The organism is Pseudomonas sp. MPR-R2A5 (assembly GCF_058793055.1).
On the sequence record NZ_JBXAFK010000014.1, the window covers coordinates 1 to 56,896 of the forward strand.

A 56,896-nucleotide genomic window follows, 5' to 3' on the forward strand; every position below is an offset into this window, starting at 1 on the left:
GATGGCCTCCAAAAACAAAACACCCTGCGAAAGCGTAGCCCTCGCAGGGTGTGGGGGTGACCATCTCATTAGCCCGCTTGTAGGAGCGAGCTTGCTCGCGAAGAACTCATAGGCACCGCGTGTATCCAGGATGCACGCGTTATCGTTGACGTTTTTCGCGAGCAAGCTCGCTCCTACAGCGGGCTTCTCAGTCAAGCAACTGCAATCAAGCGCCGTACACCGGCAGCTTCTTGCAGATGGCCTTGACCTTCTCACGAACCGCGTCGATCACGGCTTCGTTGTTCAGGTCTGCCAGGATGTCGCAGATCCAGCCCGCCAGTTCCTTGCACTCTGCTTCCTTGAAGCCACGAGTGGTCACAGCCGGGGTGCCGAAGCGCAGGCCGGAGGTGACGAACGGCGAACGTGGATCGTTCGGCACGGAGTTCTTGTTCACGGTGATGAAGGCTTTGCCCAGGGCAGCGTCAGCATCTTTACCGGAAATGTCCTGCTTGATCAGCGACAGCAGGAACAGGTGGTTTTCCGTACCGCCGGATACCACGTCAAAACCGCGTGCGATAAACACGTCGGCCATGGCCTTGGCGTTTTTCACCACTTGTTGCTGGTAGACCTTGAACTCAGGCTGCAGCGCTTCCTTGAAGCAGATGGCCTTGGCGGCGATCACGTGCTCCAGCGGGCCACCCTGGGCGCCTGGGAATACGGCGGAGTTCAGCTTCTTCTCGATCTCGGCGTTGGCGCGTGCCAGGATCAGGCCGCCACGTGGACCGCGCAGGGTCTTGTGGGTGGTGGTGGTGACCACGTCAGCAAACGGTACCGGGTTCGGGTAGACGCCCGCGGCGACCAGACCGGCCACGTGGGCCATGTCGACGAACAGGTACGCGCCGACTTTGTCAGCGATGGCGCGGAAGCGTGGGAAGTCGAGGATCTGCGAGTAAGCAGAGAAACCGGCGACGATCATTTTTGGCTTGTGCTCGATCGCCAGGCGCTCGACTTCGTCGTAGTCGATCAGGCCGTTGGCATCGATACCGTATTGAACGGCGTTGTACAGCTTGCCGGAGGAGGAAACGCTGGCGCCGTGGGTCAGGTGACCGCCGTGGGCCAGGCTCATGCCCAGGATAGTGTCGCCGCCTTGCAGCAGGGCCAGGTACACGGCGCTGTTGGCTTGGGAGCCGGCGTGTGGCTGGACGTTGGCGTAATCGGCGCCGAACAGTTCTTTGGCACGGTCGATGGCCAGTTGCTCAACCACGTCGACGTACTCGCAGCCACCGTAGTAGCGCTTGCCTGGGTAGCCTTCGGCGTACTTGTTGGTCAGAACCGAACCTTGAGCCTCCATCACCGCAGGGCTGGTGTAGTTTTCCGAAGCGATCAGCTCAATGTGCTCTTCCTGGCGCACGGCTTCTTGCTCCATGGCGGCGAAGAGATCGGCGTCGTACTTGGCAATAGTCAAATCACGGCTGAACATGGCGGTCCTCAAGGATCGGGGGCAGAAAAGGAGGGCATTCTAACCCAATGGGTTTTAGATGGCATATGAAAGGACATCATGTCGCGGACAAGTGGGATTCACTTAGGGATGAGCGGTGTCATTGCCGGCCTCATCGGGGTGTAGAACCCTCCCACATCTGGAGCGCATTTCCCTGTGGGAGGGGGCTTGCCCCCGATGAGGCCAGTGGCTTCACCACAAAATTTCAGTCGAACATGAACAGCGCGTCGTTGCTGAACTGTGCCTCGAACCGATTCGCCGGCATCGGCCGCCCGAACAGATAACCCTGCACCTCGTCGCAACCGTGCTCGCGCAGGAAGTCCAGCTGCTCATGGGTTTCCACACCCTCGGCGATTACCGCCAGGTTGAGGCTGTGGGCCATGGCGATGATTGCCCGGGCGATTTGCGCATCCTGCTCGCCGGACGGCAGGCCGTCGACGAAGGTGCGGTCGATTTTCAGCACATCGATGGGGAATTGCTTGAGGTAGTTGAGTGACGAATAACCGGTGCCGAAGTCGTCCACCGCAATGCTCAGCCCCAGGTTTTTCAGGCTGTCGAGGATGTGCATGGCTTCGTTGACTTCGCGCATCAGGATACTCTCGGTCAGCTCCAGCTCCAGGCATGCCGGCGGCAGGCCGGTGTCCTTGAGGATGGTGGCGATGCGCGTGCCCAGTTGGCCGTCGGAGAACTGCCGCGCGGAGATGTTCACCGAGACTTTCGGCACGCGCACCTTGTTCTGGTGCCAGGTCTTGAGCTGGCGACAGGCTTCGCTGATCACCCAGTCCCCCACGTCCACTACCAGGCCCAACTCTTCGAGCACCGGAATGAAGTCCCCTGGCGGCACCAGGCCACGGCGCGGGTGGCGCCAACGCAGCAAGGCTTCGGCCCCGGTCAGGCGTTTGCCGTCGCCGCTGAACTGCGGTTGGTAATAGAGCACGAATTCGTTTTGGTCCAGGGCGTGGCGCAGGTCGCTTTCCAGCTCCAGGCGTTCCAGGGCGCTGGCGTTCATGTCGGCCTGGTAGAACTGGAAGTTGTTCTTGCCACGTTCCTTGGCGTGATACATCGCGGTGTCGGCGTTTTTCATCAGCTGGCTCAGCTCGTTGCCGTCCTGGGGGCTGAGGGCGATGCCGATGCTGGCGGTCACAAAGAACTCGCGACCCTCCAGCACAAATGGCTTCACCAGGCTGGCGAGGATCTGTTCGGCGACATGGATGGCGCGGTTCAGCGCCATTTCACGGCTGACCCGAGGTTGCAGGAGCAAGGTGAACTCGTCGCCGCCCATGCGCGCCACAGTGTCGTCTTCGGCGACGCAGCCAAGCAGGCGGGTGGCCATTTCCTTGAGCATGCGGTCGCCAGCGGCATGGCCCAGGGAGTCGTTGATCGGCTTGAAACGGTCGAGGTCGAGGAACATCAGCACCACCCACGACTTTTGCCGTTCCGCCGACTGCAGCGCGGTGTGCAGGCGGTCCTGGAACAGGGTGCGGTTGGGCAGGTGGGTCAGGGCGTCGTAGTACGCCAGGCGGTGGATGCGTTGTTCGCTGGCCTTGCGCTCGCTGATATCGCTGAAGAAGCACACATAGCTGGCCAGGTCGCCTTCATCGTCGAACACGGCGGTAATGCCCACCCAGGCCGGGTAATGCTCGCCATTACGGCGCTTGAGCCACACCTCGCCTTCCCAGGTGCTGTGCTGGTGCAGTTGCTTGAGCACGTAGCGCAGGTGCGCTTCCTGTTGTTCGTCGACGGTGAGCATGTTCGGCAGTTGATCGAGCACATCCGCCACCTCATAACCGCTGACTCGGCTGAATGCCTCGTTGGCTTGCACGATGTAGCCTGCCGGATCGGTGATCAGGATCGCCGACGTGGAGTGCTCGAAGACCGTGGCCGCCATGCGCAGGTCTTTCTCGGCGCGGCGTTGCTGGCTGATATCACGGCCCACGCCGAGGATGCCCTCGAACGCACCGTGGTCGTCCCACACCAGCACCAGGCGCAGTTCGATGGGCACTTTGCGCCCATCGGCGCGCAGGCAGTCGAACAGGAACAGTTGGGTCTGCACGTCGTCACGCAAGCGGGTCAGCGCCTCGGCGTCGCCCAAGGCACGGCTGACCTGTTCGACCAGGCTATAGATGCCGGCCAGTTGCTGCGGGTTGGCGATGATCGACTGCCAGCCGTTCTTGAACACCCAGTCCACGTCATAGCCCAGAACGGCATTGACCGAGGGGCTGATGTAGTTGAGCGCTAATTGGCTGTCGGTGGAGCAGATCACGTCGCTGATGCTTTCAGCCAGCATGCGGTAGCGCTGTTCGCTGTCACGCAGGGATTCGCTGGCTTCGATCTGGTCGGTGATGTCCTTGGCCACGCCGATGATGCGCGTGACTTGTGCGGATTTGTCACGCGCCAAGGCTTGTTCACGTATATCAAAACGCCGCCATTGGTTATTGCGGTGACGGAAGCGCAGCTGGCATTGCAACTGCGTTGAATAGCCGGCCTGGCGCTGCTGTTGGCGCAAGTCATGGTAATGCTCGGCATCTTCGGGGTTCAGCAGGATTTCCCAGAAGTACTCACCCATTTGCTGCAATTCGGCTTTGTTGTAGCCGAGGGTGTGGCCCAAGTGGTGGTTGCTGAAAATCATGCGCTGGCTGATCACATCCTGCACATACAGGTGATCCGGCACGGTGCGCACCACGTCCGACCAGAAGCTTTCACGCTCCACCAACGACAATTCGATCAGCTTTCGGCTGGTGATATCACTGATGCTGAGGATCACCGCCTTGAAGTCGTCCTGCTGCTCCGGCAAGCGCATCACCAGCCACAGGTATTGCTCATTGCCTGCGACATCACTGAGCTGGATCTCCAGCTCCAGCTGGTTTTGCTGGGTCAGGACCGCTTCGAGCACCTGGTAACCGATGGCCGTGGCGTTACGCGGGCAATCGTCAATCAGGCGTTCCCAGGCTTGCTCGCACGAGGTCACGTTCAGCAGGCGCACGGCGACCTGGTTGACTTCGGTGATACGCAGCTCCTTGAGCAGTTGCCGGCGCTCCTCGGGATGGTCGCGCAGCCAGGCGTGCAACTGCTCGCGGGTGTGCACGCTGGCCTTGTCGAAAAACGTGTAGAGGCCCGACAAGTCGAGCACGCACAGGGCCACGCCGGTGCCTTCGAAAATATCCTGGTAGCGCCGCCGGCCCTCATGCACCTGGCGCTGACGACGACGCATGTTCAGCAGCACGATCACCGGCACCAGCGAGAAGGCCAGGCCCAGCAGGCACTTGCCGATAAACGCTGGCAGCAGTTGTTCCAGCACCGCGTTGCGGTCGAACAGGCCACGCAATTGCCAGTCGCTTTTGCTCAGGGGCGTGACCAGCACGCTTTTATTCAACTCATCCGGCGTCAGGGCGCTGGCCCATTGTGTCGGCATGCCGCTGTCGCGACCGACCACGCGGTGGTTCAGGCGGTTCTCGATGACCCACATGGGGCGCTGGCCTTGGCCGTCCTGGCGGGTCAGGTTGACCAGGTAGCTGGGGTCCAGGCGCAGGACCCAGTACATCCTCGAGCCGCCGCTGGGCTGATGCAGCAACAGATAGATGAGGGTGCCGTCGTTGTTGTTGCTCAAATAGTAGGACTGGGCGTGGCTGCGTTGCACCAGTTCCTCCAGCCAGGCGCTGTCCTGGCTATCCGTGGCACTGTCGCTGATCAGTGCACCGCTGGGGGCGAGGAGGGCGATGCTGCGCAATTCCGGCAACGAGCGCTGCAAGGTGCGCATCAGCACCTGTTGCTGTTCGCTGTCACGCGGCGGCTCGACCATCGGCAGCAGGTTCAAGGCGATCTTTGCGCTCAGGGCCATGTTCAGGCTGATCTGTTCAGCCAGGTCGGCACTGTAGTCGATGGTGTATTGCTGCTGGTTTTTCTGGTTTTGCTGCAGTTGGTCGAGCAGTTGCCAGAACAATAGCGCAAGCAGCATGAGGACGAGCGTCGCCAAAGCGCCTTTGAGGGTGCCGTGCAGGGGCGCTCCCGGCGCTATATGAGCGGCGCGCAGAGGAGTGGGCGGCGTGACTTTGGACAAGCTGTGATCCTGCGGTTTGGCTGGACTGGCGCGCGACGTGCACTATAAGCCGGACGCCCGGAGGGCGGCTAGCATGCCTTGAGTTGTGGCAAAGTGCCAGCCCCGCCTGGCTGGACTGGCCAGGCGCATTCAGGTAGCTTTGCCGGTTACGCGGGGGCGTTCCAGCCCCAGATATTCAGGCTTTTTCCGCTCGCTGGCATTGATGATAGTCAACGGCCCGCGCGGCGCATGGCCTGGCACGGGCTTCGCCCGCTCAATTCATCAGTCACTGACGCTAGGTTCACCATGGCTCAATACGTCTTCACCATGCATCGGCTGGGCAAAGTTGTCCCTCCGAAGCGGGAAATCCTGAAAAATATTTCGCTGTCCTTTTTCCCCGGCGCCAAGATCGGCGTGCTCGGCCTCAACGGTTCGGGTAAGTCCACCCTGCTGAAAATCATGGCTGGCGTCGACACCGAGTTCGAGGGCGAAGCCCGCCCGATGCCCGACCTGAACATCGGCTACCTGCCGCAAGAGCCGATCCTGGACCCGACCAAGACCGTGCGTGAAGTGGTTGAAGAAGCCGTCAGCGTGATCAAGGACGCCCAGGCTCGCCTGGACGAGGTCTACGCCGCCTACGCCGAACCGGATGCCGACTTCGACAAGCTGGCTGCCGAACAGGCCAAGCTCGAAGCCATCCTGCAGGCGGGCGACGGTCACAATTTGGAGCGCCAGCTGGAAGTCGCCGCCGATGCGCTGCGCCTGCCGGCGTGGGACGCCAAGGTCGAGCACCTGTCCGGCGGTGAAAAACGTCGCGTGGCCCTATGCCGACTGCTGCTGTCGGCCCCCGACATGCTGCTGCTCGACGAACCGACCAACCACTTGGACGCCGATTCTGTTGCCTGGCTGGAACACTTCCTCCATGACTTCCCCGGCACCGTGGTTGCGATCACGCACGACCGGTACTTCCTGGACAACGTGGCCGGCTGGATCCTCGAGCTCGACCGTGGCGCCGGTATCCCTTACGAGGGCAACTATTCCGGTTGGCTGGAAGCCAAGTCCGACCGTCTGGCCGCCGAATCCAAGCAGCAATCGGCCCACGAAAAAGCCATGAAGGAAGAACTGGAGTGGGTGCGCAAAGGCGCCAAGGCCCGCCAGTCCAAATCCAAGGCCCGTCTGCAACGCTTCGAAGAAATGCAGTCGCAGGAATTCCAGAAGCGCAGCGAAACCAACGAGATCTACATCCCGGCCGGCCCGCGCCTGGGTGACAAGGTCATCGAATTCAAGAACGTTTCCAAAGGCTATGGCGACCGCGTGCTGATCGACAATCTGTCGTTCTCCATGCCAAAAGGCGCGATCGTCGGCGTTATTGGTGGTAACGGTGCGGGTAAATCCACGCTGTTCCGCATGCTGATGGGCAAGGAGACTCCGGATTCGGGCACCATCGAAGTCGGCGAAACCGTGCAACTGGCGTGTGTCGACCAGAGCCGTGAAGACCTGGATGGCAGCAAGACGGTGTTCCAGCAAATCTCCGATGGTTCCGACCAGATCCGCATCGGCAACTATGAAATTCCGTCGCGTACCTATGTTGGCCGTTTCAACTTCAAGGGCGGCGACCAGCAGAAGTTCGTCAAGGACCTGTCCGGTGGTGAGCGCGGTCGCTTGCACCTGGCCCTGACCTTGAAAGAGGGCGGCAACGTGCTGCTGCTCGACGAACCGTCCAACGACCTCGACGTTGAAACCCTGCGTTCCCTGGAAGAAGCCCTGCTGGACTTCCCAGGCGCCGCCATTGTGATCTCTCACGATCGGTGGTTCCTTGACCGCGTCGCGACCCACATCCTGGCGTACGAAGACGACTCGCAAGCAGTGTTCTTCGAAGGCAACTACACCGAGTACGAAGCGGACCGTAAAAAGCGTTTGGGTGAAGCTGCTGCCCAGCCGCACCGTGTACGGCACAAAAAACTGGCCTGATCCGGCTGGTTTGAAAAAAGCGGAGCCCCTCGGGCTCCGCTTTTTTTTTGCGCGTTTTTCCTGACCCACACCGATCAAATGTGGCAGGGGCTTGCCCTGGTGCCAGTCAGTTAAGGCTTTTTTGTAGGAGCGAGGGGGGCGCCTAGTTCTTGCTCGCGAAAACGCACAGGCGCCGCGTTGATTCAGGAAGTACGCGTTATCGTTGACGTTTTTCGCGAGCAAGCTCGCTCCTACCGGCGTTGGGGCGCGGGCCCCAGATAGCTATTTTCCTATTGGTGCATGACCGGGCTTTGAAATCCCTTTTTAAGTGCGAAAAATCCCCGTTTTCGCGGTTTATTTATATCTAATGCACCATTTAAATTCACAAAGGCGACATTTTGCCCTGTCGCGGTGCGACATGAATTGATAAAGTCCGGCTCAATCTCATTCAAAAACAATCAATTTGCCGAGACTTTTCATGATCGAATCCGTCGAATCCTTCCTTGCCCGCCTCAAAAAACGCGACCCCGACCAGCCGGAATTCCACCAGGCGGTAGAAGAAGTCCTGCGCAGCCTGTGGCCGTTTCTCGAAGCCAATCCTCACTACCTGGCTTCGGGCATCCTGGAGCGCATCTGCGAGCCGGAGCGTGCGATTACCTTTCGGGTTTCGTGGGTGGATGATCACGGCAAGGTTCAGGTCAACCGCGGATTCCGCATCCAGATGAACAGCGCCATCGGCCCCTACAAGGGCGGTCTGCGCTTCCACCCGTCGGTAAACCTGGGCGTGCTGAAGTTCCTCGCCTTCGAGCAGACCTTCAAGAATTCCCTGACCTCGTTGCCCATGGGCGGCGGTAAAGGTGGCTCGGACTTCGACCCCAAGGGCAAGAGCGACGCTGAAGTCATGCGTTTCTGCCAGGCGTTCATGAGCGAGCTGTACCGCCATATCGGCGCGGACGTGGACGTTCCGGCTGGCGACATCGGTGTGGGCGCTCGCGAGATTGGTTTCCTGTTCGGCCAGTACAAACGCCTGAGCAACCAGTTCACCTCGGTGCTGACCGGCAAGGGCATGACCTACGGCGGCAGCCTGATCCGCCCTGAAGCCACCGGTTTCGGTTGTGTGTACTTTGCTGAAGAAATGCTCAAGCGCGACGGCCTGCGGGTTGAAGGCAAGCGCGTGGCGGTGTCCGGCTCTGGCAACGTGGCGCAATACGCGGCGCGCAAGGTCATGGACCTGGGCGGCAAGGTGATCTCCCTGTCCGACTCCGAAGGCACCCTGTACGCCGAAAGCGGTTTGACCGAGGAACAATGGTTGGCGCTGCTGGAAGTGAAAAACGTCCAGCGCGGTCGTATCAGTGAACTGGCCGAACGCTTTGGCCTGGAATTCCGCAAAGGCAAAACCCCTTGGGAGCTGGCCTGCGATATCGCGTTGCCTTGTGCCACCCAGAACGAACTCGACGCCGAAGCGGCCCGCACCCTGCTGCGCAACGGCTGCATCTGCGTGGCCGAAGGCGCCAATATGCCGGCGACGTTGGAGGCTGTGGATATCTTTATCGAGGCGGGCATCCTGTTCGCCCCTGGCAAGGCGTCCAATGCCGGTGGCGTCGCGGTGAGTGGCCTGGAAATGTCGCAGAATGCCATGCGCCTGCTATGGACCGCTGGCGAAGTGGACAGCAAGCTGCACAACATCATGCAGTCGATCCACCACGCCTGCGTGCATTACGGTGAGGAGAACGGCCGAGTCAACTACGTGAAGGGTGCAAACATCGCGGGCTTCGTGAAAGTTGCCGACGCGATGCTGGCGCAGGGCATCGTCTAGGCTTCGGGCTCGATAAGCACTACTTCGATCAACTGGTCGCCGACGGGGCGCTGCCACAGTACCTCGTCGCCCACCTGGGCGCCGAGCAAGGCGCGGCCCAGGGGCGAACCCCAGTTGATCAAGCCAGCGTGGGCATCGGCCTGGTCTTCGCCCACCAGCTGGATGCGTTGTTGTTGGTCCTGTTCATTGGCGAAGGTGACCCAGCTGCCGATCTGCACCTTGTCGGTGGAAGTGGCCGGCGCAACCACTTGGGCGCTCTGCACCCGCTGGTTGAAATAACGCAAATCCCTCTCAAGGTCAGCCTGGCGCTGCTTGTCGGCCTGTTCGCCCTTGGCGGATTCGATGCTGTATGCCTGCTGCAACTGCGCGACCTTGGTCTGCAACTGCGCCAACCCTTGCGCGGTGAGGCGGTTGGGTTGCGCGCTGACCTGGCGTTCTACCGGCAGATCGGCCTGGGCGGCTGCGTTGTCTTCGTTTACAAAAGCTCGGCTCATGACGTTCTCCCTCTATGGAGCTTGGGCCATGGTCGCCGCGCTTTAGTTTCGATGGATATCTGAAAACGACCTATTGCGAGCGATAAGCCCTGCCCGCGTCGCGGTCTTTCTCCTGCTGCCAGGCGCGCTCGCGGTCATCCCAGTGATTGTCCTTGTAGTCGCGTAACTCTTCGTTTTCGCGCATGGCCTTGCACTGGCGGAAACCATCTTCCCAGCCTTCTGCATACAGACGGTCTTTCAAATAGCGCGGCACGTTCTTGCGAAATTCCCCGGTGATCACCCCGGCAGCCTGGCGACCGCTGCTGCAACCGTCATCAAAACCATCGGCAAAGGCCGGTGGATACCCCTTGGCCAGCAACTCCTGATGGGTTGATTGGCAACCCGACATCACCACCACTGCACACAGCATCACTGCATACCGCCACATCGCTTGCTCCCTGGCCGTTTCACGGCTGATACGGGAAGTCTAGATAGGGATTTGTCGGGGCGGTGTGAAAGGGCGGTGAGAAATGTGTTGGCGGTAGGGGATGACGTCACCCAAGCGATGGCAACGAGAAGCGCTGCCCGTGTGGCAAGCCCTAATGCCTGTCAGTTAAGAGATAGAACGAGCAAACACTAAGTAACCTGTGGCGAGCGGGCTTGCCCCGCGTTGGGCTGCGCAGCAGCCCCAAAACCTGGCGATTTAATATGCCTGGATAAGCGCGGTGGCCTTATTGGGGCTGCTTCGCAGCCCAACGCGGGGCAAGCCCGCTCGCCACAGTTTCAGTGTTCCGCCTTAACTGACTGGATTAGCTGTGCGGCTCTGCCGCTTTTGTCAGGACCGCATGTTCCGCCAATTCCTGCTGTATAAACGCCGCGATCATCGCGCGATAGACCTGTTCGGTCACCTCGGGATTGGCGTCCACGGTCTGCGCCAGGTCCCGCACCTTGGCGATCACCTGTTCCACCCGCTGCGGGGCCTTGACGCCATCGGTGTCTTTTTTGAAGCGTGCGGCCTGGGAGACGTAGCGGCCGCGCTCGGCCAGCAGGGTGACGATTTGCTGGTCGAGGCGGTCGATGTTGTCGCGGACTTGTTCAAGGGTGGTGCAGGTAACGGCCATGTTGAGTGAACTCCTGATTGTGCGGGCCATGCTAACAAAAAAATCTGGGGGCCAATCCCCTGCCACATTTTTGAGCATCGCCAGGCTTTAATCAGTAGTGATACCACTTCACCTCAAGCATCACTTCATTCACCGGCGTCGATAAGTGGCTGTACTCACGCTGGGCACTCAGGCGCAGGCCGAGGTTGCGTGACAGTTCCCACTGTTGGTTCAAGCTGAGGCTGCGGCGCACTTCGCCATTGGTGAAGAAATCACCCTTGGCTTCCAGGCTCAGGTTGCCCAGCGGGTTTTTCCACAGCACGCCAGTATTGAAGCCGGCAGCGGGGGAGATGGCTTCGCTGAAGTCGTTGTTGTGTTCCACGCGCACGGTGCCAAGGGCAAAGCCGAGCATGTCATCGCTCAGTTGCCAGGTGCCACCGGCGCCACCGTTGACGTGGGCCACGAGGGTTTCGTCGTCGTGTTTGCCCGGTACGCGCTCCAGGCCGCCGGTGACTTGCCATGACCACGGTTGCAGCAACGCGTTGCGAGGCGTCAGCGAGCGGATGGTGGCCAGGTCCAGTTGCTGCAGTTGCCAGTGGTTGCCTTCGTACTGGCGCAGTTTCATTTGCAGGATTTCAATCTGCGCGCCGAGAGGGAAACCTTCTGCGTTGTCGTTGAGGTCGTGGTAGGCCATGCGCAGGCCGTATTCGCCGAAGGTCTTGTCACCCCGGGTACCGATGCCGGCCTGCCAGGTGCGCGACTCATGGCCGTTCTCGGGCAGGCCGGGGCGCTCGACCTTCAGGTCGGGCGCGGGGTTCTGGTTGATCGCGCGCAGCAATTCGAAGCTGCGCTGGGAGCGTTCGGTGTCGCGCTCCAGGCCGTTGGCGCGGTAGCGGCCAAGGCGGTAGGCGGCGTCGATGATCAGGGCCTGGCGTTCGCGGGGCAGGGCTTTGAACGCAGGCTCCTGCAATTGCTTCTGGTCATCGCTGACTTTCAGTACCCATTGCTGTTCATCGCTGTCCAGCGGCTTGGCGCGTTCGAGCAGCTCGCGCTCACGGGACGGCCGGTAGTCGATTTTCTCGACCAGCCCGGCCTCTTTCACCGCCTTGACCGTGTCGGTCGGGATCGCGGTGAGCGGGAACTGTTCAGTCAGGCGCAGGCCGGGTCGGGCCACTTGCAGCAGTTCGAGCAGGCGATAAGAGCAGTTTTCGTCGAAGAAGAAGTAGTCGAACTGGATCTGCTTGAGTTCCCACACGTGTTCGACCATGCGCTTGGTCTCGACTTCAGTGAGGTTCAGGCGGTACTCCCACAGGTCACGGTTTTCCAGGCTGCGGTATTCGGAGAGTTTTTCCTGGTAGGGCACCAGTGCGAACAGGCCTGGGTAGCCGCCCATCAGGCCCTTCCAGGCATAGAGGATGCTGTTGTCCGAGCCTTCGATATAGGCGCCGAAGTTGATCGCGTAGCTGAGCAGGGCGGTGTTGTTGCTTTGTACATCCGCCTGGTCGATGCGCAGCAAGGTGTGGCCGAACATGGAGGACGGGCTGTTGAGGTAGGCCGCCGGGAAGATCATCACCGCGCTGTGGGGGGCGACATCCTTGAACCATTGCTTGAATTCGGTGCAGTCCAGCGCGGGCAGGTCGGTCAGTTGCAACTGATCCTTGAGCCAGCGGGTACGTGCGGGGTAAACGCATTGGGCGTGTTTTTCACCCAGGCTGGCCGGAGCGTACAGCGCTTCAACGGTGGCCTTGAGTTCGGCGTCCGGGTGGTGGGCGCCGTCGGATGCGAGGAAGAATTTCTTGTCGCTGACATAGCTGCGCCAGCCGCTGATCTTGCCGGCTTCGTAATGGCCCAGGGACAACCAGAACGGATCATTGGCCAGTTGCTGCAAACGTTGGTCATCAATGTGCGGGGCCGCGTACAGCGGGGCGCAGGCGAAGAGTGCCATCCAGGCAAAGCGTTTGAGCATAGGGGCAACTTAAGTCGGGAAAAGTAAGACCCAAGGGGGGGCGGGTCCAAAATTAAAACCCGCGCCTTGGAGGGCGCGGGCAGGTCGAGCTTAAGCCTGGGTAGCGTATTTCGCCAGACGGGCATCACTTTTCAGTACAGCCAGGGTGTTGTTGTGCACGTCGTCAGCGGTGACGTCAGCCTTGCTGAAGATTTGCTGGAAGTGCTCGTGGGTCACGGCCGCGAAGTGTTCGCGATCTTCTGGGGCAACGCCCAGTACCACGGCGTAGGTGGTCAGTGCTTCACCATTGCCCTTGGCCATGTCTTCGGACAGCTCGTTCATCATGCCATTCATGGCAATCCAGGACTTGCCGCCGTAGGTCAGGGCGCTGTTGGTGCTGCAACCGTTGGTGCCCGAGGTCATGCCGAAGGTGGCGTTACCCGAAGTACCGTTGGTGGTGGACGCCAGGAAGTGCGCTGGAGTACCGCGCTGGCCTTCAAACAGCATGTTGCCCCAACCGCAGTTCGGGCCGCCTGGTGCTTCAGCCATTGCATTGAGGGAGACGACGGTGAAGAGAGTACCGAGAAGGATCCGTTTCATAGCTTTTTTCTCTTTGTGTGCAAACCAATGGACAAGGGTTCAGGCACTTCATAGCGCCTTAGGGGCCAGTTATTAGTCCGGCCCGCGCAGTTTGGAGTTTAGGCAGGTTCCAGGGGTTCCGTGATTTTTTATAAAACAATCAGAGTTGTCGCGTTTTTTTTGTAGGACGCATGCCGTGTCCAGGCTTTCACAAAAAGCGCGCCTTGCCAGAGCGCGCAACCGGGAGCCAGAATGCCGTCATCTGCCCCGCCTGATGTAAGGAAGCCCGATGCCTGATCCTGTTGCTGCCAGCCTGCGTCTAGCGCCCGAAGCGCTGACTCGCCCTTTCTCCGCTGAACAGTTCAGCTTCTCGACCACCAATGACTTGGAGCCCTTTCGCGGTGTGCTTGGCCAGGAACGTGCGGTTGAAGCCTTGCAGTTTGGCGTGGCCATGCCACGCCCCGGTTACAATGTGTTTGTCATGGGCGAGCCGGGCACCGGCCGCTTTTCGTTCGTCAAACGCTACCTGAAGGCCGAAGGCAAACGCCTGCAGACCCCGGCAGACTGGGTCTACGTGAACAACTTCGATGAGCCCCGCGAACCGCGTGCGCTGGAACTGCCTGCGGGCGGCGCGGCGGCGTTCATCAGCGATATCAACGGCTTGATCGACAACCTGGTGGCGACCTTCCCGGCGGTCTTTGAGCACCCGACGTACCAGCAGCGCAAAAGCGCGATCGACCGTGCCTTCAACCAGCGCTACGACAAGGCCCTGGACGTGATTGAACGCCTGGCCCTGGAAAAAGACGTGGCGCTGTACCGCGACAGCTCCAACATCGCCTTCACCCCGATGCTCGACGGCAGGGCGCTGGACGAGGCCGAGTTCTCGCAGCTGCCGGAAGTCGATCGCGAGCGTTTCCACACCGATATTTCCGAACTGGAAGAACGCCTCAACGAAGAGTTGGCCAGCCTGCCGCAATGGAAGCGCGAGTCCAACAACCAACTGCGCCAGTTCAACGAAGAAACCATCACCCTGGCCCTCCAGCCGTTGCTGTCGCCGTTGTCGGAAAAGTACGCGGAGAACGCCGCTGTGTGCGGCTACCTGCAAGCCATGCAGGTGTACTTGTTGAAGACCGTGGTCGAGCAATTGGTGGACGACGCCAAGACCGACGCCCAGGCCCGCAAGCTGCTCGAAGAGCAGTACTGCCCGAGCCTGGTGGTGGGGCATCCGGTCAATGGCGGCGCGCCGGTGGTGTTCGAACCGCACCCGACCTACGACAACCTGTTCGGCCGTATCGAATACAGCACCGACCAGGGCGCGCTCTACACCACCTATCGCCAGTTGCGCCCGGGTGCCTTGCATCGGGCCAACGGCGGGTTCCTGATCCTGGAAGCCGAGAAAATGCTCAGCGAGCCGTTTGTGTGGGACGCCCTCAAGCGTTCCCTGCAGTCGCGCAAGTTGAAGATGGAGTCGCCCCTGGGTGAGCTGGGCCGCCTGGCGACCGTGACCCTTAACCCGCAGATGATCCCGTTGCAGGTCAAGGTGATCATCATCGGTTCACGCCAGCTGTACTACGCGTTGCAGGACGCCGATCCGGACTTCCAGGAGATGTTCCGCGTCCTGGTGGATTTCGACGAAGACATCCCGATGGTCGACGAAAGCCTGGAGCAGTTCGCCCAGTTGCTCAAAACCCGTACTTCGGAAGAAGGCATGGCGCCTTTGACGTCGGACGCGGTGGCGCGGCTGGCTACCTACAGTGCTCGGTTGGCGGAGCATCAGGGGCGCTTGTCGGCGCGCATTGGTGACTTGTTCCAGTTGGTGAGCGAGGCGGATTTCATTCGTCACCTGGCGGGTGACGACATGACCGATGCCGGCCATATCGAACGCGCGCTGAAGGCCAAGGCCACGCGCACCGGGCGGGTGTCGGCGCGGATTCTCGACGACATGCTCGCCGGGGTGATCCTGATCGACACCGCCGGCGCGGCCGTCGGCAAGTGCAACGGGTTGACGGTGCTGGAGGTCGGTGATTCGGCGTTTGGCGTGCCGGCGCGGATTTCCGCCACGGTGTACCCAGGCGGCAGCGGCATTGTCGACATCGAGCGTGAAGTTAACCTCGGCCAGCCGATTCACTCCAAGGGCGTGATGATCCTGACCGGGTACCTGGGCAGCCGTTATGCGCAGGAATTCCCGCTGGCGATTTCCGCGAGTATCGCGCTGGAGCAGTCCTACGGTTACGTGGACGGCGACAGTGCGTCCCTGGGCGAGGCGTGCACCTTGATCTCGGCGCTGTCGAAGACGCCGCTCAAGCAGTGCTTTGCCATCACCGGCTCGATCAACCAGTTTGGTGAAGTGCAGGCGGTGGGCGGGGTCAACGAGAAGATCGAAGGCTTCTTCCGCCTGTGTGAGGCACGCGGTTTGACCGGCCAGCAAGGGGCGATCATTCCCCAGGCCAACGTCGCCACGCTGATGCTCGATGAGAAGGTGTTGCAGGCCGTGCGTGCCGGGCAATTCCACATCTACGCGGTGCGTCAGGCGGATGAGGCCTTGAGCCTGCTGGTGGGCGAGCCGGCTGGCGAGCCGGACGCTGAAGGGCAATTCCCCGAGGGCTCGGTGAATGCGCGGGTGGTCGAGCGTTTGCGTGCGATTGCCGAGATGATCAGCGAGGAGGACTTGAAGGAGGCTGAGAAAGAGCTGGCGCAGCATGCACTGGCGGAAGCCAAGCCGACTTAATGGGCTGTTGTGGCGAGCGGGCTTGCCCCGCGTTGGGCTGCGCAGCAGCCCCAAAACCAAGCGACGCAACCTGACTGGCACGCCGCGGCGGTCTTACTGGGGCTGCTGCGCAGCCCAACGCGGGGCAAGCCCGCTCGCCGCAACAGCCTGTTTGCCACAGCAGGCCCGCTCGCCACGGGTTAAGCAGGTTCGTCACTAAATTGACTCCCGCCTGAGAGCGCAACGCCGTTGGTCCCTACAACCTTGGTTTGTCGTGGTTTTCTTCTATTCTGAGCTTAGGGATCTCCACAGGAGTCGCAGGATAGAGACAGTCTCGCCGTGTCATCGGGGCTGAACACCGATCTACCGAGGGTCGCCGCCATGCCGCGCAACCTTTGCCTTACCCGCCAGTGCCTGGGCCTGGTTACCCGTATTGAATGTTCCATTCGCCCTCTCGCGGGGGATAACGGGATGTGGACCTTGCTATTTGCCGCCGGAATGACCGGCGAGCAGCCTTCCACCATCAAGTCCCAGGGCCCGTTCCATGGGCCCTTCGTGGCAGAAAACATGCTGCAATCGATTGTGGATAGCCTCACCCTGCATGGCTATGAGCTGGTGCCAGATCCGCAAATATGGTGTCTGCATATGCAGGCTCATTTACGCCAGCTCAATGGCAGCCAGGAGTGTCTGGCCCTGTAAGCTCGGTCATTTGCCCTCGGGCTTGTCCAGCTTGACCTCGAAACCGTATTGCACGGTGCTCAGGTCAGTGCGTTGATAGCTTTCCAGTGCGGTCGGCTGGCCATAGAAGTAATGCACATCGAACAACGCCGTGCCGTATTCCTCGGCGCGGTGGCTCACGCCGAGAATTTCCTTGAGGTAATTGCCGCTGGCGTCCTTGGCGTAGAAACGCCAGCTGTCGGCGGGGAATTCTTTCTGGTCGACAACCAGCGCGTTGTCCTTCAGAGAGAGGCCCTTGGGCAGCTTGGTCACATCGATCTCGCCTTTCTCGATCGTTGCCAGGAACAGCGGGATCGAACCCACCACATAGGCCGGGTTTTCCGGGAACAGGTTAAGGTCGTAGGTGAGCGTGCCGCGCGCCGGGTTCAATTCATACGCTTCGGTCGGCAACTCGATGGGCTCCCCACGTTCGCCTTTCTCATCGGCGGCGAAGAACGTCACTGGCGACTCGCTGCTATTGCGCTCGTTGCCCACCAGTTCGTCATTAAAGGTGAACGGGTGATCGAACACGATATGCGCGGCACTGGCGTCGTCGACGGACTGGCTGATGGTGACGCTGTTTTTCAGTTGCTCCTCGGTCATCGTCGCGCCTTTGAGCCAGGCGGCGGCGCCGTCGTCATACACGGTGACCGGCATCGGCAGGGCCTGTACGGTTTGTTGCAGGCTGTTCTTGTCGAAGCGCAGTACCGGCAGGTCGAGGTCCTTGCGGGTGACGGTGGCGGTGGAGAAATCCAGCACGTTGATTTGCAGGTTGTCGATCAGGCCATTGAAATACACCTTGGCGTAATGACTGCTCTGCTTGTGTTCGAAGGCTTTCTGCTCCTCGGTCAGCTGCTTTTCAAACGCATCCGACCAGACCTTCTGCTTTTGCATCTGCGCCAATTGTTTCTCGTAGAAGGCCACCTGCGCGTTGCTTTCATTGATCGAGCCGGAACGGGTGAGAAATTGCCCGGTGCTGTCACGTGCTTGCACCAGCAAGGGGTTGGGGGAATCCTCACCGACCTGTGGCGCCAGCGGTTCGCTGTTGGTCAGTTCGATCTCGGCGTAGTTCTTCTCAAGCAACATCAGGTTGACGGTGATATTGCCTTCAGTGCGCTTGTGGCCCACGTCCTGCTTCGACAAATCGAACGTCAACACCTTGCCCGGCGCGATCACTTCCACCGTGCCCTTGAGGCGGACGGGCTGCGGCTGGCTCTTGTTTTCGGTCTCGATGCCATCGATGAACGGGTAGGTCACCGTCAGGTCATCGGGGTTGGTCAGGTTGGAACTGCTGGGGCTCAACTGGATGCCGGGATCGGTCTCCGACCATTCCGGCTGGAACGGGATGACTTTGTTGTTGCTCAAGGTGACGGACTGCCACTCCAGGCCGTGAGGAAACGGGAACTGGTCCGGTGTATTGAAATTGAACGGGAAGATCGGCTGCAGATCGGTCAGGTAGTCGGAGTGGGAGGTCTTGCGCAGCACGAACAAGCCGTTGATATAGGTGTCGACCAGGGCCTGGGGCGTGGGGTAGTGCTTGAGCAGGGCGAGGCTGTCTTCGCCGTATTCGGTCTCGATGGGCTTGCTGGCGAGCTTGGCGCGCGCCCGTTCGAGCAACAGCAGCGAGCCGCCGAGGTCGGCGATGGCGTCGCGCAGCTTGGGGTCCTGGATACTGTCGAGCGACTGTTCGAACTTTGCGGTTTTCTCTTCGAGGGTGGCCTGCTTCTGCTCATCACTGGGTGAGCAGCCGCCGATCATCAGCAACGCCGCACACAGGCCAAAACGGGCCAAAGGGGATCGCACATCCATCATTTGAATTTTCCTGTCCGACATCATCGAAGCCGAGTTGATGGGCTCGACACTAGCAGAAAAATTCTCTTACAGATGCCGCCCAGGTCAGTTTTCTCGCGGTTACAGGTGCTTGGTGGCGGCTGGTATACTCGCCGCCATTTCTAGCCAAGCTGTGTGAGAACCAATGGAACGCTTTATCGAAAATGCTATGTACGCCTCGCGTTGGCTGCTGGCGCCGATCTATTTCGGCTTGTCCCTGGGGTTGCTGGCGCTGGCGCTGAAATTCTTCCAGGAAGTGATTCACCTGCTGCCGAGCGTGTTCTCGATGGCCGAGTCCGAACTGATCCTGGTGCTGCTGTCGTTGATCGACATGGCCCTGGTCGGCGGCTTGCTGGTGATGGTGATGATCTCCGGCTACGAGAACTTCGTCTCGCAGCTGGATATCGATGACAACAAGGAAAAGCTCAACTGGTTGGGCACCATGGACTCTTCGTCGCTGAAGATGAAAGTGGCGGCTTCCATCGTGGCGATTTCCTCCATCCACTTGCTGCGCATCTTCATGGACGCCAAGAACGTCGATCCGCAGCACTTGATGTGGTACGTGATCATCCACATGACCTTCGTGGTCTCGGCGTTTGCCATGGGTTACCTGGACAAACTCACCAAGCACTGATGCCCCGTGCCGGCCTTACTGCTCGATGAAGTAGTAAGGCTGGCGATTGATTGCCATCTCCTTGATCACCGTCACCTTGCCGCTCAGTTGCTCGGTGCGATCCAGCAACGCAACGTTGCCGGGTTTGGCGGCCAGGTAACTGCGCAGCTGCGGCTCGGTTTGCAGGATCGGCAAGTAAGCCTGCAGGTAGAACACACTCGCCCCGTCGATTCGCTCGTTGGGCTGGAACAACACCACCTCTTTACCCTCGGCTTGCAGTGCCTGGATCTGACTGATCACCGGCACGAATGACTGGCGCTCGTCAGCCTTGGGCGCGTACCAGAATGCAGCGCCCAGGTAGCAGGCGATGAGCAACGTGAAGGCACCGCCAACCACGCGCCGATGGTGTTGGTACAGCGCCGGCTTGTTAGCCTTCAGCCATTCGAGCAGCACTCGCGCATATTCCGCCGCCAGCACCGCGGCGGCCGGCGTCAACGCCATCAGGTAAACCGTGCGTTTGCTTGAGGCCAGGGTCAGCAGCGTGAATTGCGCCACCAGCCACACGCTGAAGAACAGGCGGTAACGGTTGCGCACCAGGCTTTTACGAAAGTGCCACAGGCCCAGGTACACCAGGATATTCCACGGCAAAAACGCTTCCGGCAGTTTCACCAGGTAGTAGTAGAAGGGTTCGTAGTGCCCGGCTTCGACGAACGAGCCGCTGAACCGCCCGACGCTGTTGGTCCACAGCACTTCGCCCACGGCCTGCATGCCGCCGCGCTGGAACAGGAAGCCCAGCCAGATCAGCAACGGTACCAATGCCAGCAAGGTGAACAGCGCCGGGCGGAGCCAATCACCGATGCGCAGGCGTTTGTCCATCAGGCTGGTGCTGGCCAGGTAGACAAAAATCACAATGCCGGGCATCGCCAGGCCCAGCACGCCTTTGCTCAGGGTGGCGATTGCCATCCCAACGGTAAACAACGCCCAAGCCCAGGCTGTGGAGCCTGGCCGCTCGGATTCGGGGCGCATCGCCTGGTAGAACGCCAGCAGTGCGGTGGTCACGCCCAGGCTGAGCAAGGCATCCTCACCCACCCCGCGCACATTGCTCCAGTAACTGGCCATGGTCGCCAGGATCAACGCCGCGCAGAACGCCAGTGTTTTCGGCCGCCCGAACTTGCGCAGCATTCCATAGAGCAACATCACGCTGAACAATCCGGCAAACGCGGACGCCAGGCGCACCGCCCCGGGTGTGCCGCCAAACAGGCGAATCGCCCCGGCGTCCAGCCAAAGGCTCAGGGGTGGTTTTTCCAGGAAGGGCTCGCGAAACAGCCGGGGCACCACCCAATCATTGTCCAAATGCATGGCCATGGCGATCCCGGCGACGCGGGCTTCGGTGGAGCCTTGCAATTCATGGTTACCCAGCGCAAAGAAGAACAACAGACCAGCCAGCAGGAGTAGCAGAGGAACGGGACGCGTCATGGGGCGGGCTACCGGAGCAGTGGCCGTTCGGGGGAACGGCGCGCAATCGGTGAGTATAGGGAGGCAAATCTTAATATTTCATGAATAGGGAAGGAGTTTCTTGTATCGGGCCAGGGGAACAGTGCCCCCTGGCGCCGTTGCAGGTGCTACGAGGCTTTGACTTTAAAGCGGCTCAACCCTTGCTGCATGGAGTTGGCCCGTTCTGACAGGTTCCTGGCAGCCACCGCGCATTGCTGGGAGTTGACCTGGTTCTGCTGGGTGACTTCATCGATCTGCTCCAGGCCGATACTGGCCTGTTGCAAACCGGACGCCTGTTCACTGGAGGCTTGGTAGATCAGCGACACCAGGCTTGAGACAGCACTGGTACCGCTGACAATGTTCCTCAGTGAGTCGGCGGTACGACCGGCAATCACCATGCCGCGCTGGGTCTTGGTCGACGAGTCGGCAATCAGCGCGGCTGTTTGCTGGGCTGCTTCCGCGCTACGGGCGGCCAGGCTCCTGACCTCGTCGGCGACCACGGCGAAACCGCGGCCCAGTTCCCCGGCGCGTGCCGCCTCGATCGCAGCGTTCAGGGCCAACAGGTTGGTCTGGGCGGCGATGTTGTCGATGGTGGTGATGATGGCGGTGATGTCCTTGCCCGAATTGTCGATCTCGGCCATGGCTGCAATCAATTCGCTCATCAGCTTGTCACTTTCCCCCGCGTCGGCACGCGACGCCTGGGATTGCTCATCGGCCTTTTTGGCGTTGGCGGCGTTGTCGCTGGTCTGCGCTGCCATTTGGGTCATGACCGCACTGATTTCGGTGATGGATGACGCCGAGTTGGAGGCCCCGTCGGAGAGTGACTGGCTCAATTCGGTGACCTGCGTCGAGCTGCCGGTGATTTGCGTGGCGCTGGCCTGCACCTGGGAGATCAAGGCGTTCAAGTTGCCGACCATTTTCTCCAGGGATTTGCCCAAGGTGTCGTTGGGCGAGGACAGGCGCACTTCCAGGTCCAGGTCTCCTTCGGAGATGCGTTCGGCCACCCGCACCTGGCGTTGCAGGCTTTCCGACATATCGTTCAAGGCAAAGGACAATTGGCCGACTTCATCTTCGGATTTTTGCACCAGACGACGCGAGAAGTCCCCCAGGCTGATGTTGGCGGCCAAGGCGGCGGCTTCACGAATCGGCCCGACGATTTTCGCGGTGGCAAACCACAGTGCAAGCAGCGCCAGCAGGGAAATGGCCACGCCAACCGACACCTGCCAGATGCTGCTCTTGACGCCGCGTGATTGCAGTTCCTTTTCCAGGGCTATGGCCTGGCTCATGACCACTGCCTTGGGCAAGTGGATCAGGATGGCCCAAGGTTTTTCGCTGCGGCCCAGGGTGATGGGCATCTGCACTTCGATTTCCTGGGAGTCCTGGTTGAGTCGGCTGTCCCCCTGGCCTTTCTGCACATTGGCCAGCACCTTGTCCCAGGTGTCGGGCAGCAGCGTCTTCAACGGTTGGCCGATCAGTTCCGGCCGTTTACTGTCAGCCACCACCAACCCTTGATGGCTCAGGATCGATACGGAGCCGTTGCCGCCATACAGGTCGGCGGACATCTGCTCGCTGAGTTTCTGGATGAACGAGATATCGAAGTCAGCACCCACCACCCCGTAAAACTTGCCGTTCGCGGTAATCGGCACCGAGAGGGTTGTCAGCCATACATTCTTGCCTTGCACCACGTAGGGGATCGGGTCCAGCACGCTTTCCCTCTGGGTATCCCGAGGGCCCGAGTACCAGCCACCCTTGGGCACGCCGTTGGGATGACGGGCATCGGAGTCATACTCGACCAGTGGCTGCACGGCAATGTGGCCATCCGAACTGCGCGTCCAATAAGGAGTGAAACGGCCGGTCAACGGGTTGTTACCGCCCTCGTTGTTACGAAATGCCTGATCCTGGCCGTCCAACGCATCCGGTTCCCAGCACGAATAGGTGCCGTTGAAGTCGGGGTTGTCCTTGAGCACGCTCAGTAGCATCGTATTGATTTGATCCCGGCCCAGCGTCAACGGGCTTTGTGCAGCCTTGCTGGCCCCCAGCACATCAGCCAGTGCGCGCGCGGCATTCAAGGCATTCTGCAACTTTGCCTTAATGACGTTGGCGCGGGACTCCGCGAGGTTTTGCACTTCACGGATGGTGGCGCTTTCAATCAATGCGGAAACTTCAGTGCCCACATAGGCCTGGTTGGCATTCGAGGAATAAAGCCCATATAAGACCAGACTCGCGCACGAGATAAACAGGCAGAGTCCGGCGGTGAAGCATATGCGCGTCTGCAATGAGTTGAATTTCATGGTATTTCCTGCCCGTGCTAGTAGTTACCAACATAATGGGATGTCGGTATTCGAGTGTTGTTTTGCACGCAAGGCTTAACGCTTAATCATGGGCTGCTTACGCATAGATATATGCGGTACAGCTTATTGGTTCAGTGCTGTTCGTGAGCGGTATCGTCGAGCCATAAACGCTCGGTATTTTTAAAGCCATAGCGCTGCGGGGGCACCCGCGCAATGATTCGGTCGGTTTGTGCCGGATCACTCAAGTCGATTATTCGGGGGGTTATGTAAATATTTAAAACCGGAAGAAAGAATAACTTTATTTTTGGCGTCAATAATGAGTCGGCATGTTGTTCGATGACGACGCCAATGCTGCCGCTTTTCAATTGCACGATAGAACCGACGGGGTAGATACCCACGGACTTCAGGAATGCCCGGAATACCTCATCATCGAAATGCCCGTCCCAGGTCGACATTTGCTGGATGGCGACCGCAGGGTCCCAACCCTGGTTATAGGAACGGTCCGAGGTGATCGCATCATAGACGTCACACACCGCGGCCATTCGAGAAAAAAGACTGATTTGTTCTCCCGCCAGTTGATGGGGGTAGCCCGTGCCGTCGACTTTTTCGTGATGATGCAGGCACACGTCCACGACCATTTCGCACATCTGCGCTGTCGCCACCAGGGTTTTCTCACCTTCCAGCGGATGGGTGCGAACCAGCTGCAATTCGTCGCCGCTCAAGCGCCCCGGCTTGTTGAGGATGGCGCCCGGGATGGCCATTTTGCCGATGTCGTGCAGCAGCCCGGCCAGCCCCGCCCGGCGAATCAATGGCGCCGGCAGGGCCAATTGATTACCCAGGGCAATCATCAGGGCACACACGGCGACCGAGTGCATATAGGTGTAATCGTCGATGCTTTTAAGGCGTGCGAGGCTGATAAAGGCATTGGGGTGGCGTGCGATCGAAGCAGAAATATCGTCCACCAGCGCGCCGACCTGTTCGAGCTCCAGGGAGCGGCCCATGCGGGCATGGCTGAACATCTCGACAACGGCGGTCTTGGCCCGAGAACAGATTTCCTGGGCGGCGGCCAGCTCGTCTTTCATGCTGGTGGGGGTGGTCGAAATCGCTGCGGTCAGCGTTTCTTGCGGCAGGCCTGAGTCTGGTTGCGGCCCCGGATCGGAAGGTTGCGCGCCACAGCCCATGGCGCACTGGATATCAGGCTGAGCGTCATTCGCGCGGTCCTTCCAGAACGGTCTTTCTTCACTGCCGGTGGTCAGGTGGTAGAGCTCATTGCATTTCAACATGATTAGCCCTCTGTCATTTTGTTCTTATTCGTTTCCCTACAGCCTCCTTGGCTTGAGTGTTGTTGTCGTAAAGCGTCAGTTCGGGGTGGCCGCCTTGATTCGTGAGACCACGCGGCCGGCCAAGTCATCGGGGCGGAACTTGGCGAGGAAGTCATCGGCGCCGACTTTCTTGACCATCGCCTGGTTGAACCCGCCCGAGAGTGAGGTGTGCAGCACGATGTGCAGCTTGGCCATGCGCGGGTCGTGGCGGATTTCAGCGGTCAGGGTGTAACCGTCCATCTCTGGCATTTCGATGTCGGAGATCATCATCAGGAACTCCTCCTCCGGCTTGCGCCCCTCGTCGAGCATGGCCCGCAGGTAATCAAGCGCCTGGCGCCCATCGTTCAAGGCCACCACCTCGACGCCCACGGTCTCCAGGCAGCGGGTCACTTGCTTACGCGCGACCATCGAGTCATCCACGGTCAGCACCCGCAGGTGCTTAGCCCGCTGGCTGACCTCGTGTTCCACCACGCCGCTGGAGATTTCCTCGGAGGATGGCGAGATTTCTGTCAGCACCTTTTCCACATCGATGATCTCGACCAGGCGATCATCCGTGCGTGTAACGGCAGTCAGGTAATTGTTCTCACCGCTGCCCTTGGGGGGCGGATGGATGTCTTCCCAGTTCAAATTGACGATGTGCTCGACCGCATAGACCAGAAAACCCTGAACGCGGTTGTTGTACTCCGTAAGTATTATAAAAGCGCTTTCCTGATCCTCGACGCCGGGCAACCCAGTGGCCATGGCCAGGTCAAGAATAGGAATGCAGACACCTCGGATGTTGGCGACGCCACAAATGTTGCTATTAGACTTTGGTATCGATGATAACTTCGGGCAGCGTATAACTTCCCGGACTTTAAATACGTTGATCCCATACAGCTGGTGATTGTTGAAACGGAATAGCAGCAGTTCAAGTCGGTTCTGACCGACCAGCTGGGTGCGGCTGTTAACGGATGCCAATACGCCGGTCATACACACTCCTTGAACCTGGCTGAACAGCGTTGATGTCGTAATGACATTAGCATATGTAGGGGAATGTAAAATATATGTGAAAATAAAATTATGGGTGGGTTTGCTGTTTAAGCGATGGGGACGGAATGATTGTCTATTTGGACGAGTGTTTGAAAGTAGTTAGTTGGCTAACTTGCTATTTTTATTGTTGAGAATGATTTAGAAAAACAATTTTATACGGCCTGTCGGGTTAAGCGAGGCACAACAAAGTCCGCGCTAGAGCCAGCCTTTAGAAGCGATCCGCTCGCGGAAAATCGCCTGCTTATCCTGTATGAATCGATGAGTCAGCCGAAGCGTGAGGTTGAACAGGTCCTCCATCCGCCACGGCGCGGCCATCTCGCGCAGGTCTTCGGCCGTACGGGCACCGAGACAATGGATTGAAAGGCTTTCGTGAGCTGCGAGTGGCTTACGCATCGACGAGGCGCGGCAGATTGCCCCGTTCAACACGGCCATCAGCCTGGAACTCAAAAAATCTGAAAAGCCCCCAGTAGCCCTGAAACCCTCGTATTTATTGGATTTCAGGCAAAAAAAAGACGCCCGTGGACGTCTTTTTCTGATCATTTGACTGTTCGAGAGGCTCGCCGCTGCGGGGCCTGGTCCTAAGCTGGCGCCAGTGACCGAGCGGCACTTGGTTGTGGAGGACTGCTTCGCCCCAGGGGGTATCGATGCTCATGTGGCCGAGCAGGCTTACTGTTCCAACCTGGGGACCGTTTCCTGTTCAGCGGACTTGCCGTGTTTGGGCCAGATAACGCCAACGCTTTTCATGCCCTTGGCCGGGTCCATTTCGGGGTGAGCGAGAACCACGTCTCGATAGGACGGGCTGCCGATCACGGCGGGTTTGAATTTGACCAAAAAGTCGTTGACCTCCTTGCGTAGCTCCGGCGCCAGGTCGTAGTCGTTGTAGCACTCCTCCAGACAATCGAGCGTGGCTTGCCAGTGCTCCTCGGTAAGTCCCATGCCTCGATGGGCGGTAACCATGTCTCTCCCGCGATACTTGGCGCTGCCCCCCCAGTGTTGGGAAAGAAAGTCGACAAAGTTGATATGTTCCTTTTGGAAAGTCGACTCGGACATATGCGCCCAAATGTGGCCAATGACAGGATGTGCCATTGTTTTCCTCAAAACTGCGCCCGCGAACTGATAAATAACGTCATAACCACCAAGACGTGTATAGAGGGAGGGTTGTTGTTCAATAGATGGTTGCTGATCGGTCATGATGCGATTTCTCCGTTTCGTGTGAGGGCGATTCTTGTTGGCTCAATGCCGGATTCGGCGCGGTTGATAAAGTTGCAAGGGCTTACGAAGTATCGAGGTTAGGTCTGCCGTCGGGCACACGCTTGGTTAGCAACGCCAACCATTTGGTCTAGACGGACAGGCGCTTAAAAAACGTGCGCGTAACGCAAGTTCATTCGAAAGTCTTCCTTGGTCCCGTTATCTACGGAGAGGTCCTTGCCCAGTTGCAGTTGGATTTGGTCTTTAGCGGTGAAGAACTTAGTTGCTGTCACACGGAAGTTCGTGGTTCCGATTTCGTTATTCTGGTTGACTTGATCGACGCGGGTTTCCCCGCCCCAGAGATGCCCGAAGCCTAAGGCGAACGCCGTTGTGGCATCGGGCATATAGCGCCCCATCACCTGTGTAGCGTAAGAAACCTTCTGCTTGAGCCGGTCTGCGTTGGCGCCATAGTCATTGTTATCGCCATACCAGGTAGCTCCGCCAACCAGGTCAATGGCCCATTGTTGAGTGAAGTGTTTGACGTAAGCGCCTTGTAGTTCGAATTTCCAGCGGTTCTCGCCGATGTTCAGCGGATCGTCTCTGTCGTAGTTGCCAGTGGGTACGAACAGGTAGGGTGTGAAGCTAAGAGTGTCACGGGCGTCGTTGAGTCTTAACCTGACCGGGGCTGCCAGCGTTAGGTCGCCAACGCCATTCGTATTGCCAAGCGTTGAAGCATCTCCGCCGCTGGAAACGTGCCCGAATGGCAGCAGGAATTGCGGATCGATTGTGACGGTGTCGGTCAACCCGTACACATGCAGCAAACGCAGGATGCCGACGTCGGAGGTCAGTTTGAAGTCCGAACTGACTTTGTGACCGTTTGCATACGCCGAGTCTGTCGTGGAGTGTTGGTAGTAAATGACGCCGATGGTGGCGCCTACCGGATATTGCTCGTAGTCTCCAGGAGCCACTTCGATAGCTTGTGCTTGAAGTGCCGGTAATACAGTGGTGAGTGTCAGCAGACGTACCTTTTTCATTATGGAGTTCCTTTGCATAGGGCGGCTGTGCGAACTTTTCGGGTCACAGGCTGCGGCTTATTGAATGTGATGAAGTGGGTGCAGGTTACTTTCAGCTTCGTGCCGGTAGTGCGTCGCGAAACATCCCTGTCTGCTGATGGAAGTTGATGTATTCGAACACTTTATTTTGGGATCAGGCACACGCTCAGGTTTACCTGCGGCACTCGCCTGCCGAGCCCGAAGTGCACATGCCCCCCACTCGAGCAGCCACGAAACGAACTCTTCAGGTGCCAGGTCGCGCATATGCAGCAACCTGAAGTCGTCGGTCACTTGCTGTTGTTCAAGATGCATGGGCTACCTCATCGGCGCAGTTTGCTGGATATGCCGTAAGGTCAAAGTTAGGCAGAACGGAATAGCGTCGCTTTGTTCGAAAGGACAACCGTTTGGTTGGAAAAGACAGTGCACAAACACCTGCTTGTGCACGATTCGCGTGGGTGCGTCGCACAGCAGCAGCGAGAGTTTCTGCTCTGAAATGAGGACGGGTGTTGGCGGTATTTAACAGCGGGAGTTGGCGTAACTAAGTCGTCGCCACGGGCCACAGAGGTCAACGCCCGCAAACATCCATGGCGTAGTTATTACGGCGATGCTTTTTCATGCGCTCTGGAGGGAGGGTCCAAATGCGTTTGTCGAAATCAATGCCTGCCTTGCGGGTCGATACAACCTGGCATCGGGCTGATTTGAGCCTCAAAGGGGGATGTGGGTTGTCGACAAGACCTGGCGTAACCCCATGAACGAGCGAATCTGGCGAACCCCGGGGAGGTAAAGCAGTTGCTCCGCGTGGAGCCGGTTGAAACTGTTGCTGTCCTTGGTTCGTATCAACATGAAGTAGTCGAATTCCCCCGTCACCACATGGCATTCCATGCAGCCGGACACCTTTTGCGCCGCGGCTTCGAAGGCTGCGAAGGATTCCGGTGTCGAGCGGTCCAGCACCACGCCGATCAACACCACCATCCCTGCATCGAGCGCTTGATTGTCCAGCAACGCGACAATGCCCTTGATCAGGCCCGCCTGCTTGAGGCGTTCGACTCGTCGCAGGCAGGCCGGCGCGCTCAGTTTGACCTTCTCGGCGAGTGCCACATTGGAGATCGAGGCGTCTCGCTGCAGGGCCTTGAGAATGGCGCGGTCGGTCCGGTCCAGCGGATGCGGCTCCGAGCCGGATGTGCCGAGTTTCTTGTGGGTATTTGTTGCGTTCATATGGATTTTTACGCAGTAAAAATAGGTTTTAGGTTGTATTGGTTGATTTATATTTCTTTAATGGATTGAAACTTGCAACACATATTTTTGGCTTTGTTCTTAATATTGAACTCATCGAAGCCCCTCTGAAAGCACCTGGAACGCAGCCTTTTTTGCCTTTGGGTCTGGCGCTTGGATGTCCAATAAACAAGGAGCAGAGTCATGAACCTGAATCGTTTTAAACGTTATCCGCTGACCTTCGGTCCTTCTCCGATCACGCCCTTGAAACGCCTCAGCGAACACCTGGGCGGTAAGGTCGAGTTGTATGCCAAACGTGAAGACTGCAACAGTGGCCTGGCCTTTGGCGGCAACAAGACGCGCAAGCTCGAATACCTGATTCCCGAGGCGCTCGAACAGGGCTGCGACACCTTGGTGTCCATCGGCGGGATCCAGTCGAACCAGACCCGCCAGGTCGCCGCTGTCGCTGCCCACCTCGGTATGAAGTGTGTGCTGGTCCAGGAAAACTGGGTGAACTACTCCGACGCCGTGTATGACCGGGTCGGCAATATCGAGATGTCCCGCATCATGGGGGCTGACGTACGACTGGACGCTGCAGGGTTCGACATCGGTATTCGGCCCAGTTGGGAGAAGGCCATGAACGACGTGGTGGAACGGGGTGGCAAGCCGTTCCCGATACCGGCGGGATGTTCCGAACATCCCTACGGCGGGCTTGGGTTCGTCGGCTTTGCCGAGGAAGTGCGGGAACAGGAAAAACAACTGGGGTTCAAGTTCGACTACATCGTGGTCTGCTCCGTGACCGGCAGTACCCAGGCCGGCATGGTCGTCGGTTTTGCCGCGGACGGCCGTTCGAAGAACGTTATCGGCATTGATGCCTCGGCCAAGCCCGAGAAGACCAAGGCACAGATCTTGCGTATCGCCCGGCACACCGCCGAGCTGGTGGAACTGGGGCGTGAGATCACCGAAGACGACGTGGTGCTCGATACACGCTTCGCCTACCCGGAATATGGTTTGCCCAACGAAGGTACGCTGGAAGCCATTCGCCTGTGCGGCAGCCTTGAAGGTGTGTTGACCGACCCAGTGTATGAAGGCAAATCCATGCACGGGATGATCGAAATGGTCCGCCGTGGCGAGTTCCCCGAAGGCTCGAAAGTGCTTTACGCGCACCTGGGTGGGGCACCTGCGCTGAACGCCTACAGCTTCCTGTTCCGCAACGGCTGATTAACGCCAATAACCTGTGGGAGGGCGCTTGCTCATGAAGCGGTGGGTGAGTCGGCATCAATATTGAATGTCACGGCCTCATCGTCGGATCGCCGACCGGAGCAAGCTGCTCCTACCAAACTGCCGGGAGTACCGCCATGCATGCGATATCGCAATCCGCAGTCTGGATCAAGGAACCTTCGGCGGATGCCGGAGTGGTCATCGTGACCAGCGCTACGTTGCCCAAATACATGATCGACAAGCTGCACGTGGCGATAGATGACTGGGACCAGGTGGCTTATCTGGCCGTCAAGCAATCCGAGGCGTTGATGGTCGACTGGTTGCGGGCGGAGCAATCTGCTGGAGCCTACACGTGCCATGCCAGCCAACTGTTGCGCGGCGTCTCCCACGGAAGTTTTTTACTGGATGTCGAAGTCGGCACGGTTCCTGGCTTGACCTGGCTGGGGTCCGTGCACGGTCACCCGTTGCGCGTCGTCGAACTGGGAACGATAGCCTCATCCACCGCAGCGATGGATCAACAGGTAGAACAAGTGCTTTCGGCGACCCGCGGTCTGGCGAAAAGCGTGCTGCAGGCGCGCGGCGTGATTTAGCCAGTGTCCGCAGCCATTCGCTTGTTGAATCCCCCCAAAGAAAGGCAACGCCTATGAGCCAAGCTGCCGATTGTCGTACCCATGCCCTGAAGTGGATGCGCGAGCCTTCAAATTGCACACGTATCGTGGTCATCGCGTGCGGGCTTGATAGCAATCATATTGATTTGATCCATCAGGGTTTCAGCTGTTTTGACAATGTGGCGCTGATCCATGTCGATGCTGTGAACACGGTGCCTGGCCAGCTCGCTGAGGTACGAGTGGCCAAGGGTGACTGCTGTTTTGTCGTGCTCGGTGAACTGGATGAGCGTTTATTGCACGGCCTTTCCATTGGTCAGCCCTGCGTCTACCCGATTGCTTCAGACGGGGCGGCCGAACGTTCGGTCATTGCCGCAGTAGAACAGGTGAAAAGCCTCGCCCGAGTAAGCCATTCGCGCCACCTTGAAGTGATACCCGACAGCGGCGGGAGCTGCCTGTGAACCTGTCGGATACCCTGGCCTCGGTGACGCGTAGAAACCCATGACCTCAAACGCTGTCGCCGACCGCCAGAATGGTCGCCACCAACGCCTGCGCGCGAGGCACCAGCGTGTCCAGCTCCAGATATTCACGATCGGTGTGAACCTTGCCACCCACCGGCCCGAGGCCACACAGGGTTGGAATGCCCAGGCTGGCGGTGAATCCGGAGTCGGCGCAACCGCCGGTGAATTCGCCTTCGACGCTGAAACCCAGCGCACGCGCTTTTTGTTGGTAGATGTGCAGCAGCCGTTCGCTGTGATGGGCTTCCATCGGTAGAAAAGTCGTCGCTTCCTTGAGGATGGCGCGGGTGCCGATCAGTTCTTCTTCGGCGACGATGGCCTGGATTGCGCTGAAGATTTGATCCCAATGCTTGAGTTCGATGAAGCGCACGTCCAGCCGGGCGCAGGCGCTGGGCGCGACGGTGTTGCTGGACGTGCCACCGGATATCAGGCCAACGTTAGTGGTGATGCCTGCCGGGTAATCGGTCAAGGCATGCAGCTTGACGATCTTGCGTGCCAGGGCTTCGATGGCGCTGGCTCCGTCAGCATGGTTGACCCCGGCATGCGCCGCGCGGCCGCTGACTTCGATGATCAGCGTGGCTCCGCCTTTGCGTGCGTTGACCACGTTACCGCTGGCCCGGCCGGGTTCGGTATTGAGTACGGCGCGGGCGGCACGGGCGGCGTTTTCGATATGGGGTCTGGCGCTGCCGGAACCGATCTCTTCATCACCGGTGTACAGAACCTGCACCGGATAGGGCAACCGGCCGGCGCGCTTGAGTGCCATGAGGGCGAAGCAATTGAGCACCAAGCCGCCTTTCATGTCGGCGACGCCGGGGCCATAGGCGAGGTTGGCGTCGCGACTATAGCCGCGCGTCGTGGTGGTGCCTTTGGGGAACACCGTGTCGCGATGGCCGAGCAACAGCACCGGTTTTCCCGGTTCGCCTGGCACTTCGGCGAGTATCACGTCGCCAAAACCATCGACCGGTATGCGCTTGAGCAGGATGCCGTCGGCTTCCAGTTCAGCCGCGAGCAGCGCGCCCACGGCGTCGACGCCCGCCTTGTCATAGCTGTTGGAGTCGGTGTCGACGATACGCTGCAGCAGTGCCTCCATGGCTTGGCGCTGGTCGGCGAGCCAGTCCAGGGCCTGTTGTGGAGTGGCGCTCATTGCGCCTGCTCCCGTAACTGATGTTCCTGAGTCAGGCGGGCTGCGTCGTTGCCCAGGTCCCAGAACAGACCCGCCATGATTTGCAGGCTTTCCTTGACCACCGGTGCCAGCAAGTGCTCGTTCGGCGCATGTTGTGAACAGGCCGGGTACGAGTGCGGCACCCATAATGTTGGCAGGCCGAGCACGTCCGCGAACACGTCGTTGGGCAGCGAGCCACCGAGGTTTGGCAGCAGCGCAGGCTTTTTGCCGGTGGTTTGTGCCAGGGAACTGAGCGCCCAATTGACCCAAGGGCTCTGCGGGTCCAGCCGAGTGGCATGCATCACATCAATGCGGCTTTGCTTGACCTCGACATTGCTGAAGCCATGCGCATCCAGGTGGGCGCGCACAGCCGGGATAAAGGTCGTGTAGTCGCTGTTCACCACGAAGCGGATATGGCAGTGGGCGTTGGCCTTGCCGGGGATTGCATGCACGGGAGCGTCAGGGTTGCCGGTCTTGAAGGCGATAACGTCGAGGGTGTTCCAGCCGAATACCTTTTCGCTCAGCGAGAGCTCCGGGTTACCCCAGTTGGCGTCGATTTCCGGATCGCCCGGCCCGCCACCGACGTTAATATCGGCCAGTGCCTGCCGAACCGGCTCCGGCAGTGTCTCGGGCATCAGGCCCGCAACTTTCACCCGGCCGTGTTCATCGACCATGCTTGCGATGGCATTGGCCAGGATGATGCCAGGGTTAGCCAGCAACCCGCCCCAGTTGCCAGAGTGATGAGCGCCTTCGCGCAAATTGACCACCAGTTCGAAGTTGAACACCCCGCGCGAGCCAAGAAAAATCGTCGGTCGTGATGCCGCCAGGCGCGGGCCGTCCGAGGCGATGAAGATATCCGCGGCGAGCTCGTTACTGTGCGCGGCACAGAATGCATTCAAGCCCGGCGAGCCTTCTTCTTCGCCCATTTCCAGCAGCAGTTTGACGTTGAAACCCAGCTTGCCGTCGCGAGCCTTGAGCGTTTGCTCCAGCGCGGTCAGGTTGATCAAGTGCTGGCCTTTGTTATCTGCCGTGCCGCGGCCGTACCAGCGATCGCCTTCGACAGTGACTTGCCACGGCGACAGGCCTTCACGCCACTGCGCCTCATAGCCGCGCACCACATCACCGTGGCCGTAGCTGAGCACGGTCGGCAGGTCCGGATGTTCAATGCGCGTGGCGATCATGAAGGGGCCTCGCTCTGCCACCGGGTTGTCATAGATCTTGACGCTGAAGCCCATCGCCTCGACATGTGGGGTGATGAAGTCATTGAGGTAGCGATACAGCTCGGGCTGGCTGTCCGCTGCCTGGCTTTCGGTGTGCAAGGCGACGCTACGTTCGAGCAGATTGAAAAAATCGCCGTTGTCGAATTGCTCTGTGGTGTTGCTGATGGCCAGTGAACGACTCATGAGTGGACAAGCTCCAGTGTTTGGGCAGAAGTGTCGTGAAGGTGGCAACGCACGTTGCCGCCGGTAAGCGGACCATTGGCCGGATAGGCCGTTTTGCAGGGGGCGAAGCAGCTCGGGCAGCGCGGATGGAAGGCGCAGCCGGACGGCGGTGACATGGGGTTGGGGAAGGTGCCGTGCAGGCCGATGTCGGGAATGCCCAGGCGCGGATCGGGCGTGAGCACCGAATCCAGCAAGGCGCGGGTATAAGGGTGGCCGGGTTTGGCGAACAACGCTTCGCGCGTGCGTTCTTCGACGATGCGCCCCAGATACATCACCGCGACCCGGTCGGCGAGGTGTTCGATGACCGCCAGGTTATGGCTGATCAGCAGATAGGTCAGGCCGAATTCGCGCTTGAGGTCTTGCAGCAGATTGAGAATCTGCGCCTGCACCGAAACGTCCAACGCCGAGGTGGGTTCGTCGCAGATCAACACGTCAGGGCGCATGATCAGCGCCCGTGCAATCGCCACCCGCTGGCGTTGCCCGCCGGACAGCTGGCTCGGGTAGCTGTCGATCACCCGTTTGGGCAGGCCGACCACATCAAGCATCTCTTCGGTCTTCTTGCGCCGCTCGACGGTGCTGCCGATGTCATGCACGATCAGCGGCAGGGTCACGATTTCGCGCGGGGTCTTGCGTGGGTTCAGCGAGGAGTATGGGTCTTGGAATATCGGCTGAATGTGCCGGGACATTTCCTTGCGATCCGTCGCCGCCAGGTGTTTGCCATTGACCAGCACATCGCCGCTGGTAGGCGGCAACAGACCGAGCAGCATCTTGGCCAGGGTACTTTTGCCGCAACCGGACTCGCCCACCAGGCCGAGGGTCTCGCCACGCATCAGGCGCAGGGAAACGCCGTCGACAGCCTTCAGGGTCGCGGCGGGTTTGAAAAAGCCCTGGTTGATCCGAAACTCGCGGCGGATGTCGCACAGCTCCAAAGCGATGTCTTTTTTCATGACCTTGCACGCTCCTGAAGGCGAATCGGTGCTGGGGCCGGTGCGGCGAACAGACAACGCGCCATGTGCCCGTCCTGTTCGACTTCGGGGATGTTTTGCGCGCAGGCCGGTATCGCTTGCCCGCAACGATTGCGGAACGCACACCCTTGCTGTTCGCCGACCAGGCTCGGTACCAGGCCTGGAATCGAACCCAGCGCCTCACCCGGTTTGGTCCGGCCAGGGATTGGAATACTGGCCAGCAGACCCCGGGTGTACGGATGCTGCGGGTTCTCGAACAGTTGCAGGGCAGGGGCGGTTTCGACGATTTCCCCGGCATACATAACTGCGACCCGATCGGCGATTCGTGCTACCAGTCCAAGGTCGTGGGTGATGAAAATCACCGCCAGGCCGAGTTCTTTCTGAATGTCGCGGATCAAGCGCAGGATTTGCGCTTGAATGGTCACGTCCAGTGCCGTGGTGGGCTCATCAGCGATGATCAGGTCCGGTTCGCACATCAACGCCATGGCGATGATCACCCGCTGGCGCAGCCCGCCGGAAAGCTGATGCGGATACTGACGCAAGCGCTCGGTGGCATTGCTGATACCGACTTTCTCCAGCATCTGCGCGGCGCGAGCCAGGGCATCCTTGCGTGACACCTTGCGATGCTGAGTCAGCACTTCGCTGAGCTGATCGCCAATGCTGTAGGCCGGGTTCAGCGAGGTCATCGGCTCCTGGAAGATCATTGCCAGACGGTTACCGCGCAGGTCGCACATGCGCCGCTCGCTCTGGCCGAGCATGTCGATGCCGTCCAGCGTCAGCCGGGCCGCGGTGCGTTTTGCCTTGCGTGGCAACAGGTCCATCAGCGCCAGCGAGGTCAGGGATTTGCCGCAGCCGGATTCGCCGACGATGCACAGCATTTCACCGCGCTCGACTTCAAAATCCAGGCCGCGCACGGCATGCAGCATGTCATCCGGCGTCGGGCTGTTGCCCATGGGGATGTCCACGCGCAGGTTTTCCACATGGAGTAGTGCCATGTTCGGTACCCTCTATCAGTTACGGCGGTCTATCAGTTACGGCCGTCGGGCAGGATCAGATCGCGCAGGCCATCACCGACCAGGTTGATGCCCAGCACCAGAATCATCAGGGCAACGCCGGGAATGGCGATGACCCATGGGGAAAAGAACATGTAGGGTTTGCCTTCAGCGATCATCAAACCCCAGGACGGCGTCGGCGGCTGCACGCCGACCCCGAGGAACGAGAGTGCCGACTCCAGCAGGATCGCGTGCGCCATTTCCAGCGTCGCGACGACGATCAGCGCGCCGACCAGATTGGGCAGGATTTCACTGACCAGAATGCGCAGGGTAGAGCAGCCAAGCGCCTGGGCCGACGCCACATATTCAGCATCGCGAATCTGTTGCACCGAGGCCCTGACCACCACCGCGAAGCGATCCCATAACAGGCAGCCGAGCAGCACGATCACCACTTTCAGTGAGCCGCCCATCAGCGAGGCCGAGGCCAGCGCGACCATCACGACCGGCATGGCCAGCCGGGTGGTGATCAGATAGCTGATCAACGCATCGACCTTGCCGCCGTAGTAGCCCGCCAACAGCCCCATGACGGTGCCGATAAAGCCGGAAATCAGCGCCGCCGCAATGCCGATGAACAGCGAAATACGTGCGCCGTAGAGCAGCCTCGACAGGTAGTCACGGCCCAGCTTGTCGGTGCCGAGCACGTATTCCCAGGTGCCGTGGGCCATCCATACCGGCGGTTTCATGCGCAGCATCACGTCTTGCGCATAAGGGTCGTAAGGTGCCAGCCATGGCGCAAACAGGGCACCGGCGAAGATGATCAGCAACAACACCGCGCCGATGGCGAAACCACGATGACGAAAGCTCTTGCCAAGTATTCGGCTCAGGCTGCTCGGCGGTGGCAGGTAGTCATTGATCGCGAGGGTAGTAGAGGTGTTCATGTAAGCCTCCTAGCGCACGCGAATGCGCGGGTCGAGCAGTGCGTTGAGCACATCGGCCAGCAAGGTGAGGATGATGTAGATCACCGCAATCAGCAGGACCACGGCCTGTACCACCGGAAAGTCGTCACGGGCGATGGCGTCCCAGGCAAGTTGACCTATGCCCTGCAGGGAGAACACGGTTTCGATCACCACCGAACCGCCGAGCATGAAGCCGAACTCCACCGCCGCCAGCGCGACCACCGGAATCAAGGCGTTGCGCAGTGCGTGCTTGAACAACACGCGGGCAGGGCGCAGGCCCTTGGCGCGGGCGGTGCGGATGTAATCGGAACTGAGCACATCAAGCATGCCGGCGCGGGTCAGGCGCATGATTGCCGGCGTCGCGTAGTAGCCCAGGGCAATGGCCGGCATGACGAAGTGCAGCAGGGTCGAGTTGCCGGACACCGGCAGCCACTTGAGCGTCACCGCGAACACCACGATCAACATCAGCGCAAACCAGAAACTTGGCATTGCCTGGCCCAGCACCGCGATGCTCAAGGCCAGTCGGTCAACCCAGGTGTCGCGTTTGACCGCGGCCAGCACGCCGAGTGGAATCGCTACCAGCAAGGCGATACCCAGCGCCATGGCCCCTAACCCCAGGGTAATGGGCAAGCGGCTGGCGACGAGGTTGTAGACCGATTCCTGAAAGAAAAACGAGTTGCCCAGGTCCAGGCGTAGCAAATCGCCCAGCCAGTTGAAGTACTGGGTCGGTAGTGGTTTGTTCAAGCCGTACTGCACGCGGATCTGTTCGATCTGTTCGCTGGTGGCTTCCGGCCCGCCAATGGCCGTGGCCAGGTCGCCGGACAGATGCAAAAGAGAAAAGCTGATCACCGACACGGTAATCGCAACGCAAATAGCGATGCCCAGGCGGCGCAAAAGGAATCCAAGCATGGCAAGTTTCCTCATATCCAATGGATGACAGGTGTGAGGACGTGTCCGTGCTGCGGGTTGGTCCGCAAGCCACGGCACCTCTCGATCAATCCGCTCGGTTGCGGGTTACTTCCAACTGGACTGAACGAAACGCGGCAGCTCATCCGGGTACGGCGTGAACGCGAGTTCGGAGGTGTAGGCGTAGTTCATCGAGTAGTTGAACAGCGGCGCCCAGTAGGCCTGTTCGCTGATGCGCTGCAAGGCCTTGCGGTAGTTGTCCTTGCGCACTTGCGGGTCGAGGGCATTGTCGGCGGTCTGCAACCAGCCCTGGACTTGTGGGTCCTTGATGTTGTCGTCCGGATTGCCCTTGAACCAGGTACCGGCCGACGCCGAGGTGTCGAGGATCGAGAACGAGCCCCAGGCCTGAAACGACATCGGCACCTTGCCGCCACGCTGCTGATCGCGCAGGGCGGCGTACTTCAGGAAGCGCAGCTTGGCGTTAATACCCACGGCGCGCAGGTTGCCGATGATGGCTTCGACGTAATCACGGTCGCGGTAAGCGAAGATTTCTGTCTCGAAGCCATTCGGGTAACCGGCTTCGGCGAGCAGCGCCTTGGCCTTGGCCGGGTCATAGTTGTAGACCGTGGCCGCGGTGGTATCGCAGCCGAACTGGCCTGGATAACAGGCAACCTGCAAGGGTTTGGCTTCGCCACCCACCAATTGCGTGGCCAGCGCATTGCGGTTGATCGCATGGTTGATGGCCTGACGCACCTTGAGGTTCTTCATCGGAGAGTTTTCGGTGGAGGTGCCCCGGGCATCAAGAATCAGGAAACCGATGCGCATGGTTTCCCCACTGGTCACGGTCAGGTTCGGCATACCTTTGAGGTCGACCGCCTGGTCCGAGGTGACACGCCAGGTCCAGTCGACACCATCGGTCATCAACTCGGCCAGGCGGGTTTCTGCATCCGGGATCACGCGGAACTTGAGGTGGGTGATATGTGGTTGGCCTTGTGGGCTATCCGGGAAGTAGTCCTTGTTGATCTCCATGGTCACGCCTTCGCCGGCCACCACCGACACGGCTTTATACGGCCCGGTCCCCATTGGCTTGCGACTGAATTCGGCCAGGCCGACCTTCTCGAAGTATTGCTTGGGGAACATCGGAACGGCGTTGGACAGGTATTCCAGTGCCGGCGGGAAAGGCTTCTTCAAGTACAGGCGGACACTGTAGTCACCGGTTTTTTCGGCGCTCTTGATCCAGTCTACGTTTTGCACGGTAACGACTTTCGCTTCGGGCGACACCACGTAGTTGAGGGTGAACACCACGTCGTCGGCGGTGAAGGCGTCGCCGTTGTGAAATTTGACGCCTTTGCGCAGCTCAAAGTCGATGGTGGTGTCGTCGACCTGCTTCCAGCTGGTGGCCAGCATGGGTTTGTATTCGCCGCTGTTGGGATCGCGGTAGATCAGGTTGTCCCAGATCAGCCGGCCGAGAATCACGCCTTCGCGTAAATCGTTGTGATAGGGGCTGATGTTTTCAGGCTCGCTGTCGGAAGCGTAAACCAGGGTGTCGTTGGCTTTGCCGGCATGTGCCGGAAAGCTGCTGATAAGGCCCATCAGCGCAATACTGCAAGCGAAACCTTTGATGCCCATGCCGTCGTCTCCGTTGGCGAGAGTGGTTGAATCAAAGGGCAGCGAATCGCAAATGCGTAAAGGAGGATGAAAAGGTCAGGCACTGTTTTTTTTGGTCTGGACACGAATGTAGGGAAGGGCTATCAATGCCACAAGCACAATATTTCGATACTTCCTTTGCCGAAAAGGCAATCCTTGGGGGCACCGATGCAGCTGTATGGCGTGCAGTCCACGGCACTGCGCTATTTTCTTGAAGTCGCGCGATGCGGATCGATCAGCGAGGCCTCACTGCGGCTGAATGTTGCGGCGTCAGCGGTGAGTCGACAAATTTCCAAGCTTGAGTTGGCCCTGGATGCCAGCCTGTTTGAGCGTCGTGCCCGAGGCATGGTGCTCAGCGAGGCGGGGGCGCGACTCGCGGTTTATGCACGCAAGTCGCAGCTTGAGGCCGAGCAGGTGGTGCTGGAAATTACCGAGCTGCATGGCTTGCAACGGGGTCATGTGCATGTTGCCTGCTCGGAAGGATTTGCACTGGAATACATGCCCACGAGCATCAGCGCGTTCAGGCGTGAGTACCAGGGCATTCATTTCACGTTGGAGGTCTGTGCACCCGCTGAAGCGACCGAGAAGGTTCGCTCCGGTGAAGCCGATCTGGCGATGACTTTCAGCCTGACCCCGCAAAAGGAAATCAAGGTCGAACATGTCTTGAGCGGGGCGATTTTTGCCGTGGTCTCCAATTTTCATCCCTTGGCCGGGCGTGAAGCAGTCAGCCTCGCCGAGTTGCAACCCTGGCCCATTGCGTTGCCTAAGGCCGATACCACGATACGGCAACTGTTCGACATCTGTTGCGGTGTACAGGGGTTGTTGTTCGATCCGGTCTTGACCACTAATTACGTTGCCGCGCTCTACAGTTTCGTTCGTGAAGAGGGAGGCATCAGTCTGGCCAGCGAAATGACCTTGCACAAACAGGTAGCGGACAAGCAGTTGCAATGCTTGCCGATCCTTGATGAAGGCATGCAGGCACGGCGCATCGAACTGCAAAGCATGGCTGGACGCAATTTACCGGCGGCGGTTTCTGCGTTCAGGGATTTTCTGATCGCTGAACTGGCGAAGGCGAAGCGTCGTTGAAACGACATGGTGACTCGACGCTTGCGCCTTGTGGTCGCTCTGGCGCCCAAATCAAACGCTATGAGTGGCGGTTTTTTTTGCCAGCACGCTTTTGATGATGCTGTAGGCGATATACAGCAGGTACGCAGAACCACACAGGGTGGCGACCTTGGAAAAGGCCGGGTACTGATGCAGTAATTGCGCGAGGCAATTCCTGAGCGCTGGGGTTGCGTGACTCCCTGGTCCCGGCGAGAAAAACATGTGAGATGGTTTCTGAATCATTACCTGAGCGGCTCCGCACCAGTGACTCTTTACTACTTTGAGTTAACAGCACGATTGATCCCTCACGCGAAGAGCAAGTATGAATCCGATGCATAATTGGCGAGTTGCGTGCGTAAGCCGGTGCAACATGATCTTTCAGAAACCGTCCATTTCGTGTTAAAGATTTTTATAACCTTATTTCTTAAAAGTATTGGTTTTTAGAATGTCTGCATTGTACTAATCGCTTCGTAACCAGGCCGAATCCAGAGCGATTAAGGCCGTTCTCATACCTGTTTGTCACAAAACCTGGAAAGCGATCAGGACGGTGATCCATGGACGATCAGAAAATTTTGGATGAAATAAAAGATTGGTTCATCAGTTGCTTGGGATGCGCGGCGGGTAGACGAGAGTTCAGTAAGAATCGCTATATGCTGGCTATTGCTCGAACCGCGCAAGAGGCCAGGGCTAGCTTTGAGACTTATGTGCGAGCGCTCGAGGCCAGAGAAGCAGTAGCTTGTCTAATCATCTGCCCGACCACCAGCGTAGAGCAGAACACGTACAGCGTGGCTCAAGAAGTTCGACGGCTGTCTACGCTCTTCAGTCCGCTCAGTGAGTTCTCTGCCGAAGCGTTGGCTACGGGCCACGCTCTAAACAAAAAGCTCTATCTAACGTGCCCGGTTACCAATGTTAAAGTGTTTTTCGAAGACTTTGATGCGGTGGCGTTTTGTCCGCAATCAGATGATCTGGATGACGAACTTTATGACCCTTTGATGTCAGCGCCGATTCCAGCGGTCAACTTCAACTCTGATGTGTATGCCTTTTCAATGTTCTGTCGCGACATGAGCGTGCAGAAGTTCAAGCGCGAGGTGTACGAGTTGACCTCGGCAGAGCGCGGTCAGCTCTACGAGTGGGTGTTACAGGGTTGGCAGCGTATCGCTGAGAGGACACTGGGCAATTACATCAATATGACTAACGTTGAAAAGTGTCCAGTCTACTTGCATGACAACAATCGATACTGGTTCGCCAATCATCAGGATCCGGCGTTTGCAGAGTCGGTAAAGGCATTGTATCGACACGATATGCCGTTGATTTACGTGCCCAAGATATTTTGCGAATGGGAGCAGTTTTTCGCAACCGGACGCCTACCGGATTTCAGCGAGACCGCCACCCCAGGCAGCCAACACCTGGACGCAACCGAGTCCACTCTAGAGGCCATTTGAAATGAGCAAGGAAGCGAGTTTTTCCGGCAAAAAATGGGTGTTTATCGGCTTCGGCTCGATCACCAAAGCGACCATCGGGCTGCTGGTCCGCGCGCACACATTCGACCTCTCATCGGTTGTGGTCATCGCTCCGCAGATAGAGCAACACCAGCCGTTCGTCGAACTGGGGGTAAGTTTTATCGACGTGGCGTTGACGCCCGAGAATCTTGGCCACGTATTACGCGATGTGGTCCAGCCTGGTGATTTCATCATCAACCTCTCCGTTAATGTAAGCAGCGCTGACCTGATCAGGTTTGCCCATGCTCAAGGCGCGCTGTATCTCGATACCTGCATCGAACCCTGGGAGGGCATGTACAACGAACCCACTCTGACCACCTCGCAGCGTTCCAATTACGCGTTGCGCGACCAGTTGCTGGCCCTTAGAGATGAGCTCGGGCCGGGTCCTACTGCGGTCGTGACTCACGGTGCGAACCCGGGCCTGGTCTCGCACTTCGTGAAAGCGGCATTACTGCAGCTCGCCGCGAAACTCGGCGTGGCTGTGCCTGAGGCCGAGGGGCGCTTGGCTTGGGGCGAACTGGCGATGGCGCTGAACGTAAAGGTGATACACATCGCTGAACGCGACACTCAACGCTCGTCACGCATCAAGTCAGATGACGAGTTCGTCAACACCTGGTCAGTCGACGGGTTCGTCAGCGAAGCCGGACAGCCCGCCGAACTGGGCTGGGGGTCCCATGAGAAAACCTGGCCACCCTTCGCTCGCCATCACCCGTTCGGTTCAAATAATGCAATCTACCTCGAGCGCCCCGGTGCCTCGGTGCCAGTGAAAACCTGGACTCCCAACGGTGGTCCCTGCACGGGTCTGCTGATCACCCACAACGAAGCCATTTCGCTTCCCGACTTTTTGACGGTTAAGGATGGCAGCGTGCTGCTGTACCGGCCAACGGTGCATTACGCCTACCACCCTTGCGACGATGCACTGCTGTCGGTGCACGAATATGTCGGAAGGGGTTGGAAACTCCAGGACAGTAAACGGATTTTGAACGATGAGATTGCCCCTGGTGGTGTCGACGCGCTTGGCGTGCTGCTCATGGGCCATGCCCTGAACGCCTATTGGTACGGTTCGATCCTGAGCATCGACGAGGCACGGCAGATTGCCCCGTTCAACACGGCCACCAGCCTGCAAGTGGCTGCCGGTGTGTATTCAGGCATCCTCTGGGCCATCGAAAACCCCGACCGCGGGATCGTCGAGCCGGAACAGATGGATCATCGTCGGGTGCTGGAAATTGCTCTACCCTTCCTCGGAAGTCTCGAAGGCATCCAGACCGACTGGACGCCTCTGGACACCATTAATGCTCTATTCCACAAGCCCGAAGGTGAGCTCTGCCCGTGGCAGTTCGAACACTTTACCGCTGTCTAGCCAAGGTCGGTCACGAATGGAAAATGCCAGTATTGAGTACACCGACAAACAACGCTGGTTTGCGCTCACCAAGATAAACACCCTCTCGGCCCTGTCGCAGATCGTGCAGATTGGTACCGTCACTCCGCTGCTCTCGCTTTCGCTGGAACAGCAAGGCGTCGAGCCGGCAAAGATCGGGGTGATTGTCAGTGCCTCATGGTTGGCGATCCTGTTGCTCTACAAATGGGTTCCGCGTTTGCTGGCCCATCTGGGGCTCATCAAGACGAATATCCTCAGCGCAGCGCTGACGATTGCTGCGTTGATCGGTATGACGTTGACTACCCATTTGGTACTGATTTTTTTGCTGAACTTCGTGCTCGGTATTGGCTTGATCCTGCGCTGGATTGCCTGCGATACGTGGATTGTCGCGGTTGCCTCGAAAGACGAGCGCGGTCGGGCGATCGGCGTGCATGAGACCTTGATGGGCCTGGGTATTGCGGTTGGCCCGCTGCTGTTGGTTGTGTTCGGCGTCGGGAGTGCCGCGCCTTACTACGCCTGTGCCGTGATCGTGTTGTTATCCGGTGCGCTGGCCTTTACCCTCAGGGGCTACGATACGCGACCGCAAACCCCGGCGGAAAAACGCCATGGCAAGTTGTTCAGCGTCATCCCCACGGCGTTGTGTGGCGCGTTTATCGCAGGCTTTTCGGAAACCTCATCCGTATCGTTCCTGGCAGGCTACAGCCTCTCGGCCGGTTATCTGTTGACCGCCGCCACCTTGCTGATATCGGTGTTCGGCATTGGCGGCACCGTCCTGCAACTGCCGATCGGCTGGATGGCCGACCGCAGTTCGTACAAAGTCGGCCAATTAGTCTGCGGCTTGATACTGTTGTTGGGCACCCTGGCCATTCCGTTCAGCCAGCCGCTTCCTTGGTTGGCGACGATTATCGTGTTCCTGTGGGGAGGCGCCATTGGCGGCATGAACACCCTGGCAGTGATTGAGGCGGGAGACCGGGTTGGGGAACATCAAGTGTCCACCGCCATGACGGCCATTGCGATGTTCTATACCTTGGGCAGCGTGTTGGGGCCCATTGCCACGGGGGCCACAGTGTCCTACATCAGCGAGCATGGATTGATGATCACGGTGGGTGGCGTCGGTGCGGTTTTCATTGCGATGTTGGTTTTGCGCAGAGCCCCCGTACAAGAGTGAATTGCGCCAGGGGCTTTGTTTGAAGGGCATAGGCGGGCAGGGGCTTAGGCGTTTCCAATAGCGAGAGTGCATGTTCGGTCAACGGGATGGTATGCAGACGACGCTTTTTCATTCTCTCCGCAGGGATGGTCCAGATGCGTTTGTCGAAGTCGATGTCTGGCCATCGAGCGATTGACCCTGGCTCGCAGTTGGAGCCCGTTGCCATCGGTGAGGGCGTAGTCCTGGTCTTTTGGTTTGACTGCCTTGAGCGGCGGTCGGAGGGGGCGTACATGAGAGGTAGTCCTTGACACCTTTTGGTATTCCCAGCATTTGCGCTGGGGAGTTGGGAATACCATTGGGAATATCAAACCGCCTGGAACTCAAAAAACTTCGAAAGCCCCAATAGCCCTGAAACCGCCGTATTCACTGGATTTCAGGCACAAAAAAAGACGTCCGTGGACGTCTTTAGATGATGAAATGGTGGAGCCGGGGGGATTTGAACCCCCGTCCGCCAGTACTCCGCTGTCGGTACTACATGCGTAGCCGTGTCTATTAAGTTAACCCTCAGCGACCCGACGGGCAGGGTGCTTTGGGCGAGTTGTGTAAGTTTTAGCCGCTTCGTCCACAACGTACTGCACGGCGATTCTGTTCTATATGACAATCACTTTGGGTTTACAGACATCCCCTGATGATTGCTGGACCCGAAGGTACCAGGAGGGAAGGGCTAAGGCTGCTTACGCAGCGAGAGCGTATTCCCCGTAGGTTTCGTCATTGGCAACTATAGAAAGTTGCAACAGTGGATTTACGAGTTCTGTTACCAACTCGGCATGCACCTAAAGTTTCGCGACCGGCGTCGAATCCTAAACGGCCCCGTGCTTGTAACTCGTTGTTTCTTAGTGAGTGACAAGCCTGTGCAGTGTACGTCAAACGGTCACAGAAGGCCAACCCGAAGGTTGGCCTTGAGCATCCGATGGACTATTTGCCGCCTTTGTCGCTGTCTTGCAGGTCCTGCAACGCTTTGGAGGTGATTTCGATGCATCTTTTGTCATCACCTGCCGCGTGGGCTGCCTTGGCCTGGGACACGGCGGTATCGATCTCGCCGCTTTTGCCACTGGTGTCGGTGGCTAGCAGCGCTTTGCCGTTGTTGATTTTGTCCAGGTTGATCTTGCACAGGTCGGGCTCGCCGGCTGCGAAAACAGGTGACGCCAGCATCGCAGCAGTAATGAACAAGCCAGCAAGAGCGGAACGCTTCATAGGGAATCTCCTTGCGAAATAGGGCTCGACGCTGCTGGCCGTCATGGGCTGCCAGCGACATCACTGATGAGCCTCGGTCGCCGAGGCCTATGCAGATGACTACGCCGGTGCGCAGGGGTTCTGTTTTTTTGCCGGATTAATGCGCCCGTGCCTGGGTGACCCGGTCCACGAGGTACACCAAACCGTGGTAATCGATGCCGCCATGTTGGCTCAGGCCGATCTCGCAGGTGCGGCTGGTGGAGATACCTTCGCTGCAGTATTGCACCGCCTCCTTGAGCGTTCGCAGGGAATGGGCGTTGAGTTCCGGTGTGGTAAAGCCTTTGTCGCCAGCGAAACCACAGCAATGGATGCCTTCCGGGATCACCACGTTTTTCGAGCAGCGTCGCGCCAGGTCGATCAGTGCCTGGCTTTCTCCCAGGTGTTGGGTGCTGCAGGTGACGTGTACCGCGATCGGCGCTTCCTGCGGTGTGAAGTCGAGGCGGTCCATCAGGTGGGTTCGGATAAAACGCACGGGGTCGTAGAGATCCAGGCGGCTTTCGCCCAGGTCTTGCACCAGGCGCAGGGTGCAGGGGCTGGTGTCGCAGTAGATCGGGTCAAGGCCGCCACGGCTGGCGTGGAGCAGGGCGCCGATCAGTTCCTGGCGCTTGTGTTCGGCCTGTTCGGCGTAGCCCTTGGAGGCGAACGGCTGGCCGCAGCACAGGTTGTCCTGGTTGTCGGGGAGCACGACTTGATAACCGGCTTTTTCGAGCAGGCCACGGGTTTTGTCATACAGCGACATTTGCTCTTTATCCCCAGCCGCAGGGCCCATGGCGCGCGAGACGCACGCGGCGAGATAGACCACCCGTGGTCGTTCGTCCGTGACCGGAGGGCTGAAGCGTATGGCTTTTTCCGGCTGCGGCATGGCGTTGGTCCATTGCGGGATTTGCCCCTTGGACAGTTGAGTCACCTTGGCCGACAGCCGCGCCAGGCGCGGGGCGCCCAGCAGCATGCGGGCGCCGTTTGCGACGTGCAGGGTAAAGCGCGCACCTTGTAATGCCGTGGCGAAATGGCTGGCGAGCCATTCGGCGGTTTTCGTATGGTCGGCGTCGCGGGCGCGAAGCTTTTTCACCAGGTCGCCGGTATTGATTCCTACGGGGCAGCGTTGGGCGCATAAGCCGGTGGCCGCGCAGGTATCGATGCCCTGATAGTGGTAGGCCGTTTCCAATTCGGTGGTGTCGACGCCGGCGCGTTTTTTCGCCTGGATGTCACGCCAGATCACGATGCGTTGGCGCGGGCTCAGGGTCAGCCCTTTCGACGGGCACACGGGCTCGCAGAAACCGCACTCGATGCACTTATCCACAAGCTCGTCGGCGGCGGGCAGCGGCTTGAGGTGCTTGAGATGGATTTGCGGGTCGTTGCTGAGCACCACGTCGGGGTTGAGAATGCCATTGGGGTCGAGCAGGCGCTTGAGTTGCCACATCAATTGATAGGCGTCGCTGCCCCATTCCAGCTCGACGAACGGTGCCATGTTGCGACCGGTACCATGCTCGGCTTTCAGCGAGCCGCCAAACTCCACCGCGACCAGTTGCGCGACGTCATCCATGAACGCCTGGTAGCGTGTGACTTCCTCGGCGCTGTTGAAGCCTTGGGTGAACACAAAGTGCAGATTGCCTTCCAGGGCGTGTCCGAAAAGGATGGCTTCGTCGTAGTGATGTTTGTCGAACAGCTCGATCAAGCGGTTGACGCCGATGGCCAGTTGCTCGACCGGGAAGGTCACGTCTTCGATGATTACCGTGGTGCCGGTTTTGCGCACGGCGCCGACGGCAGGGAAGGTGTCTTTGCGAATCGCCCACAGGCGGGCGTTTTCCACTGGGTCTTCGCTGAAGTCGACCTGTTTTTCCATCGGGAAAGCGGCCAGGGACGCCATGATCAGCGCCAGTTGTTCGTGGAGCAAAGAGGATGATGCGGCGCGGGATTCAATCAACAGTGCGCAGGCGTTTTCCGACAACTGCTGTACGAACGCGGGCATGCCGGGTTTGTCCTGCACTGAGCGCATGCTGCGTCGATCCAGCAGCTCAACGGCTGAGACTGGCTGGGTTTTCAGGACTGTTACGGCGTTGCAGCAGGTCTCGACATCCGGGAATACGATCAGCGCTGACGCCTTGTGCGGATGATCAATCACGGTGTCGTAGGTGACCGCGCTGATAAAGCCCAGCGTGCCTTCGGAGCCCACCAGGAGATGGCTGAGGATATCCAGCGGCTCATCGAAATCCACCAGGGCGTTGAGTGACAAACCGGTGGTGTTTTTCAGACGGTATTTGTGGCGGATCTTTGCAGCCAGTTCGGCGTTTGCCCGCGTCTCTCGACCGAGGCTCGCCAGGCGTTCCAGCAGCGCGCCATGCTGTGTGCGAAAGGTCGCGACACTGGCCGGATCTTCAGTGTCCAGGCGGCTGCCGTCCGCCAATACCAGGCGGATGCCGGCCAGGGTGTGGTAGGTGTTTTGCGCCGTACCGCAGCACATGCCGCTGGCATTGTTGGCAACGATGCCGCCGATTTTGCACGCGTTGATCGACGCCGGATCCGGCCCGATCTTGCGCCCGAACGGCGCCAGCCAGGCGTTGGCTTGGGCGCCAATCACGCCGGGTTGCAGGCGGATTTGCGTGCCTTGCCCACGAATCTCACGGCCGTTCCAGTTGTCCCCCAGTACGATCAGCACCGAATCGCTGATGGCCTGCCCGGAGAGGCTGGTGCCTGCCGCGCGGAACGTCACTGGCACATGATCACGCTGAGCCAGTTGCAGCAGCGCCACGACTTCGTCTTCCGACTCCACGCGGATCACCAGTTGTGGGATCAGTCGGTAAAAACTGGCATCGGTACCGAATGCCAGGGTGGAAAGTGGGTCGTCGAAGCGTCGATTGCTCGGGATCAGCTGTGCGACGTCAGTGAGAAAAGCAGCAGGCAGACTCATTGGTCCTCCAGGATCAGCACCACCAGGTCTTTCGGACCGTGGGCGCCATAAGCCAGTACTTGTTCGATGTCGGCGGTCTTCGACGGGCCGGACACCAGCAGGGCATTGGTGGGCATGCCTTGGGCCCAGGCGAATTGGCGCTGGACCTGATAAAAGTTGTCGTAAATCTCACTGGCCTTGAGCAGCGCAAAGTGCACCGGCGGTACCAGGCTCATCAGGCGCGGTTCTTCCCGCGTCGGCCAAAGAATCAGGCTGCCCGTGGCGGCAATCGCTCCGAGGGTAGTGGTCAGGCTGGCCGGTGTCTCGTTAAATAGTTCGGCTTTCCATTCTTCCACCGGCCGGTCGTAGGCTTTGAGCACCGGCAGTTGTGGATTGTTCGCCCAATGTTCGGTGATGCGGCGCCCGTGGGGCGTTGTTGGCGCAATCAGCAAGCTGGGCAGGTCGCGTGCTTGCAGCAGTTGTGCGAGCAAGGCCGGCCAGTCGGCGCTGTGGGTGAGGTGGATCTCCGTGTGCACCGCTTCCATCAGCTTGCGCAGTTGCGCGATGCGCTGCTCGGGCGGGTAGGTATAGATCTCGGTTACCAGGGCTTCGTCAAAATCGTCGGGCACCGGTGTAGTGCCTGTCAGGCTTTGGCGCAATTTGTCGAGGATATTCTGCTTGGCGCTCATCAACGTTCTCCCTGTTTGGCCAGATGCTCGCGTGCCAGGTCATGCAGCGAGCGGGCGGCGGGTTTCGGCGCGCTATGGTTTTGCGTCCAGGGCCCGACATTGCTCGGTGCCAGGGCGCGCAGGCGAGTCGCGGCCAGGGTGAACAACCGGTACAGCCTCGGTGAGCGATTGAGCAGGGCCCAGGTGTTCCAGATAAATCGTTCTTTGCGTGAATACTTGCTGCCTTGGCCGCGCATCACCGGGTGTGGGCTATTCGGTGCTTTTACATTTTCTTCGCGCAGGCGGCGCAGCAATGCCGGAATCGGGATCTTCACCGGGCACACTTCACCACAGGCGCCACACAGCGAGGAGGCACTGGGGTGATCCGGCACTTTCGCCAGGCCGACCATGTGCGGCGTGATGATTTTTCCGATAGGGCCGGGGTACACCTCGCCATAGGTGTGACCACCGATTCGGGTATAGACCGGGCAATGATTCATGCAGGCACCGCAGCGAATGCAGTTGAGTGTCTGGCGCAATTCGCTGTCGGCAAACGCCTGGCTGCGGCCGTTATCCAGTAGCACCAGGTGCACTTCTTGCGGGCCGTCGAGTTCATCGGCCTTGCGCGGGCCGGAGATCATATTGACGTAGGTGGTGATCGGCTGGCCCAGCGCCGAGCGGGTCAGCAGCGATAGCAACGGCACCACGTCGCGCAGGTTTTCAACGACCTTCTCGATGCCCGTCACGGCGATATGCACCGGGGGCACCGTGGTCGACATGCGGCCATTGCCTTCGTTTTCCACCAATAGCAATGTGCCGGTTTCAGCCACGGCAAAGTTGACGCCCGAGACGCCAATATCGGCTTCGAAGAACTTTTCCCGCAGCACGCGGCGACCGATCTGAATCAGTTGGTCGACATCCTGGGTGTATTCCACGCCGAGTTTGTCGTGGAACAGCGACGCGACCTGGCTGGCGTTCTTGTGGATCGCCGGCATGATGATGTGGGACGGTTTCTCATGGTCGAGCTGAACAATGAACTCACCCATGTCCGACTCCAGGCATTCGATGCCTTGGGCGGCGAGCACGTGGTTCATGTCCATTTCTTCGCTGACCATGGACTTGCCTTTGATCACTTGCGTGGCTTCGCGCTTGCGAATGATCGACAGCACGATCGCGTTGGCTTCTGCTGTCGTCTGTGCCCAGTGTACGGTGACGCCGTTACGGGTCAGGTTGGCTTCCAATTGCTCCAGCAGGTCCGGCAACTTGGACAGCGCGCGGGCACGCACCGCGTTGCCGAGGGCGCGCAGGTGTTCACGTTCGTGGGCATCGTTGAAGGACGTTGCCCGTTTGGTCATCAGGGAATCCATTGCCTTGCGAAAGTTGTTTCGCAGTTGCGCGTCGCCCAATGCCTGGTGGGCGCGGGTGCGGAAGTCTTCTGACACCTCGACGGTCGGAATCAGCGTGGCAGGGTTCATCGTCCACCTCCGGTGCGTTGCCACAGGAAGCTGGCCAGGTGTTGACCGCGCAAGGCCGCGTGCTGTTTCTCCAGGGCGCCGTTGATGTTCATCAGGCACCCGCAATCGGCACTCAGTACCTGATGGGCGCCGGACTCCTGCAAGGCCCGGGTCTTGTCGGCCACCATCGCACCGGAAATGTCTGGCATACGCACGCTGAACGTCCCACCAAAGCCACAGCATTCGCTTTCATGGCTGTGGTCGACGCGCTCGACATTGCGCAGTTGGCCCAGCAGTTCGCGGCCATGGAGGTGGGTGTTCATTTCCCGACGTGCGGAGCATGAGGTGTGCAGGGCGACTTTAATGGGGGCGCCGCTGTCGTTGAGTTGCACCTTGCATACGAACAACAGGAACTCGGCCAACTCATAGGTCCGCGCGGCCAGGGCCCGCACGTGTTGCAGCGTTTCAGGCTCATCCTTGAACAGGTCTGCATAGTGCTCGCGCAACATCCCTGCGCAAGAGCCGGAGGGCACCACTACCGGGTAATTGTCGGTGAACAGTGCCAGTTGGGCGCGCGCCACTTGCCGGGCTTGCTCGGTGTAGCCTGAGGTGTAGGCCGGCTGCCCGCAGCAACTTTGCCCTTGCGGATAGTCCACGCGGATCCCTTCGCGCTCCAGCAGGTGAATCGCGTCCATGCCGGCTTCGGGGTAGAACAAGTCCACCACGCAGGTGCCGAACAGGTAGACCTTCGGTGGTTTTACGCTGGGGTATTCACGTGGCGGGGCCAGAGGCGCTGCGACACGGGTGGCGTTCGGCACAGCGTTGTAAAAAAGCTCGCTCATCAGGCGCATTCTCCGGGTGGTCCCGGTTATCTGTCCGCCAGGGTCGCTTTGCTCTACGACCCTGCAGACAGGTTGTGGAAAGCTGACGCCGAAATCGTTGTTCGGCGTCGGTTTTTACCCTATTGCGTGTGGTCTCAATGCACCAGCATGCCGGTGAACCAGTAGGCCTGGGCCAAGGTGATCAGCCCGACGATAGTCGCGAAGAACAGGCTGTGCTTGAGGGTGAAGCGGAACAGGTCGGATTCCTTGCCGACCAGGCCAGTGGCGGCGCAGGCCACCGCGATCGATTGTGGCGAAATCATCTTGCCGGTTACGCCGCCGCTGGTGTTTGCCGCTACCAGCAAGACGTCGTTGACGCCGATCTGGTGGGCGGTGGTGGCTTGCAACGAGCTGAACAGGGCGTTGGACGAGGTGTCGGAGCCCGTCAGGAAAACCCCCAGCCAGCCGAGGAATGGCGAGAAGAAGGGGAAGGCCGCACCCGTGCCCGCCAGTACCAGGGCCATGGTCGAGGACATGCCGGAGTAGTTGGTGACGAAGGCGAAGGCCAGAACCATGCCGATGGACAGGATAGGCCAGCGCAGTTCGTAGAAGGTCTCTTTTAAAGTGGTAAGACCAGTCTTGATGTCAATCTTGAGTACCAGCATCGAGATCAGCGCGGAGAAGAAAATCGCCGTGCCGGTCGCCGAAATCGGGTCCAGTTTGAACACCGCCGGGATGGCTGTCGGGTTGGTCACGATGGGCGCAACCTTGACGACCAGTTGGTCCAGGTGCGGGATCGCAAAGTTGAACACCCAGCTGTACATCGAGCCGCCCGCGGCGAACATCGCCTTGAAGGGCTTGAGGGTCCAGATGGTTACCAGCACGGTCAGAATCAGGAACGGCGACCAGGCTTTGAAGATCTGGCCCAGGCTAAACGGCGAGGCGACTGTGCTGCGCGGCAGACCGAAGCCGCCGGCACTGGCGGTGACCGCTGCGCTGGAGGTGGCGCCGGCAATCTGTGCGCCGGCAGTACGCTTGGGCTGCCAGACTTTCAGGAACAGGGTCAGGGACACCAGGCTGGCGAGCGCCGAGGTGATGTCCGGCAGTTCCGGCCCGATGAAGTTGGAGGTGAAATACTGGGTGACGGCGAAGCTCAAGCCTGCAACCAGCGCTGCGGGCCAGGTTTCGCGCACGCCGCGCAGGCCGTCCATCATGAATACCAGCCAGAACGGCACGAACAGCGACAGCAACGGCAGTTGGCGGCCGGTCATGGCGCCGATCTTGAATGCATCGATGCCGGTGACTTGCCCGGCGACGATAATCGGAATACCGAGTGCGCCGAAGGCTACGGGTGCGGTGTTGGCAATCAGGCACAGGCCTGCGGCGTACAGTGGGTTGAAGCCCAGGCCGACCAGCAGCGCGGCAGTAATTGCCACGGGCGCACCGAAGCCGGCGGCACCTTCGAGGAACGCGCCGAAGCAGAAGCCAATCAGCAGGACTTGCAGGCGTTGGTCGTCGGTGATCGACAGCACTGAGCTGCGGATGATTTCGAACTGGCCGCTCTTGACGGTCAGTTTGTAGAGGAATACCGCGGCGACGATGATCCATGCGATGGGCCACAGGCCGTAGGCGAAGCCGTAGCCAGCTGCGGCCAAGGCCATATCCACCGGCATCTGGAAGGCAAAGATCGCCACCAGGATCGACAACGCCAGGGTAATGCTGCCGGCGACGTGGCCTTTGAGGCGGAACACGGCCAGGGCCAGGAAGAAGAATACGATGGGAATGACGGCTGCCAGTGCGGACAGGCCGAGGCTGCCGAGCGGGCTGTAGAGCTGTTGCCAGGTTTGCATATGGGGTGGCCCCTAATTGTTGTTGGTCAGGCACTTCAGTCGGCGTGGGTAATTGGTAAGACCAATTTACAGCCGCTGTTGGCTAGAGTAAAAGCCTGGATAGCGGTGTGTCAATTTGCCGCCTGCGAAACTTTGGTCGTAGGGGCGCGTGCCGGTGCTCTGATCGGATGAATCGAGAGCGCTCTGATAGGTGCCGCAAGTGCGGCGATAGGCCAGAATAGAGGCCCCGGCGAGTGGTCGGGATCGTGGAGAGTGAGTTATGGGGTTTGATCAGGTGCGTCAGCGCCGTTTGTCTGACGATATTGTCGAGCAGCTTGAGGGCATGATCCTTGAGGGCACGCTCAAGTCGGGCGAGCGCTTGCCGGCCGAGCGCGCTTTGGCTGAGCAGTTTGGGGTTTCGCGCCCGTCGCTGCGCGAGGCGATTCAGAAGCTGGCGGCCAAGGGGTTGTTGGTCAGCCGCCAGGGTGGTGGCAATTATGTGGCTGAGTCCTTGGGCTCGACGTTCAGCGATCCGCTGCTGCATCTGCTGGAGAACAACCCCGAGGCTCAGCGTGATCTGCTGGAGTTTCGCCAGACCCTTGAAGCCTCTTGCGCTTACTACGCGGCGTTACGTGCTACCGAGGTCGACCGCGAGCGGCTGACGGCTGCTTTTGAAGCGCTGCAGGATTGTTATGCGCGCGACGATAAAGTGAGCCGGGCCGAGGAGGGGGCTGCTGATGCGAGGTTCCATCTGGCCATTGCCGAGGCGAGCCACAATGCAGTCTTGTTGCACACCATTCGCGGTTTATTCGATCTGCTCAAGCGTAACGTGGTCACCAATATCGGCGGGATGTACCAACAGCGCACGGAAACCCGCGACATGCTGATCAGTCAGCACCGGGATCTGTACCTGGCGATTATCGAAGGGCGGGCCGAGCAGGCGCGCGAGGTCTCAACCCGTCACCTGCTGTATGTGCAGGAGGTGTTGGAGGAAGTGCGTCAGGAAGTTCAGCGTATGGCCCGGGCGGAGCGACGCAAGGGCATGTAGCTTGGGTGGGCACCCAAGCTACGGCGTCACAAGGATTATTCTTCCTTGCCCTTGTTGCGCACGGCACGATGCAGTTCACGATTGGAATCGCGTTCGCGCTCGGTGTCACGCTTGTCGTATTCCTTCTTACCCTTGCCCAGGGCGATCTCGCACTTGACCAGGTGCTTGCTCCAGTACCAGGACAGGCAGACGCAGGCATAGCCTTTCTGCTGTACGGCGGCAGCCAGCTTGTCGAGTTCGCGGGCATTGAGCAGCAGCTTGCGTGTGCGTACCGGGTCGGCAATCACGTGAGTGCTCGCGGTAGTCAGCGGGGTGATATGACTGCCCAGCAGCCATGCCTCGCCATCCTTGAGCAGCACATAACTGTCGACCAGTTGCAGCTTGCTGGCGCGCAGACTTTTTACTTCCCAGCCGGCCAGGACCAGACCAGCCTCGAACCGATGTTCGATGAAGTAATCGTGTCGCGCCTTTTTATTTTGCGCGATGGTCCCTGTGGGGTGTTTCTTTTGTTTAGCCATAGGGGCGGCATTATAGGGAGTTGCGAGCGTGTCGGCTACGGTCAACCTGTGTGCTTGAGCGTGTTGGACGAATCCCGGACAATGCCGGCAGTTCTTTGGTTTTTTTCTCTCGCGGATCGGGCTGTTCTTTCGCGATGTTTGCCGCTCAGCTGTGGAAGTAACGCTCACATGACGACGCATATTCAACGTTCGGCCCTGCTGCCTTATCCGGCTCAGGCGCTTTATGACCTGGTCAACGACGTGGCGCGTTACCCGGAATTCCTGCCCTGGTGCTCGACCGCTGAGGTGAAGGAGAGCAGTGACGAACACATGGTTGCCAGTGTTGGCGTGGCCAAGGGGGGGCTCAGTCAGCACTTTGTTACGCGTAATGTGTTGGTTCCGGGAAAATCCATCGAGATGAACCTGCAGGAGGGGCCCTTCACTCAATTACATGGTGTATGGGTATTCAAGGCCCTGACCGAGAAAGCCTGCAAGATCAGCCTTGATCTGTCGTTTGATTACGCTGGCCCCATTGTGCGGGCAACGCTGGGGCCTCTGTTCAATCAGGCGGCCAATACTCTGGTGGACGCGTTCTGTGAGCGGGCCAAGCAACTGCATGGTTGAGATTGAGGTGGTGCATGCCGCCGTGGATCGCCAGGTGTTGCTGACGGTGAAGGTGCCGGCGGGGACTAGTCTGCGAGCGGCGGTCCAGGCGTCGGGGATCGGATTGCAGTTTTCTGGGTTGGACCTTGCTGGTTGCCCCTTGGGTATATTCGGTAAGGTCGTGGCGGACGCCGATGTGCGCGCCGTTCAGCCGGGTGACCGTATCGAGATTTACCGCCCCTTGCTGGCCGACCCTAAAGAGGTGCGCCGGCTGCGTGCGGCCAAGGCAGCGCTGGCCAGGAAGCAGGGGGCGTAGGCTTGCCGATTACCGATAGGCAACAAAAAGCCCGGCACGCCGGGCTTTTTGTTGAGCGCCGCAAACTTACTGCGGGCTGGTATCCAGAGGCTGTGGCGTTGGGACTGGAACAGTTTGCACGCCGTCGACGTCCTTCTGGATCTTGTCGAGCAAGGAGCCGGGCTTGGCCGGTACCTCGGACTTCGGCTTCTCGCTTTCCTGCGCAGGCGCAGTCACGTTGGTACCGTTGTCTTTGCCCAGCAAGGCTTCATCACGGCTTACACCGGGCATGAAGTCACCGGACAGGCTGACGAGCTGGTCATTGCCATTGAAGATGACGCTGACGCGCTCCTGCTGGCGTTCACCGCCACCAGGCTGGATGCTGTATAGATAATCCCAGCGATCGGCATGGAAAGTGTCAGTCAGCAGGGGATTACCCATGATAAACCGTACTTGCCGTCGGGTCATTCCCGGACGTAACTGGTCTATCATGTCCTGCGTGACGACATTGCCCTGCTGGATGTCGATTTTGTAAACCCCGGGGAATGAACAACCGGCGAGTGCGAGCAGTCCCACAAAGGTGAAACTGGTTAGCAAGAGCTTGGTGTTTTGCATCGGTGGGCGACTTCCACTATCTTGGCTGGGACAACGTAAACGCCGATCATACCCGTATTAAGAGAAGCTGCGAAGCAGCATCCGCGAGAAAGCTAACCATGGTTGAAAATAGCGAACTACGCAAAGCCGGTCTTAAAGTGACTCTGCCACGAGTCAAGATTCTACAAATGCTCGATTCTGCTGAGCAGCGCCACATGAGTGCCGAAGATGTTTACAAGGCGCTGATGGAGTCTAATGAGGACGTTGGCCTGGCCACGGTTTACCGTGTGCTGACCCAGTTTGAAGCCGCAGGGCTGGTGGTTCGTCATAATTTCGACGGCGGTCATGCGGTGTTCGAATTGGCTGACGGTGGTCATCACGACCACATGGTTGACCTGGATACCAATGAGGTTATCGAGTTCACCAGTCCGGAAATCGAGAAGCTCCAGAAGGCTATCGCCGAAGAGCATGGTTTCGATTTGGTGGACCACAATCTGGTGCTGTACATCCGTAAGAAAAAGTAAAATTCGACGC

47 protein-coding genes, 1 other RNA gene and 1 pseudogene are annotated in these 56,896 nt (G+C 59.2%); 16 read left to right on the plus strand and 33 right to left on the minus strand.

Features of this window, described 5'->3' with window-relative positions:
• Nucleotides 1-205: 205 nt before the first annotated feature.
• Both glyA and AC1Q6I_RS12395 read right to left on the minus strand, forming a co-directional pair.
• Entirely contained in the window at nt 206-1,459 is a 1,254-nt protein-coding gene (glyA, locus tag AC1Q6I_RS12390; RefSeq protein WP_024077497.1) for a serine hydroxymethyltransferase, read from the minus strand.
• Nucleotides 1,460-1,682: 223 nt separating this feature from the next.
• Nucleotides 1,683-5,534 carry a sensor domain-containing protein gene (locus AC1Q6I_RS12395; RefSeq protein ID WP_069077050.1) on the minus strand — a complete coding sequence of 1,284 codons (3,852 nt, stop codon included), beginning with the start codon at nt 5,532-5,534 and terminating at the stop codon, nt 1,683-1,685.
• 285 nt (nt 5,535-5,819) lie between these two features.
• On the opposite strand from AC1Q6I_RS12395, the gene ettA reads away from it, so the two are divergent.
• Nucleotides 5,820-7,484 (plus strand): energy-dependent translational throttle protein EttA, encoded by a 1,665-nt coding sequence (ettA, locus tag AC1Q6I_RS12400; protein ID WP_024077495.1) that lies wholly within the window; start codon nt 5,820-5,822, stop codon nt 7,482-7,484.
• 457 nt (nt 7,485-7,941) lie between these two features.
• Nucleotides 7,942-9,279 carry an NADP-specific glutamate dehydrogenase gene (gene gdhA / locus AC1Q6I_RS12405; protein ID WP_024077494.1) on the plus strand — a complete coding sequence of 446 codons (1,338 nt, stop codon included), beginning with the start codon at nt 7,942-7,944 and terminating at the stop codon, nt 9,277-9,279.
• On the opposite strand, the gene AC1Q6I_RS12410 is transcribed toward gdhA, so the two are convergent.
• The 5 genes from AC1Q6I_RS12410 to AC1Q6I_RS12430 all read right to left on the minus strand — a co-directional run bounded on the left by AC1Q6I_RS12410 (nt 9,276) and on the right by AC1Q6I_RS12430 (nt 13,397).
• Nucleotides 9,276-9,773 (minus strand): GreA/GreB family elongation factor, encoded by a 498-nt coding sequence (locus AC1Q6I_RS12410; RefSeq protein ID WP_024077493.1) that lies wholly within the window; start codon nt 9,771-9,773, stop codon nt 9,276-9,278. The two genes, gdhA and AC1Q6I_RS12410, sit on opposite strands and share 4 nt — an antisense overlap.
• Before the next feature lie 70 nt (nt 9,774-9,843).
• Nucleotides 9,844-10,200, minus strand: coding sequence for a hypothetical protein (locus tag AC1Q6I_RS12415; RefSeq protein WP_024077492.1), 357 nt, complete (start codon nt 10,198-10,200; stop codon nt 9,844-9,846).
• Nucleotides 10,201-10,561: 361 nt separating this feature from the next.
• Nucleotides 10,562-10,873 carry a chorismate mutase gene (locus AC1Q6I_RS12420; protein WP_024077491.1) on the minus strand — a complete coding sequence of 104 codons (312 nt, stop codon included), beginning with the start codon at nt 10,871-10,873 and terminating at the stop codon, nt 10,562-10,564.
• 91 nt (nt 10,874-10,964) lie between these two features.
• A complete protein-coding gene (locus tag AC1Q6I_RS12425) occupies nt 10,965-12,818 on the minus strand; it encodes an Lnb N-terminal periplasmic domain-containing protein (RefSeq protein ID WP_069077051.1) in 1,854 nt (617 codons plus the stop codon).
• Nucleotides 12,819-12,908: 90 nt separating this feature from the next.
• Entirely contained in the window at nt 12,909-13,397 is a 489-nt protein-coding gene (locus AC1Q6I_RS12430) for a DUF3015 domain-containing protein (RefSeq protein WP_016973832.1), read from the minus strand.
• A 268-nt stretch (nt 13,398-13,665) separates the two neighbouring features.
• On the opposite strand from AC1Q6I_RS12430, the gene AC1Q6I_RS12435 reads away from it, so the two are divergent.
• Nucleotides 13,666-16,104 carry a Lon protease family protein gene (locus AC1Q6I_RS12435; protein ID WP_102623733.1) on the plus strand — a complete coding sequence of 813 codons (2,439 nt, stop codon included), beginning with the start codon at nt 13,666-13,668 and terminating at the stop codon, nt 16,102-16,104.
• Between the two features lie 360 nt (nt 16,105-16,464).
• Nucleotides 16,465-16,782 (plus strand): PA4575 family protein, encoded by a 318-nt coding sequence (locus AC1Q6I_RS12440; RefSeq protein WP_041161302.1) that lies wholly within the window; start codon nt 16,465-16,467, stop codon nt 16,780-16,782.
• Between the two features lie 6 nt (nt 16,783-16,788).
• Here the strand turns inward: AC1Q6I_RS12440 and AC1Q6I_RS12445 are convergent, their stop codons facing one another.
• Nucleotides 16,789-18,612 carry a hypothetical protein gene (locus AC1Q6I_RS12445; protein WP_024077487.1) on the minus strand — a complete coding sequence of 608 codons (1,824 nt, stop codon included), beginning with the start codon at nt 18,610-18,612 and terminating at the stop codon, nt 16,789-16,791.
• A gap of 163 nt (nt 18,613-18,775) precedes the next feature.
• Here AC1Q6I_RS12445 and AC1Q6I_RS12450 point away from each other — a divergent pair, with 163 nt between their 5' ends.
• Complete coding sequence (locus tag AC1Q6I_RS12450) at nt 18,776-19,264, plus strand: TIGR00645 family protein (RefSeq protein ID WP_024077486.1); 489 nt, start codon at nt 18,776-18,778, stop codon at nt 19,262-19,264.
• 15 nt (nt 19,265-19,279) lie between these two features.
• On the opposite strand, the gene AC1Q6I_RS12455 is transcribed toward AC1Q6I_RS12450, so the two are convergent.
• From AC1Q6I_RS12455 to AC1Q6I_RS12490, 8 genes are all read right to left on the minus strand, one after another.
• Complete coding sequence (locus AC1Q6I_RS12455; protein WP_024077485.1) at nt 19,280-20,719, minus strand: ArnT family glycosyltransferase; 1,440 nt, start codon at nt 20,717-20,719, stop codon at nt 19,280-19,282.
• Between the two features lie 146 nt (nt 20,720-20,865).
• The gene (locus AC1Q6I_RS12460; protein ID WP_102623732.1) at nt 20,866-23,028 is read right to left on the minus strand and encodes a methyl-accepting chemotaxis protein; all 2,163 of its coding nucleotides are present in this window, start codon (nt 23,026-23,028) and stop codon (nt 20,866-20,868) included.
• 131 nt (nt 23,029-23,159) lie between these two features.
• Nucleotides 23,160-24,311, minus strand: a complete 1,152-nt coding sequence (locus tag AC1Q6I_RS12465; RefSeq protein ID WP_024077483.1) for a cyclic di-GMP phosphodiesterase — start codon at nt 24,309-24,311, stop codon at nt 23,160-23,162.
• Between the two features lie 75 nt (nt 24,312-24,386).
• A complete protein-coding gene (locus tag AC1Q6I_RS12470; protein ID WP_024077482.1) occupies nt 24,387-25,319 on the minus strand; it encodes a chemotaxis protein CheV in 933 nt (310 codons plus the stop codon).
• Between the two features lie 255 nt (nt 25,320-25,574).
• Nucleotides 25,575-25,811 (minus strand): nucleotidyltransferase family protein, encoded by a 237-nt coding sequence (locus tag AC1Q6I_RS12475; protein WP_093235754.1) that lies wholly within the window; start codon nt 25,809-25,811, stop codon nt 25,575-25,577.
• Between the two features lie 234 nt (nt 25,812-26,045).
• Nucleotides 26,046-26,570, minus strand: coding sequence for a group I truncated hemoglobin (locus AC1Q6I_RS12480; RefSeq protein ID WP_102623731.1), 525 nt, complete (start codon nt 26,568-26,570; stop codon nt 26,046-26,048).
• Nucleotides 26,571-26,734: 164 nt separating this feature from the next.
• Complete coding sequence (locus AC1Q6I_RS12485) at nt 26,735-27,601, minus strand: transporter (protein WP_102623730.1); 867 nt, start codon at nt 27,599-27,601, stop codon at nt 26,735-26,737.
• Nucleotides 27,602-28,324: 723 nt separating this feature from the next.
• Entirely contained in the window at nt 28,325-28,834 is a 510-nt protein-coding gene (locus tag AC1Q6I_RS12490) for an Lrp/AsnC family transcriptional regulator (RefSeq protein ID WP_102623729.1), read from the minus strand.
• 201 nt (nt 28,835-29,035) lie between these two features.
• Between AC1Q6I_RS12490 and AC1Q6I_RS12495 the strand changes: the two genes are divergently transcribed.
• From AC1Q6I_RS12495 to AC1Q6I_RS12505, 3 genes are all read left to right on the plus strand, one after another.
• Entirely contained in the window at nt 29,036-30,052 is a 1,017-nt protein-coding gene (locus AC1Q6I_RS12495; RefSeq protein WP_024077475.1) for a 1-aminocyclopropane-1-carboxylate deaminase, read from the plus strand.
• 137 nt (nt 30,053-30,189) lie between these two features.
• Nucleotides 30,190-30,642 carry a hypothetical protein gene (locus AC1Q6I_RS12500; protein WP_024077474.1) on the plus strand — a complete coding sequence of 151 codons (453 nt, stop codon included), beginning with the start codon at nt 30,190-30,192 and terminating at the stop codon, nt 30,640-30,642.
• 53 nt (nt 30,643-30,695) lie between these two features.
• The gene (locus AC1Q6I_RS12505; RefSeq protein WP_024077473.1) at nt 30,696-31,118 is read left to right on the plus strand and encodes a hypothetical protein; all 423 of its coding nucleotides are present in this window, start codon (nt 30,696-30,698) and stop codon (nt 31,116-31,118) included.
• A gap of 46 nt (nt 31,119-31,164) precedes the next feature.
• Here the strand turns inward: AC1Q6I_RS12505 and AC1Q6I_RS12510 are convergent, their stop codons facing one another.
• From AC1Q6I_RS12510 to AC1Q6I_RS12540, 7 genes are all read right to left on the minus strand, one after another.
• The gene (locus AC1Q6I_RS12510) at nt 31,165-32,319 is read right to left on the minus strand and encodes a M20 family metallopeptidase (protein WP_069077047.1); all 1,155 of its coding nucleotides are present in this window, start codon (nt 32,317-32,319) and stop codon (nt 31,165-31,167) included.
• Nucleotides 32,316-33,740, minus strand: coding sequence for a M20 family metallopeptidase (locus AC1Q6I_RS12515; protein ID WP_024077471.1), 1,425 nt, complete (start codon nt 33,738-33,740; stop codon nt 32,316-32,318). Before AC1Q6I_RS12515 ends, AC1Q6I_RS12510 begins: the two co-directional genes overlap by 4 nt.
• Nucleotides 33,737-34,726: an ABC transporter ATP-binding protein gene (locus tag AC1Q6I_RS12520; protein ID WP_102623728.1), complete on the minus strand. Its 990-nt coding sequence runs from the start codon at nt 34,724-34,726 to the stop codon at nt 33,737-33,739. Before AC1Q6I_RS12520 ends, AC1Q6I_RS12515 begins: the two co-directional genes overlap by 4 nt.
• A complete protein-coding gene (locus tag AC1Q6I_RS12525; RefSeq protein WP_024077469.1) occupies nt 34,723-35,739 on the minus strand; it encodes an ABC transporter ATP-binding protein in 1,017 nt (338 codons plus the stop codon). Before AC1Q6I_RS12525 ends, AC1Q6I_RS12520 begins: the two co-directional genes overlap by 4 nt.
• Before the next feature lie 32 nt (nt 35,740-35,771).
• Nucleotides 35,772-36,674 carry an ABC transporter permease gene (locus tag AC1Q6I_RS12530; RefSeq protein ID WP_024077468.1) on the minus strand — a complete coding sequence of 301 codons (903 nt, stop codon included), beginning with the start codon at nt 36,672-36,674 and terminating at the stop codon, nt 35,772-35,774.
• Nucleotides 36,675-36,683: 9 nt separating this feature from the next.
• The gene (locus AC1Q6I_RS12535; protein WP_024077467.1) at nt 36,684-37,601 is read right to left on the minus strand and encodes an ABC transporter permease; all 918 of its coding nucleotides are present in this window, start codon (nt 37,599-37,601) and stop codon (nt 36,684-36,686) included.
• 105 nt (nt 37,602-37,706) lie between these two features.
• On the minus strand, nt 37,707-39,227 hold the full coding sequence (locus AC1Q6I_RS12540) for an ABC transporter substrate-binding protein (protein WP_102623727.1): 1,521 nt from the start codon (nt 39,225-39,227) through the stop codon (nt 37,707-37,709).
• A gap of 186 nt (nt 39,228-39,413) precedes the next feature.
• On the opposite strand from AC1Q6I_RS12540, the gene AC1Q6I_RS12545 reads away from it, so the two are divergent.
• The 4 genes from AC1Q6I_RS12545 to AC1Q6I_RS12560 all read left to right on the plus strand — a co-directional run bounded on the left by AC1Q6I_RS12545 (nt 39,414) and on the right by AC1Q6I_RS12560 (nt 44,394).
• Entirely contained in the window at nt 39,414-40,331 is a 918-nt protein-coding gene (locus AC1Q6I_RS12545) for a LysR substrate-binding domain-containing protein (RefSeq protein WP_069077044.1), read from the plus strand.
• 572 nt (nt 40,332-40,903) lie between these two features.
• Nucleotides 40,904-41,791, plus strand: a complete 888-nt coding sequence (locus tag AC1Q6I_RS12550) for a hypothetical protein (protein WP_102623726.1) — start codon at nt 40,904-40,906, stop codon at nt 41,789-41,791.
• Nucleotide 41,792: 1 nt separating this feature from the next.
• Nucleotides 41,793-43,208 (plus strand): saccharopine dehydrogenase C-terminal domain-containing protein, encoded by a 1,416-nt coding sequence (locus AC1Q6I_RS12555; RefSeq protein WP_102623725.1) that lies wholly within the window; start codon nt 41,793-41,795, stop codon nt 43,206-43,208.
• Nucleotides 43,209-43,224: 16 nt separating this feature from the next.
• A complete protein-coding gene (locus tag AC1Q6I_RS12560) occupies nt 43,225-44,394 on the plus strand; it encodes an MFS transporter (RefSeq protein WP_102623724.1) in 1,170 nt (389 codons plus the stop codon).
• 40 nt (nt 44,395-44,434) lie between these two features.
• Here the strand turns inward: AC1Q6I_RS12560 and AC1Q6I_RS12565 are convergent.
• The 8 genes and pseudogenes from AC1Q6I_RS12565 to AC1Q6I_RS12600 all read right to left on the minus strand — a co-directional run.
• Nucleotides 44,435-44,560 (minus strand): annotated as a pseudogene (locus AC1Q6I_RS12565) (integrase); the annotation flags it as partial.
• A 291-nt stretch (nt 44,561-44,851) separates the two neighbouring features.
• Nucleotides 44,852-45,245, minus strand: a transfer-messenger RNA (tmRNA) gene (gene ssrA / locus AC1Q6I_RS12570).
• 103 nt (nt 45,246-45,348) lie between these two features.
• Nucleotides 45,349-45,627 carry a PA2433 domain-containing protein gene (locus AC1Q6I_RS12575; protein WP_024077460.1) on the minus strand — a complete coding sequence of 93 codons (279 nt, stop codon included), beginning with the start codon at nt 45,625-45,627 and terminating at the stop codon, nt 45,349-45,351.
• 136 nt (nt 45,628-45,763) lie between these two features.
• Nucleotides 45,764-48,574, minus strand: a complete 2,811-nt coding sequence (locus AC1Q6I_RS12580; RefSeq protein ID WP_069077030.1) for an FAD-binding and (Fe-S)-binding domain-containing protein — start codon at nt 48,572-48,574, stop codon at nt 45,764-45,766.
• On the minus strand, nt 48,571-49,242 hold the full coding sequence (locus tag AC1Q6I_RS12585; RefSeq protein ID WP_024077458.1) for a LutC/YkgG family protein: 672 nt from the start codon (nt 49,240-49,242) through the stop codon (nt 48,571-48,573). The genes AC1Q6I_RS12580 and AC1Q6I_RS12585 overlap by 4 nt, the downstream gene beginning before the upstream one ends.
• The gene (locus AC1Q6I_RS12590) at nt 49,242-50,696 is read right to left on the minus strand and encodes a LutB/LldF family L-lactate oxidation iron-sulfur protein (protein WP_102623723.1); all 1,455 of its coding nucleotides are present in this window, start codon (nt 50,694-50,696) and stop codon (nt 49,242-49,244) included. The genes AC1Q6I_RS12585 and AC1Q6I_RS12590 overlap by 1 nt, the downstream gene beginning before the upstream one ends.
• Nucleotides 50,693-51,517, minus strand: a complete 825-nt coding sequence (locus AC1Q6I_RS12595) for a (Fe-S)-binding protein (protein ID WP_041161298.1) — start codon at nt 51,515-51,517, stop codon at nt 50,693-50,695. The genes AC1Q6I_RS12590 and AC1Q6I_RS12595 overlap by 4 nt, the downstream gene beginning before the upstream one ends.
• A gap of 134 nt (nt 51,518-51,651) precedes the next feature.
• Nucleotides 51,652-53,346 carry a lactate permease LctP family transporter gene (locus AC1Q6I_RS12600; protein ID WP_024077455.1) on the minus strand — a complete coding sequence of 565 codons (1,695 nt, stop codon included), beginning with the start codon at nt 53,344-53,346 and terminating at the stop codon, nt 51,652-51,654.
• A 259-nt stretch (nt 53,347-53,605) separates the two neighbouring features.
• Between AC1Q6I_RS12600 and AC1Q6I_RS12605 the strand changes: the two genes are divergently transcribed.
• The gene (locus tag AC1Q6I_RS12605; protein ID WP_024077454.1) at nt 53,606-54,373 is read left to right on the plus strand and encodes an FCD domain-containing protein; all 768 of its coding nucleotides are present in this window, start codon (nt 53,606-53,608) and stop codon (nt 54,371-54,373) included.
• A 35-nt stretch (nt 54,374-54,408) separates the two neighbouring features.
• Here the strand turns inward: AC1Q6I_RS12605 and smpB are convergent, their stop codons facing one another.
• Complete coding sequence (gene smpB / locus AC1Q6I_RS12610; RefSeq protein ID WP_024077453.1) at nt 54,409-54,891, minus strand: SsrA-binding protein SmpB; 483 nt, start codon at nt 54,889-54,891, stop codon at nt 54,409-54,411.
• 168 nt (nt 54,892-55,059) lie between these two features.
• On the opposite strand from smpB, the gene AC1Q6I_RS12615 reads away from it, so the two are divergent.
• Nucleotides 55,060-55,494, plus strand: coding sequence for a type II toxin-antitoxin system RatA family toxin (locus AC1Q6I_RS12615; RefSeq protein WP_024077452.1), 435 nt, complete (start codon nt 55,060-55,062; stop codon nt 55,492-55,494).
• Entirely contained in the window at nt 55,487-55,789 is a 303-nt protein-coding gene (locus AC1Q6I_RS12620) for an RnfH family protein (protein WP_102623722.1), read from the plus strand. Before AC1Q6I_RS12615 ends, AC1Q6I_RS12620 begins: the two co-directional genes overlap by 8 nt.
• A gap of 66 nt (nt 55,790-55,855) precedes the next feature.
• Here the strand turns inward: AC1Q6I_RS12620 and AC1Q6I_RS12625 are convergent, their stop codons facing one another.
• Nucleotides 55,856-56,383, minus strand: coding sequence for an outer membrane protein assembly factor BamE (locus tag AC1Q6I_RS12625; protein WP_024077450.1), 528 nt, complete (start codon nt 56,381-56,383; stop codon nt 55,856-55,858).
• A 98-nt stretch (nt 56,384-56,481) separates the two neighbouring features.
• Between AC1Q6I_RS12625 and fur the strand changes: the two genes are divergently transcribed.
• Nucleotides 56,482-56,886 (plus strand): ferric iron uptake transcriptional regulator, encoded by a 405-nt coding sequence (gene fur, locus AC1Q6I_RS12630; protein ID WP_024077449.1) that lies wholly within the window; start codon nt 56,482-56,484, stop codon nt 56,884-56,886.
• Nucleotides 56,887-56,896 lie beyond the last annotated feature (10 nt).

Excerpts from the sequence above, each read along its gene's own strand:
- glyA (WP_024077497.1), bottom strand. The coding sequence starts at position 1,459 with ATGTTCAGCCGTGATTTGACTATTGCCAAGTACGACGCCGATCTCTTC.
- ettA (WP_024077495.1), top strand. The coding sequence starts at position 5,820 with ATGGCTCAATACGTCTTCACCATGCATCGGCTGGGCAAAGTTGTCCCT.
- gdhA (WP_024077494.1), top strand. The coding sequence starts at position 7,942 with ATGATCGAATCCGTCGAATCCTTCCTTGCCCGCCTCAAAAAACGCGAC.
- AC1Q6I_RS12410 (WP_024077493.1), bottom strand. The coding sequence starts at position 9,773 with ATGAGCCGAGCTTTTGTAAACGAAGACAACGCAGCCGCCCAGGCCGAT.
- AC1Q6I_RS12415 (WP_024077492.1), bottom strand. The coding sequence starts at position 10,200 with ATGTGGCGGTATGCAGTGATGCTGTGTGCAGTGGTGGTGATGTCGGGT.
- AC1Q6I_RS12420 (WP_024077491.1), bottom strand. The coding sequence starts at position 10,873 with ATGGCCGTTACCTGCACCACCCTTGAACAAGTCCGCGACAACATCGAC.
- AC1Q6I_RS12425 (WP_069077051.1), bottom strand. The coding sequence starts at position 12,818 with ATGCTCAAACGCTTTGCCTGGATGGCACTCTTCGCCTGCGCCCCGCTG.
- AC1Q6I_RS12430 (WP_016973832.1), bottom strand. The coding sequence starts at position 13,397 with ATGAAACGGATCCTTCTCGGTACTCTCTTCACCGTCGTCTCCCTCAAT.
- AC1Q6I_RS12435 (WP_102623733.1), top strand. The coding sequence starts at position 13,666 with ATGCCTGATCCTGTTGCTGCCAGCCTGCGTCTAGCGCCCGAAGCGCTG.
- AC1Q6I_RS12440 (WP_041161302.1), top strand. The coding sequence starts at position 16,465 with ATGCCGCGCAACCTTTGCCTTACCCGCCAGTGCCTGGGCCTGGTTACC.
- AC1Q6I_RS12445 (WP_024077487.1), bottom strand. The coding sequence starts at position 18,612 with ATGATGGATGTGCGATCCCCTTTGGCCCGTTTTGGCCTGTGTGCGGCG.
- AC1Q6I_RS12450 (WP_024077486.1), top strand. The coding sequence starts at position 18,776 with ATGGAACGCTTTATCGAAAATGCTATGTACGCCTCGCGTTGGCTGCTG.
- AC1Q6I_RS12455 (WP_024077485.1), bottom strand. The coding sequence starts at position 20,719 with ATGACGCGTCCCGTTCCTCTGCTACTCCTGCTGGCTGGTCTGTTGTTC.
- AC1Q6I_RS12460 (WP_102623732.1), bottom strand. The coding sequence starts at position 23,028 with ATGAAATTCAACTCATTGCAGACGCGCATATGCTTCACCGCCGGACTC.
- AC1Q6I_RS12465 (WP_024077483.1), bottom strand. The coding sequence starts at position 24,311 with ATGTTGAAATGCAATGAGCTCTACCACCTGACCACCGGCAGTGAAGAA.
- AC1Q6I_RS12470 (WP_024077482.1), bottom strand. The coding sequence starts at position 25,319 with ATGACCGGCGTATTGGCATCCGTTAACAGCCGCACCCAGCTGGTCGGT.
- AC1Q6I_RS12475 (WP_093235754.1), bottom strand. The coding sequence starts at position 25,811 with ATGGCCGTGTTGAACGGGGCAATCTGCCGCGCCTCGTCGATGCGTAAG.
- AC1Q6I_RS12480 (WP_102623731.1), bottom strand. The coding sequence starts at position 26,570 with ATGACCGATCAGCAACCATCTATTGAACAACAACCCTCCCTCTATACA.
- AC1Q6I_RS12485 (WP_102623730.1), bottom strand. The coding sequence starts at position 27,601 with ATGAAAAAGGTACGTCTGCTGACACTCACCACTGTATTACCGGCACTT.
- AC1Q6I_RS12490 (WP_102623729.1), bottom strand. The coding sequence starts at position 28,834 with ATGAACGCAACAAATACCCACAAGAAACTCGGCACATCCGGCTCGGAG.
- AC1Q6I_RS12495 (WP_024077475.1), top strand. The coding sequence starts at position 29,036 with ATGAACCTGAATCGTTTTAAACGTTATCCGCTGACCTTCGGTCCTTCT.
- AC1Q6I_RS12500 (WP_024077474.1), top strand. The coding sequence starts at position 30,190 with ATGCATGCGATATCGCAATCCGCAGTCTGGATCAAGGAACCTTCGGCG.
- AC1Q6I_RS12505 (WP_024077473.1), top strand. The coding sequence starts at position 30,696 with ATGAGCCAAGCTGCCGATTGTCGTACCCATGCCCTGAAGTGGATGCGC.
- AC1Q6I_RS12510 (WP_069077047.1), bottom strand. The coding sequence starts at position 32,319 with ATGAGCGCCACTCCACAACAGGCCCTGGACTGGCTCGCCGACCAGCGC.
- AC1Q6I_RS12515 (WP_024077471.1), bottom strand. The coding sequence starts at position 33,740 with ATGAGTCGTTCACTGGCCATCAGCAACACCACAGAGCAATTCGACAAC.
- AC1Q6I_RS12520 (WP_102623728.1), bottom strand. The coding sequence starts at position 34,726 with ATGAAAAAAGACATCGCTTTGGAGCTGTGCGACATCCGCCGCGAGTTT.
- AC1Q6I_RS12525 (WP_024077469.1), bottom strand. The coding sequence starts at position 35,739 with ATGGCACTACTCCATGTGGAAAACCTGCGCGTGGACATCCCCATGGGC.
- AC1Q6I_RS12530 (WP_024077468.1), bottom strand. The coding sequence starts at position 36,674 with ATGAACACCTCTACTACCCTCGCGATCAATGACTACCTGCCACCGCCG.
- AC1Q6I_RS12535 (WP_024077467.1), bottom strand. The coding sequence starts at position 37,601 with ATGCTTGGATTCCTTTTGCGCCGCCTGGGCATCGCTATTTGCGTTGCG.
- AC1Q6I_RS12540 (WP_102623727.1), bottom strand. The coding sequence starts at position 39,227 with ATGGGCATCAAAGGTTTCGCTTGCAGTATTGCGCTGATGGGCCTTATC.
- AC1Q6I_RS12545 (WP_069077044.1), top strand. The coding sequence starts at position 39,414 with ATGCAGCTGTATGGCGTGCAGTCCACGGCACTGCGCTATTTTCTTGAA.
- AC1Q6I_RS12550 (WP_102623726.1), top strand. The coding sequence starts at position 40,904 with ATGGACGATCAGAAAATTTTGGATGAAATAAAAGATTGGTTCATCAGT.
- AC1Q6I_RS12555 (WP_102623725.1), top strand. The coding sequence starts at position 41,793 with ATGAGCAAGGAAGCGAGTTTTTCCGGCAAAAAATGGGTGTTTATCGGC.
- AC1Q6I_RS12560 (WP_102623724.1), top strand. The coding sequence starts at position 43,225 with ATGGAAAATGCCAGTATTGAGTACACCGACAAACAACGCTGGTTTGCG.
- AC1Q6I_RS12575 (WP_024077460.1), bottom strand. The coding sequence starts at position 45,627 with ATGAAGCGTTCCGCTCTTGCTGGCTTGTTCATTACTGCTGCGATGCTG.
- AC1Q6I_RS12580 (WP_069077030.1), bottom strand. The coding sequence starts at position 48,574 with ATGAGTCTGCCTGCTGCTTTTCTCACTGACGTCGCACAGCTGATCCCG.
- AC1Q6I_RS12585 (WP_024077458.1), bottom strand. The coding sequence starts at position 49,242 with ATGAGCGCCAAGCAGAATATCCTCGACAAATTGCGCCAAAGCCTGACA.
- AC1Q6I_RS12590 (WP_102623723.1), bottom strand. The coding sequence starts at position 50,696 with ATGAACCCTGCCACGCTGATTCCGACCGTCGAGGTGTCAGAAGACTTC.
- AC1Q6I_RS12595 (WP_041161298.1), bottom strand. The coding sequence starts at position 51,517 with ATGAGCGAGCTTTTTTACAACGCTGTGCCGAACGCCACCCGTGTCGCA.
- AC1Q6I_RS12600 (WP_024077455.1), bottom strand. The coding sequence starts at position 53,346 with ATGCAAACCTGGCAACAGCTCTACAGCCCGCTCGGCAGCCTCGGCCTG.
- AC1Q6I_RS12605 (WP_024077454.1), top strand. The coding sequence starts at position 53,606 with ATGGGGTTTGATCAGGTGCGTCAGCGCCGTTTGTCTGACGATATTGTC.
- smpB (WP_024077453.1), bottom strand. The coding sequence starts at position 54,891 with ATGGCTAAACAAAAGAAACACCCCACAGGGACCATCGCGCAAAATAAA.
- AC1Q6I_RS12615 (WP_024077452.1), top strand. The coding sequence starts at position 55,060 with ATGACGACGCATATTCAACGTTCGGCCCTGCTGCCTTATCCGGCTCAG.
- AC1Q6I_RS12620 (WP_102623722.1), top strand. The coding sequence starts at position 55,487 with ATGGTTGAGATTGAGGTGGTGCATGCCGCCGTGGATCGCCAGGTGTTG.
- AC1Q6I_RS12625 (WP_024077450.1), bottom strand. The coding sequence starts at position 56,383 with ATGCAAAACACCAAGCTCTTGCTAACCAGTTTCACCTTTGTGGGACTG.
- fur (WP_024077449.1), top strand. The coding sequence starts at position 56,482 with ATGGTTGAAAATAGCGAACTACGCAAAGCCGGTCTTAAAGTGACTCTG.